This window comes from Methylobacterium sp. 37f, from assembly GCF_023093475.1.
GTDB lineage: Bacteria > Pseudomonadota > Alphaproteobacteria > Rhizobiales > Beijerinckiaceae > Methylobacterium.
Window position 1 is genome coordinate 1 of the sequence record NZ_JAGHKN010000013.1, and the last position, 54,942, is coordinate 54,942.

Here is a 54,942-nt window from a genome sequence, read left to right on the forward strand (position 1 = left end):
GGGAAGGGGGGGCACCCGACGGAAATGGCGTGCTCCGCGCGGGATCGGGTCAAGCGTCTGTTAACGACGATGCCGCTAACTCATCCGTGAACCGCGCCGCTCCCGGCGGCGGACCCGTTTTGAGTACATCCGGCCAATCATGCGCGCATCGGGACGGCTTCCCTACTCCCATCGTGATCCTTCGCGCCCCGTTCGCGGTGGCGATCGCCTCGGCCTGTCGATCGGCGCCCTGGCACACCGGTTGATGAACCTGCGCGCGACCCTCTCGCGTCGCCTCGCCGGTCCGCCGCAGCGGCCGGACTACACGGTGGCGGCCACCCGGCCGACGCCGAGCTGGATGACGAGCCCGCAGGCCCTGGTCGGCCGCAACGAGGTCGGCCTCGCCTTCCGCCCCGCCCCCGCGATCCAGGCCTGGCCGGCCCAGGTCTTCGACGACCGCGCCACCCTCGACATGATCCCGGCCCGGGTGGTGCCCACAAGCCGTCTCGACGACGGCCTGATGGACCCCGACGCCCTCGCCCCCCGCGTGCTGATCCGGACGCCGCGCCGCCCGGCCGCGATCATGCCCGAGGCCTCCGAGGCTCCGGCTTCCGCGCCGATGCCCGAGCCGGGTCCGGCCGTGCGCTACACCCGCACCCCCGATCCGGTGCTGCACGAGCGGCGCCAGCGCGCCCTCGATGCCGAGCGCAACGCCCGGGCCCAGGCCCATGCCGAGGCGGAAGCCGAAGCGCTGCGCCTGCAGGCCGAGCAGGATTCCCTGCGCCTCGCCGCCGAGGCCCGGGAGCGCGCCGTCCTGGACGCCCAGGCCCAGGCCGAAGCGCTGGCCGCGCAGGTGCCCGAGCCCCTGTGGCGCCAGCCCTTCGTCGCGCCGCCCGGCGTGCGCTTCTTCCGCAGCCCCGATCGCCGCCAGACCCCTCCTGCGGCGGAGGTTGTTCCCACGGCGGACATGCCTGTCCCCGAAGCGCCCGCGAACGAACTCGCCGCCGTGCCGGCCTCGGCGGAGGTCGAGATCGAGGTCGAGACCGGCACGGCCGAAAGCCCGGTGGTCCTCGACGATCGCGACTGGTCGGACGTGCCGGACTGGTCCGAGGTCCACGCCTGGTTCGACGGACGCGACGGCGCCGCCCTCGATGCCTGGTCGGCGATCCAGGCGGAGTCCGCATCACTGCCGGTCGTCGAGATCGCAAGCTCGCAAGATATCGTCGCTGAAGAGATTGTCTTGGAAGAGATCGTCTCGGAAGCGGTCATCGCGGAGCAGGACGCTTCGGTGACCGAGCCGGCCCGGACCGGTGCGCCGGCCTATCGCCTCGAGCATCTGGTGCGGTTCGAGACCTTCGGCCCGCCCTGCCCCGTCGACGGCCAGGACAACGCGCTCCCGGTCGGGACCGCGATGCCGGCCCGCCCGGCGCCGCTTCACGCCATGGCGGCGCGGGCGGCGATCCGCGCCGGCCGTCCGGCCGCTCCGGCTGCGGCAATCCTGCCCGTGGCCGCTGTCGCGGCGCTGGCTCAGGCCCCCTCCCCTGCCGTCTCGGACGCGCTCGGCTTCGTGCCGGTGGCGCCTTTCGTCCCGGTTCCGCGTGCCGCCGAGCCGGCCTTCGTGCCGACCCCGATCCCGGCCCGGCCGGTGCTGCTGCGCAACCCCAAGGGCACCCCTGTGCCGGAGATCTCCGCGCCCGAGATCTCCGCGCCCGAAATCCCCACGCCCGAGATTTCCGCTTCCGAGACTCTCGTCTCAGAGACTCCCGTCGTCGAAATGTCCGTCGTCGAGTCCGCGGTCCCGGCCGTGGAGCCCGAGGCGCCCGTCGCGGCGTCCGTGCCCGTCGTCACCCTGTCGCGCGCCATCCTGCCCGAGCGCCCGCTGCTCATCCCGGCCGGGCGGCACGTGCCGATGTCCTTCGTGGAGAACGCGGATTACGAGCACCCCGCCCTCGAACTCCTGGCCGAGCCGCCCCTGAACGAAACCGAGGAGGTCGATGCCGACGTGCTGGAGCAGAACGCGCTCAACCTCCAGCAGACGGTGCAGGATTTCGGCGTGCGCGGCGACATTCTCGCGGTGCGTCCCGGTCCTGTCGTCACCCTCTACGAGCTGGAGCCGGCCCCCGGCACCAAGTCGAGCCGCGTGATCTCGCTCTCGGACGACATCGCCCGCTCGATGTCGGCGGTCTCGGCCCGCGTCGCCGTGGTCCCCGGTCGCAACGTCATCGGCATCGAATTGCCCAACGAGACCCGCGAGACGGTGTACCTGCGCGAACTTCTCGCCTCGGCCGATTTCGGGATGAGCAAGCACAAGCTCGCCCTGTGCCTGGGCAAGAACATCGGCGGCGAGCCGATCATCGCCGATCTCGCCAAGATGCCCCACCTGCTGGTGGCGGGCACCACGGGCTCGGGCAAGTCGGTCGCCATCAACACCATGATCCTGTCGCTGCTCTACCGGATGAAGCCGGAGGAGTGCCGCCTGATCATGGTCGATCCGAAGATGCTCGAATTGTCGGTCTATGACGGCATCCCGCACCTGCTCTCGCCCGTGGTCATCGATCCCAAGAAGGCGGTCATCGCCCTCAAGTGGGCCGTGCGCGAGATGGAGGAGCGCTACAAGAAGATGTCCAAGATCGCCGTGCGCAACATCGACGGCTACAACGCCCGCATGGCCGAGGCCCGCGCCAAGGGCGAGGTGATCACCCGCGAGGTCCATACCGGCTTCAACCGCGAGACCGGACAGGCCGTCTACGAGACGGAGGAGATGGACCTGTCGGCGCTGCCCTACATCGTCATCGTGGTCGACGAGATGGCCGACCTGATGATGGTGGCGGGCAAGGACATCGAGGGCGCGATCCAGCGTCTGGCCCAGATGGCGCGCGCGGCCGGCATCCACCTGATCATGGCGACGCAGCGCCCCTCGGTCGACGTCATCACGGGCACGATCAAGGCCAACTTCCCGACCCGGATCAGCTTCCAGGTGACGAGCAAGATCGACAGCCGGACGATCCTGGGCGAGATGGGCGCCGAGCAGCTGCTGGGCCAGGGCGACATGCTGTTCATGGCCGGCGGCGGGCGCACGACGCGCGTGCACGGTCCGTTCTGCTCGGATTCGGAAGTCGAGAGCGTGGTCGCCCACCTCAAGCGCCAGGGCCGGCCGTCCTACCTCGAGGCCGTCACCGCCGACGACGGCAGCGGCGACGAGAAGCCGACCAAGGGCGCGAAGGCGGACAAGGCCGACCGGGCCGAGAAGGCCCCGTCGAACGAGATCGAGGACACCGACGCCCCGATCTTCGACGCCGGCGCCTATGCGGGCAGCGGCGGCATCGATCCCGGCGCCGAACTCTACGACCAGGCGGTGCAGGTGGTGATGCGCGACCGCAAGGCCTCGACCAGCTACATCCAGCGCCGCCTCCAGATCGGCTACAACCGCGCCGCCTCGATCATGGAGCGGATGGAGATCGAGGGCATCGTCGGCCCGGCCAACCATGCCGGCAAGCGCGAGATCCTGATGGAGGGCGGCCACGCCGCTTCCGGCATGATGTATGACGACGATTGAGCCACAGACCTCGCGTACCGGACCCTGTCCGGCACGATCCGTCATCCCGGGGCCGCGTCGCGGAGCCCGGGATCCGGACACATGGGGTGCGCAAAATTTGACGCTGTCGGCGGTTCCGGATCGCGCGCCGCTGGCGCGCCCCTTCGGGGCCGGGCTCGCCTGCGGCGCCCCGGAATGACGGTGGGGCGCCATCGGCATCGCGCTTCCTGGACTGCGTGGGGGGCGTCGCTGGCTTCGGGATCGTCCGGTGTCCTGCCTTCGGTCGATGCCCGATCCCACCCGTCGCATATTCGCCACAGGGCCGGCTTCTAAGCGGGCGTCGCCCGCACAATCCGTGAATCGCCTCAAGGGAGCGTCCCGATGATCGGCCGCCGTCACCGCCTCGCCGCCGGTCCGCTGCTCGTCCTGGCGGCGGGTCTCGCCCTGCCGCAGCCGGCCTCCGCCCAGGTCTCCTCGTTCCTCGACGGCCTGTTCGGCCGCAAGGAGCAGCCGGCCCCCGCGCCGGAACCGGAGCCCGAGCCCGCCCCGGCGGCTCCCGCCGCCCCGCCGAAGAAGCCCGTGGCCCAGGCGCCGAAGGCCGCCAAGCCGTCGGACAAGGTGGCCGCCGACAAGGCCGCTGCGGCCAAGGCCAAGGCGGAGTCCAAGTCCGCTGATTCGAAGTCCACCGATCCGAAGGCCGGCGATCCGAAGGCTGGTGCCAAGGTCGCGGCCGTGGGCGCGCCCGCCGCCGCCATCGCGCCGGAGGCGGACGACGCCACCGTGATCGCGCAGGCCAACGCCTACTTCAACGGCATGACCACGCTCACCGGCAACTTCATTCAGATCGGCCCGGACGGGCGCCGCATCGGCGGCAAGCTGACCCTGGCCAAACCCGGCCGCCTGCGCTTCGACTACGACCAGCCCTCCCCCCTGGAGATCGTGGCCGACGGGACCTCGGTGGCGGTCAAGGACCGCAAGCTCGGGACCCAGGACCTCTACTTCATCTCGCAGACGCCCCTGAAATTCCTGCTGCGCGAAAAGATCGACCTCGCCCGCGACCTCTCCGTGATCGACGTGGCCAACGATCCGGGCGGCCTGCGCCTTTCCCTGGAGGACCGCTCCACGCTGGGCGGCACCTCGAAGATCCAGCTGTTCTTCGATGCCGAGGTGAAGACCCTGAGCCAGTGGCGGATCACCGATCCGCAGGGCTACCAGACCACGGTGCAGCTCTCGAACCTGCAGAAGGGGCGCGCCGTGGAGGGCAATCTGTTCTTCATCAATTACGGCCGCGCCGAGGACAAGGCGGCCGAGCGCCAGATCCGGGCGCAGTAGCGCGTCGGGATCCAAACCTCCCGTGGTGTCCCGGCCCGAATTCCAAGACGCCGGTTTTGCCGCCCGCGTCGTCTTTCCGGGCCCTGCTTCGCAGTCCCGGAAAGACGACGCCGTTCGTCTGAGATTCGGTCCCATGAGCGGGGCCGGCATGGCCCACCCGACCTTGTCGGGCCGGGGCCGATGCGGCTAAGCGTCGGGCTCGCATCGTACGAGCCGAGCCCATGCACGACATCCGCGCCATCCGCGAGAACCCGGACGCCTTCGATGACGCCCTGCGCCGGCGCGGGCTGGCGCCGCTCGCCGTCGAACTCATCGACCTGGACGACCAGCGCAAATCCGCGATCTCGGCCGCGCAGGCCAACCAGGAGCGCCGCAACGCCCTGGCCAAGGAGATCGGCGGCGCCAAGAAGGCCCGGGACGAGGCCCGGGCGCAGGACCTCATGGCCGAGGTCGCCCGCCTGAAGGACGCGGCACCGGCCCTGGAGACGGCCCAAGCGGAGGCCGCCAGGACGCTCGACGACCGCCTCGCCGCGATCCCGAATCGCCCGAACCCGGAGGTGCCCGAGGGCGCCGACGAGCACGGCAACGTCGAGTACCGCCGCTTCACGGCCCACCGGCCGCAGCTTGCCACCGGAAAGCAGCATTTCGAACTCGGCGAAGCCTCCGGCCTGATGGATTTCGAGGCCGCCGCGCGGATGTCCGGCGCCCGCTTCGTGGTGCTGAAAGGCCAGCTCGCCCGCCTGGAGCGGGCGCTGGGGCAGTTCATGCTCGACCTGCACACGGGCGAGCACGGCTACACCGAGGTGGCGCCGCCGATCCTGGTGCGCGACGAGGCGATGTTCGGCACGGCGCAGTTGCCGAAGTTCCGGGACGACCAGTTCCAGGCGGGCGAGCACTGGCTCATCCCCACGGCGGAAGTCCCCCTCACCAACCTCGTCCGCGAAAGCATTCTGCACGAGGAGGAGCTTCCCTTGCGCTTCACCGCCCTGACCCCGTGCTTCCGGGCCGAGGCCGGGTCGGCGGGGCGCGACACCCGCGGCATGCTGCGCCAGCACCAGTTCAACAAGGTCGAGCTGGTTTCGATCACCAATCCGGAGCAGTCGGCCGCGGAGCACGAACGCATGCTCGGCTCGGCCGAGGCGGTGCTGAAGAAGCTCGACCTGCCCTACCGGATCATGACCCTCTGCACCGGCGACATGGGCTTCGCCTCCCAGAAGACCTACGACATCGAGGTCTGGATGCCGGGCCAGGAGACCTTCCGGGAGATCTCGTCCTGCTCGGTCTGCGGCGACTTCCAGGCGCGACGGATGAACGCGCGCGTCCGTGCCCGGGACGGCAAGGCGGTCCAGTTCGTCCATACCCTCAACGGGTCCGGCGTCGCGGTCGGCCGGGCGCTCATCGCCGTGATGGAAAACTACCAGAACCCGGATGGCAGCGTCACGGTGCCGTCGGTGCTGAAGGCCTATATGGGCGGGATCGACCGGATCGAGGGGTTCAAGAGCTGATGCGCATTCTCGTCACCAACGACGACGGCATTCACGCGCCGGGGCTCGAGACCCTGGAGGGGATCGCCCGCGCCATCTCGGACGACGTCTGGGTGGTCGCGCCCGAGACCGACCAGTCCGGCGTGTCGCATTCGCTGTCGCTGAACGACCCCCTGCGCCTGCGCCAAGTCGCCGAGAAGCGCTTCGCCGTGAAGGGTACGCCGTCCGACTGCGTGATCATGGGCGTGCGCCACATCCTCAAGGACCACGGGCCGGACCTCGTGCTCTCGGGCGTCAACCGCGGCCAGAACGTCGCCGAGGACGTGACCTATTCGGGCACCATCGCGGCGGCGATGGAGGGGACGATCCTCAACGTGCGCTCCATCGCGCTGAGCCAGGCCTACGGGGCCGGCGGGCGCGGCGCCATCAAGTGGCACTGCGCGGCCGAGCACGGCCCCGGGGTCGTCCGCAAGATCCTCGACATCGGGATCGAGCCCGGCATCGTCGTCAACGTGAACTTCCCGGATTGCGAGCCGGAGGAGGTCGTGGGCACGGCCGTGACCGCGCAGGGGTTCCGCAACCAGGCCCTGCTCCAGATCGATGCCCGCCAGGACGGGCGCGGCAATCCCTATTTCTGGCTCGCCTTCGCCAAGGCCACCTTCCAGCCCGGCCACGGCACCGACCTCAAGGCCATCGCGGAGAAGCGCATCTCGGTCACGCCGCTGCGCCTCGACCTCACCGATGAGCCGAGCCTGACGCGCTTCGCGCAAGGGTTCTCGGCGCAGGGCTTCGCCGCGTAGGGCGACGGGCGCGGAACCGGTCGAGAGCCAGCCATGATGCACGAGGGCTCGATCGAGGATGCGGCCTTCGTCATGGCCCTGCGCGGCCGTGGCGTGCGCGACACCGACACCCTGCGGGCGATGGAGCGGGTGCCGCGCGAGCGCTTCGCCCCCGCCCATCACCGCGACCTCGCCCGGCGCGACCTCGCCCTTCCGCTGCCCTGCGGCCAGACCATGACGGCGCCGACCACGGTGGCGGCGATGCTGAAGGCGCTGGCCCTGCGCCCGGGCGCCCGGGTCCTCGAGATCGGCACCGGCTCGGGCTACGTCACCGCCCTGCTGCTGCGGCTGGGCGCCGCCCATGTCCATAGCCTCGAGCGCTACGCCACCCTGGCGGACGACGCCCGCGACAACCTGGTGCCGGAGGACCGGGTGCTCGCCGACATCATCCTCGGGGACGGCCTCCATCCGGCGACCCTGCGGGGGGCGGAGCCTTTCGACCGCATCCTGCTCAACGGAACCGTCCCGGCGATTCCCGACCATTTCGCCGGCCTGCTCGCACCCGGCGGACGCCTCGTCGCCCCGGTCGGGCGGCCGGAGGCGGCCGGCCTCGTCACCTGGACCCGGATGGCGGACGGCAGCCTCGAAAATCGCCCCGGCGCGGCCCTGCGGCTCGCCCCGCTCACCCCCGGCCGCGCCTGCGTCCTGTAGGCCGAAAGGTTTCCGCGCCGGTCCGATCATCGCGCAAACGTGGTGAATCGGAACGGTTGCTTAACCTGAATCCGGTTTGAATGACGTCATCAAGTTGCGTCAGGCAAACAGGTGCGTCGATGCGGGTTCGCGGGACTGGTCGGGGATTGAGGACGCTGTCGCGTTTCGCTCTCATCGGTGTGATTGGAGGCGGTGCGGCCGCCTGTTCTTCGGATGCGTCCCGTTTGGGCGATCCTTTCGGCAACCCCTTCGCCTCGAACCTGTCGAGCGAGCCCGCCGCGACGGGCAGCCTGCCGGAGGGCGAGATCGCCCCGGCACCGGTGGTGCGGACCAGCCGCATCCAGTCCCAGGCCCTCGGGGCTCCGGGCGCGGGCATGTCGCCCCGCCCGATGGTGGCGGCTCCGGTCGCGGCCCGCCCCCAGACCACCCGCCTCGCCTCCACCGAGCCGGTTTCGGGGGGCATGAGTTCCGGCGGCGGCATGACGGCGTCGGCGGTGTCGGGCATGAACCCCGATGCGGCCCGGATGAGCACCCGCGCCGCCCCCGCCGCACCGGCCCCGAAGATGATCGACCGCGCCGCCGAGAAGCGCGCCGCCGAAGCCCGCCGCGAAGCCGAAGCCGCCGAGGCCAAGCGCGAGGCCGAGGCCGCCAAGCTCACCGAGGCCCGCAGGCTCGTGGAAGCCGCCAAGGCCGCCGAGGCCCGCAAGAGTGCGGAGAAGACCGCCGAGAAGGCCGCGGGCGCCGCCAAGCTCGCCGAGGCGCGCCGGACCGCGGACAAGGCCGCCGAGGCTGCCAAGCTGGCCGAGGCCCGCAAGGGCCATGTCCGACCCGGACAGGTCGCCAAGGCCGACGACAAGCCGGTCCGCAAGATCGAGATCAAGGACGCCAAGGCCGAAGTGAAGGCCGATACGGCCAAGGCCGATGCCGCCAAGGAGGCCGCGAAGGAGGCGTCCAAGAAGGCGAAGGCCGCCGAGGCCGAGGCCAAGCTCGCCGAAGCCAAGCTCGCCAAGGCGGAAGCCGCCAAGGACGCGGCCCGCAAGGTCGCCGAGGCGAAGGCCGCCGAGACCGCTGCCAAGGACAAGGAAGCCGCGAAGGCGCCCGTGAAGGTCGCCGCAGTGGAGCAGCCCAAGGCCGAGCCGGCCAGCACCGGGTCGGTCGCCGCTCCCGAGCAGTCGTTCCGCTGGCCCGCCAAGGGCCGGGTGATCTCCGGCTACGGCACCTCCGGCAACGAGGGCATCAACATCTCGGTGCCCGAGGGCACGGCGGTGAAAGCGGCCGAGGACGGCACCGTGGCGTATGCGGGCTCCGACGTGAAGGGCTACGGCAAGCTCGTCCTGGTGCGGCACTCCAACGGCTACGTCTCGGCCTACGCCCATAACGGCGAGCTCGACGTGCGTCCGGGCGAGAAGGTGAAGCGCGGCCAGACCATCGCCAAGTCCGGCGCCTCCGGCAACGTGACCTCGCCCCAGCTCCACTTCGAGATCCGCAAGGGCGCGACCCCGGTCGACCCGATGCCGCACCTCGCCAGCAACTGAACGTCGCCATCCCGGTTCGGACAGGAGAACGGCGGCCCCGCGGGGCCGCCGTTTCGCGTTTCAGCCGGGCCTCAGCGCCCGGTGCGCACCCGGGTCCAGCTCCGGGTGACGAAGCGCTGGGTGCGGTCGTCCCAGGCGGTGTTGGTGGACAGGCGCTGCATCGTCGCCTCGTCCGGGTAGATGCCGGTATTGGCCAGGATCTCGGGCTTGACGAATGCCTTGGCCGCGCCGTTGCCGCTGGCATAGGAGACGAAGTTGGTGTTGGCCGCCGCCACCTCGGGTCGCATCATGTAGTCGAGGAAGCTGTGGGCCTCGGCCGGATGGGGCGCGTCCTTCGGGATCGCGAAGGCGTCGAACCACATCAGCGCGCCCTCGCGCGGAATAAAGTAGCCGATCTCGACGCCGTTCTTGGCCTCCTCGGCGCGCTTGCGGGCCTGCATCATGTCGCCGGAATAGCCGACCGCGAGGCAGAGGTCGCCGTTGGCCAGCCCGTTGATGTATTCCGACGAGTGGAACTTGCGCACCGAGCCCCGCACCTTGAACAGCGCGTCGGTGACCTGGGAAATGTCGTCCCAGCGCTTGGAATCCGGCTTGAGACCGTAGAACGGCAGCAGGCTCGGGATCAGGTCCTCGGGCGAATCGAGCAGCATCACGCCGCAATCCTTGAGCTTGGCCATCAGGCCCGGATTGAGGACGAGGCTCCAGGTGTTGAGGGGCTGGTTCGCCCCCAGGCGCTCGCGCACCAGGGCGAGGTTCACGCCGAGGCCGGTGGTGCCCCACATGTAGTCGACCGCGTAGGTGTTGCCGGGGTCGTAGGTGGCGAGCCGCGCGGCGATCTCGGGCCAGGCATGGACGAGGTTGGGGATCTTCGCCTTGTCGAGGGGCTGGAACACGCCCGCCCGGATCAGCCGCTGCAGGAACGGCCCGGAGGGCGCCACCACGTCGTAGCCCGAGCGCCCGGCCAGCAGCTTGGTCTCGAGGATCTCGTTGTTGTCGTAGGTGTCGTAGACGACCTTGATGCCGGTCTCCCGGGTGAAGGCCTCCAGCACCTTCGGGTCGATGTAGTCCGACCAGTTGTAGATGTTGACGACGCGCTCGCCCTTCGGCGCGGCCGTCTCGGCCCGGGCCCCGGGCAGGCCGAGCGCCAGGGCGGCGAGCGCCCCGGCGATCAGCCCTGCGGCGGAGATCCCCCCGGCGAGGAGCGCGCGGCGGGTGCCGGCTCGGATCATGCCTGTCCTTTCGCGGCGACCACCACGATCTCGACCAGGTATTCGGGGGCGGCGAGCTTGGCCTCCACGGTGGCGCGGGCGGGCGGGTTGTCCTGGGGCACCCAGGCATCCCAGGCGGCGTTCATCTCCGCGAAGGTGGCGATGTCGGCCAGATAGATCGTGGTGGTGAGGATGCGGCTCTTGTCGGTGCCGGCGGCCGCCAGCAGGCGGTCGATCTCGCCCAGGATCTCCTGGGTCTGCGCGGTGACGCCGGCGCCCACCACGGTCCCGGCGACCTGGCCGGCGAGGAACACCATGTCGCCGTAGGTGACGGCCTGGCTCATGCGGGGACCGGATTCGAAGCGCTGGATCGGCGTGGCCTGGATCGTCATGGCGGGAATACGTGCCTTTCACATGCCGGACCGGCGCCCCGTGGCGCCGGGACGTCCGGCCCAGCGTTGTGCCGCGCCGGGTGCCCGAGCGTAAAGAGGCCCGGCGCGCGATCCCTTGGACGCAACACGACAAAGTCGCGTGCCGCAGCGCAACTCATCCCACGGGTGCGGCGTTCTCACCCCAGGCAGAGGCCAAGGCGACACAGCCAGCCGTCACGGCCAGGGAAGTCCGACCCAGAGGGTTCGGCCAAAAAGTTCGAGGATCAGCTCATGGGTATCATCTGGACCATCATCATCGGTTTCCTGGCCGGTGTTATCGCCAAGTTCATCATGCCGGGCAGCAATGAGCCGGGCGGCTTCATCCTGACCACGATCCTCGGCATCGTCGGCGCCTTCGTCGCCACCTTCCTGGGCCAGGCGCTCGGCTGGTACGGGCCCAACCAGGGCGCGGGCCTCATCGGCGCCGTCGTCGGTGCCATCGTGGTCCTGGCGATCTACGGCTTCATTCAGGGCCGTCGCTCGACCACCACGCTCTGATCCCACCCGGATCCGAAAGGTCGAACGAGACGGGGCGCCTCACCGAGGCGCCCCTTTTTCGTGTCCGACGGGATTTCTGTCCGGTCGAGAGGGCGCAGAGGCCGGCCTCTGCGCCCGGTCGTTCTCAGGCCTCGGTCACGGCCTTGACGGCGCAGTGGCCGGTGGCGCCCCGGATGGCGAGGCCGGCGCCGACCACGAGGGCCGCGAGGCTGAGCCACTTGTTCGGGCGCGGCTGCGCGGCGGCGGCCGCGATGCCGAGGCCGAGGACCACCGAGACGGCGCGTTCCGTGGTGGTCAGGTTCGGGGTGCCGCTGAAGATGTCGTGGATCATCGCATTGGCCATGTCAGGCGTCTCCTGTGCTGCGTCGCGGGGCGAACGCGGCGGAGGGACCGCCGTTCCACCACGGGGCGTGCGGCGCGGCACGACGACGTCGCGCAGGCCCGGGTTCCGGCCGCGTTCCTAGCGGGCGTTCGGCAGCCGCACCGTGACGCCGGGCCGGCCGGCCTGCGCCCCACCCTGCGCCTGCGCTTCGGCGGGCGCATCGGCCGAGGCCGGCGGCGGGCCGCCCCAGCGCGTCGCCTCGATGTGCACCGTGCCCCAGCCGGTGGCGACCGTGATCGACACCGGCAGCAGCAGCGTCCCGTCGAGGATCGGCGCGAAGCGCACCTGGATCTCGTCGTTGTCGGCCATGCGCCGGACATTGCTGCCGCCCGAGCGGTGCCCGGAGATCGGCACCCAGCGCACCCGGCACGCGAGGGCGGGTCCCTGGTAAGCGCCCTCGGTCACCGCCACGAGAGTGCCGCGGGACAGCACCAGGTCGGCACGCGTCGCCCCGTCGAAGACGGCGATACGCCGGTCGCACAGGCCTGGCTCCAGGGGAGCAGGGCCGAGTGGAATCGTCAGCATGGTCAGGGGATCGACCACGCCGACCCGGTCCTCCGGCGCCACCGGGACGCGGTCCGTGCGCGGGGCCGGAGGCGGCTCGACGCTGGCGCTGCGCACGCGGCCGCCGGCGAGATCCAGCGCGACCGCGACCGGCTTGCCGCCGTAGCGGCTGTCGACCCGGAAGGTGGCGGTCACCGCGCCGGCGCGGGTCGTCGATCCGGCGACCACGGCCTTGCCGACACCGTCGAAGAAGACGCCCGCGAGCCCGTGCAGGGCCGCGTCGAGTTCGAGGGCGTAGCGGTCTCCGGCCCGCTCGACGATCAGGGTGGCCTCGCCGGCCTGCAGGTTGAGGACGCTCAAGCCATAGACGACGCTGAAGCGGCGCGTGGGCGCATCGCCCGCGGCCTGCCCGCAGGTCGCGCCGGCGCCGAGCGCCAGCCCCGCCAGGACCGGGGCGTATCTGTGCCTGCGACCGGACACCGGCGTCATGCCCCAGCGCGCCAAGGGCGGCGCAACGATTGTCATATCAACGTCCGGCCCAGGTAGTATGCGCGCTTCGGCACCTCTCGCGCCGTCCGGGACACCCCTCGTTGGACCGATACGCTCTCTACTTCACGCCCGCTCCGGGCTCGGCTCTGGCCGCTTTCGGGGACGCGATCCTCGGTCCCGGTCCAGGGCTAGGTTCCGTGCCCGTGCCCGGGGCGCTCGCGGATCTCGTCGCCGCCCACACCGCCGCGCCGCGCGTCTACGGCTTCCACGCCACCCTGAAGGCGCCGATGCGGCTCCGTCCGGGCGTGACCGAAGCCGATGTCTTCACGGCCGCCGAGGCCCTGGCGGCGCACCGGGCGCCCCTGCCCGCCGGTCCCCTGCGGGTGGCCGCCCTCGGCGATTTCCTCGCCCTGGTGCCGGCAGCAGCGCCCCCCGCCCTCGGCCTTCTCGCCGCCGAGTGCGTCGCCGCCCTCGATCCCCTGCGCGCGCCCCTGACCGACGCCGAGCGGGCCCGCCGCCGTCCCGAACGCCTCGACCCGCGCGGCCGGGCGCTGCTGGAGCGCTGGGGCTACCCGCACGTGTTCGAGGCCTTCCGCTTCCACATGACGCTGACGGAGCGGCTGAATCCGAAAGCGCGGGCGGCCGCCCTGCCCGTTCTGGCCGAGGCCGCCGCCGGTCTTCCGGACCTCGTGATCGATGGGGTCAGCGTGGTCGGACAGGCCGGCGCCGCGCCGTTCCGCCTGTTGCGCCGCCTCCCCTTCCGCCCCTGAAGGAACACCCGATGGTCTCCGACCGCCTCGGCCTCGAACCGGCCGTCCACCCCACGGCTCAGCTCTGGGATTGCCGCCTCGGCCGCTACACCGAGGTCGGCGCGCGCACCCGCCTCAGCGAGACGCATCTCGACGATTATTCCTACATCGCCGAGGACGGGCAGGCGAACTATGCCACTGTCGGCAGGTTCTGCTCGATCGCCTCGCACGTGCGGATCAACCCCGGCAACCACCCGATGGAGCGGGCCTCGCAATCCCACTTCACCTATCGGGCCAGCGCCTACTGGCCGGGGGAAGCGCAGGACGAACCGGCCTTCTTCGCCCGGCGCCGCGCCCTGCCGGTCACCATCGGCCACGATGTCTGGATCGGCCACGGGGCCGTGATCCTGGCCGGGCGCACCGTCGGCACCGGGGCGGTGGTGGGCGCCGGCACGATCCTGACCCGGGATGTCGCACCCTACACCATCGTGGTCGGCAATCCGGGCCGCGTCGTGCGCCGCCGCTTTCCGGAAGCGATCGCCGAGCGTCTGCAAGCTTTGGCCTGGTGGGACTGGGACCACGCGCGCCTGGGCCGTGCCCTGCCGGACTTCCGGTCCCTTGGTATCGAAGCTTTCCTCGAGCGCTACGAAGGCGAAGACACCTGACTCCGTCTTTCGTTTAGCCGAACAACTGTCATGAACCTGTCGCGCGGGACGGGTTTACCGGCGTTCATCGTGAATAGCCGGATACCCGCATGCTGATCCTCGAAGATCTGACGCGCCGCTACGGCGACCGCCGCGCCGTGGACGGCGTCTCGCTCGCCATTCCCCGGGGCCGCTTCGTCGGTGTGATCGGGCGCTCCGGGGCCGGCAAGTCGACCCTGCTGCGGATGATCAACCGCCTGGCGGAGCCGACCGGCGGCTGCATCCTGTTCGACGGCCTCGACGTCACCGGCCTCAAGGGCTGCGACCTGCGGCGCTGGCGCACCCGCTGCGCCATGATCTTCCAGCAGTTTCACCTCGTCGGCCGCCTCGACGTGCTCAGCAACGTCCTGATGGGCCGGCTTTCCGAGGTGCCCCGGCACCGCTCGCTGCTCAAGCTCTGGTCCGAGCGTGAGCGCGCCCTGGCGCTGGCCGCCCTCGACGCCTTCGGCATGGGCGACTTCGCCGGCCACCGGGCCGACCAGCTCTCCGGCGGCCAGCAGCAGCGCGTCGCCATCGCGCGGGCGATGATGCAGGCCCCCGACCTGATCCTGGCCGACGAGCCCGTGGCCTCCCTCGACCCGCGCAACACCCGCATCGTCATGGACGCCCTCGCCGAGGCCAACCAGCGCCACGGCATCACCGTGCTGTGCAACCTGCATTCCCTCGATCTCGCCCGCACCTATTGCGACCGCCTCGTCGGCCTCGCCGATGGCCGTCTCGTGTTCGACGGCGCCCCCGCCGACCTGACCGAGGACGTCGCCCGCCAGCTCTACGGGCTGGAGGCCGGCGAGGTCATGGACGCGCCCGCGCCCGCCCGCCGCGCGCCCTACCCTGCCGCCCTCGTCGCCTGATCCTGAAGTCAACCATCCGGAAGATTGCCATGCTGACCCGTCGATCCCTCGCCGGAGCCCTCGCGCTCGCCCTCCTCGCCGCTCCCGCCGCCGCGCAGGACTGGAAGGTGGCCTATCCGGAACTGACCCTGGCGGTGATCCCCGCCGAGAACGCGTCGGGCACCACCGATCGCTACGCGCCGATGACCGCCTATCTGTCGAAGGCCCTCGGCGTGCCGGTCAAGCTGCGCATCGCCAACGACTACGCCGCCGTGATCGAGAGCCAGCGCGCCGGCAACGCCCAGCTCGCCTTCTACGGCCCCGCCTCCTTCGCCCGCGCGGTGATGACCGGCGTCAAGGTCGAGCCCATCGTCAACCAGCGCCACAACACCGGCGCCTCGGGCTACTACTCGGTGATCTACGTGCGCGCCGACAGCCCCTACAGGACGATCGAGGACCTGAAGGGCAAGAACCTTGCGCTGGTCGACCCCAATTCCACCTCCGGCAACCAGGCGCCGCGCTTCTTCCTGAGCAAGGCCGGCTACCCGGTCGACACCTTCTTCGGCAAGACCGTCTATGCCGGCAGCCACGAGAACGCGGTTCTCGCCCTGGTGCAGGGCACGGTGGACGCCGCCGCCAACCTCTACAACACCGACACCGACACCATGGTCACCCGCATGGCCGCCAAGGGCATGCTGAAGAAGCCAGACGGCACGCCGATGAGCCAGGCCGATTTCCGCGTGGTGTTCAAGTCCGACTTCCTGCCCGAGGGCCCCTTCGCCATGCTGTCGAGCCTGCCGGACGCCTTGAAGACGACGATCCGCGATGCCCTGGTGGCCCTGCCCACGGCCGACAAGGCGGCCTTCGACCGGCTCTCGGACGGCAAGGACCAGGGCCTCACGCCCGTGACCCTGAAGGACTACCAGCCGGTCATCGAGATGCTGAAGTTCAACGACGACCAGCGCCGCAAATCGTGAGCGCACCCCGTGTGAGCCGCCGGTGACGGCCGATGCCTGAGCGGATCACGCCCCTGCCCCCGGACCGAGCCGCCCTTCTGGCGGGGGCCTATGACGGCGCCGTCGCGGCGACCCGGCGCCGGATCTGGGCCGGCCTCGCCGTGCTCGCGGTCCTCACCGCCCTCGCCGCCCAGGCGGCCGAGGTGCGCCCGCTCGTGCTCGCGGCCCATATCGGCCGGTTCACCGACTACATCGTCCAGATCCTGCCCCACCTGACCCTGGGGAACCTGCGGGGCGATCTCGCCGAATGGTACTGGGGCTGGCCGAAATGGCTGGCGCTTCTGGGCGAGACCCTGCTGATGGCCTATCTCGGAACCCTGTTGGGGGCGATCGCCGGGTTCTGCCTGTGCTTCTCCGCCGCCGCCAACGTCACGGGAAGCCGGACGACCTGCTTCCTGGTGCGGCGCGGGCTCGAATTCTGCCGCACGGTGCCGGAGATCGTGTTCGCGCTCCTGTTCGTCATCGCCTTCGGCCTCGGGCCGATGGTGGGCGTGCTGGCGCTGGCGATCCACAGCACGGGGGCGCTGGGCAAGCTGTTCTCGGAGGTCGTCGAGAACATCGACATGAAGCCGGTGGAGAGCCTGACCGCGGCCGGGGCCGGGCGGATCGAGACCCTGCGCTTCGCCGTGCTGCCGCAGGTGCTGTCGAACTTCGTCTCGTACGGGCTGCTGCGCTTCGAGATCAACGTGCGGGGCGCCGGCGTCATGGGCTTCGTCGGGGCCGGCGGCATCGGGCAGGAACTGCTCGTGGCGATCCGCAACTTCTACTACGCCGACGTCAGCGCGATCCTGGTCCTGATCATCCTCACCGTGATGGCGATCGACCTCGGCACCGAGCGCCTGCGCCACCATCTCCTCGGAAGCCTGCGATGACCGGTCCCGACCTGAGCCCGGCCGAGATCGCCGCCCTGCGGCAGCGCTTTCCGGACAGCTTCCGCCCGGCCTGGCGCGGCCGCCTCGTCGCGGGCCTGGCGCTCGCCGCCCTCGCGGCGCTGTCGGGCTACGCACTGGTGCGCCTCGATTTCTCCGCCGCCCGCCTGCTCGCCGGCCTCGGCCGCCTCGGCGAATTCAGCCTGCTGATGCTGCCGCCGGAGGCCGGCGGACGGGCCTGGACCTTCCTGCAGGCTTTGGCCGAGACCCTCGGCATCGCCTTCATCGGCACGCTGACGGCGGCCCTCGTGGCCTTTCCGATCGCATTCCTGGCCGCCCGCAACGTCGTGCCGAACCCGTTCGTGCATGTCACCGTCCGGCGCGGCCTCGACGTGGTGCGCTCCGTCGACGTGCTGATCTGGGCGCTGATCTGGATCAACGTGGTCGGGCTCGGCCCCTTCGCGGGGGCGCTCGCCATCGCGTGCGCGGATGTGGGGGCGCTCGGCAAGCTGTTCTCGGAAGCCGTCGAGACCGTCGACGGCAAGGCCGGCGAGGGCGTCTCCGCCTCCGGCGGGGCCGAATTGCACCGCATCCGCTTCGGCCTGATTCCCGCGGTGCTGCCGGTGCTCGGCAGCCAGGTGCTGTACTTCTTCGAATCGAACACCCGCTCGGCCACCATCATCGGCATCGTCGGCGCGGGCGGCATCGGCCAGTACCTCACCGAGCTGATCCGCGTCCTCGAACTGCGCCAGGTCGCTTTCCTGATCCTGATGATCCTCGTCACCGTGGCGATTATCGACGTCGTCTCCGGACGCCTGCGCCGGGCCCTGATCGGCGGCGCGGCGCGCTGAGCCCGATCCCCGAACCCCGAACGCCGACCCCGGCCTCCCCCGTCAGCCCGGCAGGCCGTCCCCCGAGACGGGGCCGATCCGCTCGGCCGCGAAGCGCGCGCGCAGCCAGGCGGCGGCGGGGCCGCAGGGCCGCTGCTTGTGCCAGACCAGTTCCAGGGCGATCGGCCAGTCGCCCGCGTCGAACTGCAGGTCCGGCGTGACGAGGTACGGCGCCGTCAGCGACGAGGCGATGACGTGGTCGGTGACGAAGGCCCAGCCGATCCCGTGCTTCACCAGCTCCAGGATCACCCAGTGGCTCTCCACCCACCACACCTCGGCGGCCACCCGCAGGCGGCGCTTCTCCGGCCCGTCGCTGCGCGCGGCGACCAGGATCTGGCGGTGGCGCTTCAATTCCTCCCATTCCACCCGCGCCTTGGCGAGCGGGTGGTCGCGTCCGCACACGAGCTTGAGGGGCACCCAGCCGATGGTCTGGAAGCCAAGCTCCGTGGGCAGCACCTCCTGGCGCCACATCACCCCGAGATCGGCGGCGCCGGACTGCACCATGCGGCTGACATCCTCCATCAGGGGGAACAGCAGCTCGAGTTCGACGAAGGGAAAGTGCCGGGCGAAGTCGGCGAAGAGCGCGCCCAGGGCATGCTCGGGATACAGCTCGTCGATGGCCACCACGAGGCGGTTTTCCACCCGCTGCTCCAAGCTGCGGGCCACGCCAATCAGGTGCTCGCGCCGGTCGAGCACCACCCGCGCCTCCAGCAGGAGCCGCTCCCCCGCCGGGGTGAGCACCGGGTTGCGGCCCGCCCGGCTGAACAGCGTAACCCCGAGATCGGCCTCAAGATTCGCCACCTGGGTGCTGACGGCCGACTGCGCCTTCCGCAGCATTCGGGCGGCGCCGGAGAAGGACCCGGCCTCGGCCGCCGCCACGAAAGCCTGGAGCTGATCGAGCGAGACGGCCATCTATCTGATCCTCAGATACCTACTAACTTGTCGAACCGGGTATCGCAGATAGAAGACCCGCAACCAACGCGGCTTTTCGAGACCCCTTCATGCGCAGCACCCGTGACCGTATCCGCCATGCCCTCCTGTTCGAGCTGTTCGGGTTGTCCCTGATGATCCCGCTCGGCACCGTGCTGTTCGGCCTGCACGCCTCCGACATGGGGGTGATCGGCATCGGCAGCGCCCTGATCGCGACGGCCTGGAACTACGTCTACAATCTCGGCTTCGACCGGTCGATGCAGCGGCTGACCGGGCACACCCGCAAAAGTCTCCTGCTGCGGGTGGGGCATGCCGTGCTGTTCGAGGCGGGCCTGCTGATGATCCTGCTGCCGCCGATCGCCTGGTACCTCGGCATCGGCCTGATGGAGGCCTTCTTCATGGATCTGGCGATCGCGGCCTTCTACGTGGCCTACGCCTTCGTCTTCAATCTCGCCTACGATCGGGCCTTCCCCCTGCCGAACTGGGGCAAGGTCGCGGCCGGGCCGTCCGTCTGAGCGAGGGCCGTCATGCCCGCGTTCCTCCCCGCGTCCTCCTGCCTCGCGGGCGGCCTCTTCTGTGCCGCGGGGCCCTCCCCTTCCCCGGCAGGCAATACGGCCTCCGGTCGGTCGGCGACGAAACGCGCGGCGATCCCCGAGAATTCGGGCGTCCGGAGATAGCCGTAGGACTTGTGCGGGTTCGGCGTCCCGTCGGGGCGCCGATAGCCGTTGACGACCCGCTGGTCCGCGACGCCGACGCCGCGTTCGCTGGCAGCGTAGTCCGTACCCAGGGACCCCATGATGGCGACCACGTCCTCGCCATCGGCCAGGTTCGTCCAGGCCGCGACGTTGTTCGGCACGCGGAGCGGGCCGTGCTCGCCCTCGAACTTGAGCTTCACCTTCGCCAGACCCAGGGGCGAGGCCGCCGTGACGAGGTGGTCGATGCGCAGGGCGGGGTCTTCCCGCTCCAGCATCCGCAAGACGTCGTAGGCGATGACCGATCCCATCGAGTGCGCCACCAGCAGGATGCGATGGCTGCGGAACGCCCTCAGGCGCTCGCTCAGCCGCGCCCGGACCCGGCGGGCGAAGTCCCGCTCGGCGTGGTAGTGCCAGAGGTCGTCGAAGCGATGCTCCAGGATCACGTCGTCCACGAGGGTGAGGCCGGTCGCCTCCTCGACCGCATCGATCCCGGCATAGATCGGCGCCAGCACGGCGTTGGCGGTGAGCACCGGCGCCGCGTCCCCGTCGGGCAGCGGCCCCGTCCCGTCATAGGGCCGGTACGGCTCGCGGTTGCCGTCCTCGGACAGGGGCGCGTCGTAGCGGAGGTCGGCCCAGTAGACGAACTCGAACCGGAAGGCGGGCTCGGCGAGGCCCTGGTTGCGCGCGAGGCCCTCGCTGACCGCCGCCTTCCACCAGCGCGTCTTCTCGTCTGCGGGCGGCTTGTTCGCCAGGCCGTGGATGCCGATGACGACGCAGTCGCGCTCCACGGGTCCGCTTTCCATGGGTCCGCTCTCCATGGGTCCGCAAGGTTCCTCTCGACGACGGCGCGCCGGTCGCGCGCGACAAGCGGAACGCCGAGCCCCCCGGCAGGGATGCATCGGGCCGGCGGATACGGGGACGCAGGCCACCGCCAGCTCCCGAATCCGTCCGATCCGACATTCGGCTGATCGCCTCGGAGGGGGCCAGCCAGACCGCGCTTCCTCGCCGGGCGGACTCACACATCCACGTTTTGGGAAGCTCGACCACGTTTTAAAAAGCGCGACGCGTCGCTCTCCCCCTTGCGGAGAGAGGTCAGGAGTGGGGGTGGTTGGGTGACCCGGCGGATCGCGGGAAGGCCCGAAATCCGCTCGGAGGAGGGCCGCGTCGCGTCGAGAGGCGTGACGATCGTAGGCGCCACGCAGGCGCCGATCACTCCACCACCAGTTCCACCCGGTCGGCGGCGAACAGGCTGCGGGTGGCCTGGATGCGAAGGCCCGCCCCGTCCACGTTCACGCTCGACAGGGCGATGAGGGTGCGGCCGGGGGCGATGTCGAGGCGCGACGCCTCCTCCGCCTCGGCGGGGCGGGCGCCGATCCGGGTCGAGAGCCGGGTGTAGTCGGCGACCCCGAAATCCGCATACGCCCGGGTAATCGAACCGCTGGCGGCGTAGGCCGCGTCGAATCCGGCAAAGCGCGGCAGCGGCAGACAGGTGCGGGCCGTCGAGATCGGCGCGCCGTCGGCCCGGTGCACGGTCAGCAGTTCGAGGATCGGGACGCCGGGGGCGAGCGCCAGGGCCTCGGCCCAGCCCGCATCGGCCGGCACGGTCGCGGCGGCGATCAGGTCGCCCCAGGCCTCGCGGCCGGTGCGCGAGACGATCTCCGAGAATCGGGTGCGCGGGCCGATCGGATAGGGGATCGGCCCCTGCTCCACGAAGCTGCCCCTGCCCTGCGTGGTGCGGACCAGCCCGCCCTCGGCAAGCACGCCCAGCGCCCGGCGCACCGTGTGCCGGTTCACGCCGAAGCGCGCGGCGAGCGCCGATTCCGAGGGCAGTTGCCCCCCGGCGGCGAAGACCCCGCTTCGGATCTCCTCCGCCAGAGCGTCGGCGATCTGCCGCCAGGCCGCCAGGCCGGCGCCCCGCTGGAGGGCCGTCACGCCGGTGTCGCGCACCTCATTCATGGATGGCTCGCACGAATTGCCCGCATGACGTCCTCGAAAGCCCTTGCGTCCGGTCATCCACTTGTCTAGATGTATAGACAGGTTTGGAGACCGATCGATGCCGAGCGCCAGCCAAACACCACCTGAGCCCCCGATGCCAGACCCCGCCGCCCGGCAACGCGCGATGGCTCGGGCCGGACAGGCCACCCTGGACGAACTGCACGCGGCCCTGGCGCAGGCCGGCGCGAACCCGGTGGCCGAGGATCTGCGCCGGCCGGAGACCGGACTGGTCATGGTGCGCGGCCGAATCGGCGGCGACGGCCGGCCCTTCAACGCCGGCGAGGCCACGGTGACCCGGGCGGCGGTGCGCCTGCCCGGCGGCGAGACCGGCTTCGCCTACCATCTCGGCCGCGACCGGGACCGCGCCCGCCTCGCCGCCATCGTGGATGCCCATTGGCAGCGCCCGGAGGCACGGCCCGCCCTCGATGCGGCCCTGGCCGCCATCGCCGAACGCCGGGCGGAGGCTGCGGCGCAGGCCGCCCGCAAGTTCGCGGCGACGCGGGTGAACTTCTTCACCCTGGCGCGGGGAGAGGATTGATGGCTCAGACTCACACCCAGGCCCTTGCCAAGACCCAGGCCGAGACTCTTTCCCAAACTCGGACTCTTGCCCGCGGCTTCGCCGATCCCGTCCATGAGGGGCAGGCGGTGTTCCGCGCCGCGATGGAGGCCTTGAGCCGGCCCGGCCGCCTCCGCCCCCTGGCCACCGCCCTGGTGCCCCCGGCGCCGCTCACGCCGGAACTCGCGGCGCTGGCCCTGGCGCTCATCGACGCCGACACGCCGGTCTGGCTCGATGCACCGCTCCGGGCCGAGCCGGCGGTCGCCGCCTTCCTGCGCTTCCACACCGGGGCGCCGCTCGTCGACGCGCCGGATCGGGCCGCCTTCGCGCTGATCGCCGATCCGGCCCGTTGCCCGGCCTTCACGGACTTCGCGCCCGGCACCCCCGCCTACCCGGATACCTCCGCCACGCTGATTCTCGCCGTCGAGACCCTGTCCGACGAAGGCGGCCCCGCCTTCGCGGGGCCGGGCATCCGCGGCACCGCATCGTTCGACGCGTCGCCCCTACCCGCCGACTGGGCGTCGCGCTGGGCCGCGAACCACGCGGCCTTCCCCCTGGGCCTCGATCTCCTGTTCGTCGCCCCCGGGTCCCTTGCCGGCCTCCCGCGCTCGACCCGTCCCGTCGCCCCGGAGATGTCCCCATGTACGTAGCCGTGAAGGGCGGCGAGGCCGCCATCGACAACGCTCACCGGCTCCTGGCCGAGGCCCGGCGCGGCGACCCGGCGGTGCCCGATCTCGGCGTGGCGCAGATCCGCGAGCAGATGCGCCTCCTGGTCGACCGGGTGATGACCGAGGGCTCGCTCTACGATCCGGATCTCGCCGCCCTCGCCCTCAAGCAGGCCCGGGGCGACGTAGTCGAGGCGGTGTTCCTGGTGCGGGCCTACCGCACCACGCTGCCGCGCTTCGGCGCCACCGCGCCCGTCGACACCGGCGCGATGACGCTGACGCGGCGCATCTCCGCCACCTTCAAGGATCTGCCCGGCGGGCAGGTGCTGGGTCCGACCTTCGACTACACCCACCGCCTCGTGGATTTCGCCCTGGGCGACGGCGCCGATCCGGTGCCGGCCGCCGAGGCCGAGCCGGAGGCCGACGCCGCCGTCTGCCCACGGGTCACCGACCTCCTCGGTCAGGCCGGGCTGCTCGAGCCCTCGCCCCCGGACGCGGGCGCCCCCGTCGGCGACCTCACCCGCGAGCCGGTGGACTACCCCGCCGATCGGGCCGTCCGCCTTCAGGGGCTGGCGCGGGGCGACGAGGGCTTCATCCTGGCGCTCGGCTACTCGACGCAGCGCGGCTACGGCCGCACCCACCCCTTCGTCGGCGAGATCCGGGTCGGGGCGGTGGCGCTCGAATTCACGCCGGAAGAGCTGGGCTTCCCGGTCTGCCTCGGCGCGGTCGATCTGACCGAGTGCCAGATGATCAACCAGTTCCACGGCAGCGATGCGGTGCCGCCGCAATTCACCCGGGGCTACGGCCTCGTCTTCGGCCAGGGCGAGCGCAAGGCCATGGCGATGGCCCTGGTGGACCGCTCGCTCCGGGCCGCCGAGCTCGGCGAGCCCGTGGTGGTGCCGGCCCAGGATCAGGAATTCGTGCTGGCCCATTGCGACAGCCTGCAGGCGACGGGCTTCGTCGAGCACATGAAGCTGCCGCACTACGTCGATTTCCAGGCCGAACTCGATCTCGTCCGGCGCCTGCGCGCCGAGCATGCCGCCCGGGCGGCCGATTCGGTCCCGGACGAATCCGCCTGGCCGGAGGCCGCCGAATGAACCCGCAAGGTCCCGTCTCCGTCACGGTCTCGGCCGGCACCGGCTACAACTTCGCCTATCTCGACGAGGGGACGAAGCGGATGATCCGCCGGGCCATCCTCAAGGCCATCGCGATCCCCGGCTACCAGGTGCCCTTCGCCGCCCGCGAGATGCCGATGCCCTACGGCTGGGGCACCGGCGGGGTGCAGGTCACCACCGCGATCCTGGGCGCCGCGGACGTCCTCAAGGTGATCGACCAGGGCGCCGACGACACCACCAACGCGGTCTCGATCCGGCGCTTCTTCACCGCCACCGCGGGCATCGCCACCACGACCCGCACGGCGGAGGCCACCGTGATCCAGACCCGCCACCGCATCCCGGAGGCGCCGCTCGCCGAGGGTCAGGTCCTCGTCTACCAGGTGCCGATCCCCGAGCCCTTGCGCTTCCTCGAGCCGCGCGAGACCGAGACGCGCCAGCTCCACGCGTTGGCCGAATACGGCCTGATGCACGTCAAGCTCTACGAGGACATCGCCCGCCACGGCCACATCGCCACCACCTACGCCTACCCGGTGGAGGTGGCCGGGCGCTACGTGATGGACCCCTCCCCGACGCCGAAATTCGACAACCCCAAGATGGACGACTGCCCCGCCCTCCAGCTCTTCGGAGCCGGGCGCGAGAAGCGCATCTACGCGATCCCGCCCTACACCCGGGTGCGCAGCCTCGACTTCGAGGACCATCCGTTCCGGGTCCAGAGCTTCGACCGCCCCTGCGCCTTGTGCGGCGCCGAAGGCGTCTATCTCGACGAGGTCGTCCTCGACGATGCCGGCGGCCGGATGTTCGTCTGCTCGGACACCGATCATTGCGAGACCCGCCGTGTTGAGACCCGCCGTGACGAGACCTGCCGCGCCGACGGCCATACCGGAGAGGCCGCGTGATGGAACCGCTCCTGACCGTCGAAGGCCTGACCAAGCGCTACGGCCGGCGCCTCGCCTGCGACGGCATCGGCTTCAGCCTCGACCCCGGCGAGGTCCTGGCGGTGGTCGGCGAATCGGGCTCCGGCAAGTCGACCCTGCTGTCGCTCATCGCCGGCGAGGTCGCGGCCGATGCGGGTTCGGTGTCCTACCGCATGCGCGACGGCGAAACGCGTGACCTCGACGCGTTGAGCGTGGTCGACCGACGCGCGCTGATGCGCACGGATTGGGGCTTCGTGCGCCAGGACGCCACCCAGGGCCTGCGCATGGCGGTCTCTGCCGGAGGCAATGTCGGCGAGCGCCTGATGGGGGTGGGCGACCGCCATTACGGCCGCATCCGCGCCACCGCCCTCGACTGGCTCGCCCGCGTCGAGATCGCCCCCGACCGGGTCGACGATCCGCCGACGCGCTTCTCCGGCGGTATGCGCCAGCGCCTGCAGATCGCCCGCAACCTCGTCACCGCGCCCCGTCTCGTGCTCATGGACGAGCCGACCTCGGGCCTCGACGTCTCGGTCCAGGCCCGCCTCCTCGATATGATCCGGGGTCTGGTGGCCGAGCTCGGCCTCGCGGTGATCATCGTCACCCACGACCTCGCCGTGGCGCGCCTGCTCTCGCACCGCGTCCTCGTCATGCGCGCGGGCCGGGTGATCGAGACCGGTCTGACCGACCAGGTCCTGGACGACCCCCAGGCCGCCTACACCCAGCTCCTCGTCTCCTCGGTGCTCGCCGCATGACGCTTCACGCAACGATGCCCCTCCTGGTTTTCGACAACGTGGCCAAGAGCTTCACCCTGCATCTGCGCGGCGGCTCCGTGCTGCCGGTGATCGCCGACGCCACCCTGGCGGTCCATCCGGGCGAGTGCGTCGTGCTCGGCGGCGCCTCGGGGGCGGGCAAGTCCTCGCTCCTCAAGATGGCTTACGGCAATTACCGCTGCGCTGCCGGCGCCATCCGGGTCCGCGATCGCGACCGCATCGTCGACCTCGCCACGGCCGCACCGCGTGAGATCCTGGGCCTTCGCCGCACCACCCTGTCCTACGTCTCGCAGTTCCTTCGGGTGATTCCCCGCGTCAGCGCCCGCGCCGTGGTGGAGGCCGCCGGCCGCGAGGGCGGCCTCGGCCCCGAGGCGGCCCGCATCCGGGCGGGCGACCTCCTGGCCCGTCTCAACCTGCCTGAGCGCCTGTGGGCCCTGCCTCCCGCCACCTTCTCGGGGGGCGAGCAGCAGCGGGTGAACATCGCCCGCGGCCTCATCGCCGAGCGGCCGATCCTCCTCATGGACGAGCCGACGGCCTCCCTCGACGCGCAGAACCGTGCCGTCGTGGTGGACCTCATCGCCGAGAAGCGCGCCGCCGGCACCGCCATCCTCGGCATCTTCCACGATGCGGACGTGCGCGAGGCGGTGGCGACCCGGATCGTCGACGTCGCCGCCTTCCGCGGAGCGATGGCGGCATGAAGCGGGAACAGGCAAGCATGACGGACCGGGTCGAAATTCTCGAGAACGCGCGCCTGGTTCTGCCCGACCGGGTCGAGACCGGCTGGCTCGCGGCGGTCGACGGGCGCATCGCCGAGATCGGCACCGGGCGCGCGCCCGAGCGCGGCCTCGACTGCGCGGGCGACACCATCATCCCGGGCCTCGTCGAACTCCACACCGACCATCTGGAGAGCCACTACGCCCCGCGCCCCGGCGTGCGCTGGCATCCCCTCGGGGCGGTGCTGGCCTACGATGCCCAGATCGCGGCGTCCGGCATCACCACGGTGTTCGATTCGCTGCGGGCCGGCACCGATCCGGACGGCAGCGGCCTCGGCACCGAGCTGGAGCTTCTGGCTGCCGCCCTGGCGGAAGCCCAAGGTGCGGACCTGTTCCGGTCCGAGCACCGCACCCACCTGCGCTGCGAGATTCCCTCCACCGACGTGGTCGGGACCGTGCGCGCCTTCGCCGAGCGCTATGCCATCGGCCTGCTGTCGCTGATGGACCATACGCCGGGCCAGCGTCAGTTCCGCGATGTGGCCAAGTACTACGTCTATGCCGGGCGCGGCGGTCGCTCCCTGGAGGAGATCAAGCTCAGCACCGAGCGCAAGATGCGCGACGGCCATGCCCTCAACGCCGTGAACCGGCCCGCCCTGGTGGCGCTGGCCCGCGAACGCGGCATCCCGCTTGCCAGCCACGACGACACGACGCTGGCCGACGTGGCGCTGTCGCGCGACGAGTCGGTGGCGCTCGCCGAATTCCCCACCACCCTGGAGGCGGCCGAGGCGTCGCACACGGCCGGCATCACCGTGATGATGGGGGCACCCAATCTGATCCGGGGCGGCTCGCATTCGGGCAACGTCGCGGCTCATACCCTGGCGGAGGCCGGTATCCTCAGCATCCTGTCCTCGGACTACGTGCCGGCAAGTCTGCTGATGGCCGCTTTCGGCCTGTCCGAGCGCGTGCCCGGCATCAGCCTGCCCGACGCCATCGCCACCGTGACGGCCAATCCGGCCCGCGCCACCGGCCTGACCGATCGCGGCCGACTGGAATCGGGCCTGCGCGCCGATCTCGTCCGGGTCCGCCTCGCCCGGGGCGTGCCGGTCGTGCGCCAGGTCTGGCGCGCCGGCGAGCGGGTGGTGTGATGCCCGGCGGCTTCGCCCTCGTGGTCGGCCCGAGCGGGGCCGGCAAGGACACCCTGTTGCGGCTGGCGCGGGACGCGCTCGCCGGCGATCCCCGCTTCGTCTTCCCGCGCCGCCTCATCACCCGGGCGCCCTCGGCCCACGAGGACAACGTCGCCCTCACGGAGGAGGCCTTTTCCGCGGGCGCCGCCTCCGGTGCCTTCGCTCTGCACTGGCGGGCCCATGGCCTGGGCTACGCGATCCCCTCCGAGACCGTGGAGCAGGCCTGGGCCGGACGGGTGGTGGTCTGCAACGTCTCCCGCCGGATCGTTGACGAGGCTCGGCGGACCCTGCCGCATGTCGGCGTCGTCGCCATTACGGCCGCGCCCGACGTGCTCGCCCAGCGCCTGGCGGCCCGCGCCCGGCCCGAGGACGGCGATCTGCGCAGCCGCCTCGACCGCGTCGTCCCGATCAAAGCCGCGTGCACGATCTGGAACGATCGCGACCCTGGCAGCGCCGCCGCTGCACTGATCGCCCACCTGCGCGAGCGGGCGGCCTGAACTTCAGTCGGTCCGGGGCCGAGGCCGTTCCTCCGAACGAAGAGAGCGCGGCCCTGGCGGGACCGCGCTCTTTCTCGTTTCGGACCATCGCCGGGCGCTCGCGCACCCGGCTCAGGCTGAAGCTTACGCCTCCTGGCGGGGTCCGCGGGCGCGGTCCTGCTCGGCGTTGCGCTCGGCCTTGAGCTTCTCGGTGAGATCTTCGCCGGTCTCCTGGTCGACCACCTTCATGGACAGGCGGATCTTGCCGCGATCGTCCTGGCCGAGGAACTTGACCTTGACCTTCTGGCCTTCCTTGACGACGTCCGTCACCTTGGCGACCCGCTGGGCGGCGAGCTCCGAGATGTGGACGAGGCCGTCCTTGGCGCCGAAGAAGTTCACGAAGGCACCGAACTCCATCGTCTTCACGACGGTGCCGTCATAGATCATGCCAACTTCGGCTTCCGCCACGATGGAGCGGATCCAGTTGTAGGCGGCCTTGATGGCCTTGCCGTCGCTGGAAGCGATCTTCACCGTGCCGGTGTCGTCGATGTTGATCTTGGCGCCGGTCTTTTCGACGATCTCGCGGATCACCTTGCCGCCGGTGCCGATCACTTCCCGGATCTTGTCGGTGGGGATCTGCATGGTCTCGATGCGCGGTGCGTACTCGCCGAGCTCGGGACGGGCGTCGGTCAGGGCCTTGGCCATCTCGCCGAGGATGTGGACGCGGCCTTCCTGCGCCTGGTGCAGGGCGACCTTCATGATCTCTTCGGTGATGCCCGCGATCTTGATGTCCATCTGCAGCGAGGTGATGCCGGCTTCCGTGCCCGCCACCTTGAAGTCCATGTCGCCGAGGTGATCCTCGTCGCCGAGGATGTCGGACAGCACGGCGTAGCGCTCACCCTCGAGGATGAGGCCCATAGCGATGCCCGCCACCGGACGGCGCAGGGGCACGCCGGCATCCATCAGCGACAGCGAGGCGCCGCAGACGGAGGCCATCGAGGAGGAGCCGTTGGACTCGGTGATCTCGGACACGACGCGGATCGTGTACGGGAACTCGTGGGCCGGCGGCAGCACGGGATGCACGGCACGCCAGGCGAGCTTGCCATGGCCGATCTCGCGGCGGCCCGGGGAGCCCATGCGGCCGGTCTCGCCCACCGAGTAGGGGGGGAAGTTGTAGTGCAGCAGGAAGGTCTCCTTGTAGGTGCCTTCCAACGCGTCGATGAACTGCTCGTCCTCGCCGGTGCCGAGGGTGGCGACCACGAGGGCCTGGGTCTCGCCGCGGGTGAACAGCGACGAGCCGTGAGCGCGGGGCAGCACGCCGACCTGGGATTCGATCGGGCGCACGGTGCGCACGTCGCGGCCGTCGATGCGCGAGCCGGTGTCGAGGATGTTCCAGCGCACGACCTTGGACTGCGCTTCCTTGAACGCGGCCTTGACCTTCTCGGCCGGGAACTTCGCCTCGCCCTCGGCGGGGCAGAGGGCGGCCATCACCTTCGCCTTGACGGCGTCGACGGCGGCGTAGCGCTCCTGCTTGACGGTGTTCTTGTAGGCAGCGCGCAGATCGGACTCGCACACGTCGAGAACGGCCTGCTCCACGTCGCCGTTCTCGGGAGCCTGGAAGTTGCGGGGCTCCTTGGCGGCCTTCTCGGCCAGACGGATGATCGCCTCGATGACCGGCTGGAAATGCTTGTGGCCGAACATCACGGCGCCGAGCATGATCTCCTCGTCGAGCTCCTTCGCCTCGGACTCGACCATCAGGACGGCATCCTGGGTGCCGGCGACGACGAGATCGAGGGTCGAGGCCTCGAGGTCGGCCACCAGCGGGTTGAGGCTGTACTGGCCGTTGGCGTAGCCGACACGGGCGGCGCCGATCGGGCCCATGAAGGGCACGCCCGACAGGGTCAGGGCGGCGGAAGCGGCGACCATCGCGAGGATGTCGGGATCGTTCTCAAGGTCGTGGGTCAGGACGGTGACGACGACCTGGGTGTCGTTGCGCCAGCCCTCGACGAAGAGGGGGCGGATCGGGCGATCGATGAGGCGGGAGACCAGGGTCTCCTTCTCGCTGGGCCGACCCTCGCGCTTGAAGTAGCCGCCGGGGATGCGGCCGGCGGCGTAGGCGCGCTCCTGATAGTTCACCGTGAGGGGGAGGAAGTCGATGCCGGCCTTAGGCTCCTTGCCGGACACCACGGTGGCGAGCACCGAGGTCTCGCCGTAGGTCGCCATGACGGAACCGTCGGCCTGGCGGGCAACCTTGCCCGTCTCGAGGACGAGCTTGCGGTCGCCCCACATCAGCTCTTCGCGTTGGATATCGAACATATGTCTAGCCTTCCTGCGGTCGGGCGAACCCGGCGCCGTCAGGGGCAAGATGGCGGGGGGCGCCGCGCACCGTGCCCCCCGCGATCCTGTCCCCGACGCATCCGCCTTCAAGTCGCCCGGGTTTTCGAGTGGCCGAACCCATTCCGGCAACCCGAACTGTCAAAACGCGGTCCCGGGCCGGGCCCGGAACCGCGTGAGCGCCGTGTTTAGCGGCGGATGCCGAGACGCTCGATGAGGCTGCGGTAGCGGGCCTCGTCCTTGCGCTTGACGTAGTCGAGCAGCGAGCGGCGCTGCGAAACCATCTTCAGGAGGCCGCGGCGGGAATGGTTGTCCTTGCCGTGGGTCTTGAAGTGGCCGGTGAGGTTGGTGATCCGCTCGGTGAGGATCGCCACCTGGACCTCCGGAGAACCGGTGTCCTTGCCGCCGGTCGCGTATTCCTTGATCAGCGCGGTCTTGCGCTCTGCCGTGATCGACATCGCAGTGCCTTTCGGTACGGGTTTTCGGAAACGGGCGGCCCCGTCAGGAGAGCCGCGCCACGCTCGTGGAAGGCCGGTGCCGGGATGTCGTCCAGCACGGTCAGGCCCACAAGCAGCTTGTGCCCCGGCCCCGTTCACACGGGTCGGAGCAGCGCGGACCATACACGAAACCGGCTGTGACGCCAGCCCTCGGTCTGTCGGGATGAGAGATCGACCTCTCAGGCCGCCACGGCGACCGAGGTGCCCACGGCGCGGATGTCCGCCGCCAGGGTCGCGATCCGGGCGAGGTCCGAATCCCAGGCGAACATGAAGCGGGCGCCGCCGCCGATGAAGGTGTAGAAGCGCCAGCCCCGGGCGCGCAGAGCCTCGAGGTGCTCGGGCGCGGCGCGCAGGAACACCGCGTTGGCCTCCACCGGGAACATCAGGTCGAAGGCGGCCACATCCGCCACGGCCGAGGCGAGACGCTGTGCGCAGGCATTGGCGTGGCTCGCGTGGCGCAGCCAGGCGCCGTCCTCCAGGACCCCGACCCAGGGGGCGGAGAGGAAGCGCATCTTCGAGGCGAGCTGTCCCGCCTGCTTGCAGCGATAGCCGAAATCCTCCGCCAGTGCCGGGTCGAAGAACAGGATCGCCTCGCCCGCCGCCATGCCGTTCTTGGTGCCACCGAAGCAGAGGAGGTCGACGCCGGCCTTCCAGGTCATCTCGGCCGGGCTGCAGCCGAGGCTGGCACAGGCATTGGCGAAGCGCGCCCCGTCCATGTGGAGGCGCAGGTCCAGATCCCGGCAGGCGGCGGCGATCTCACGGATCTCGGCGAGGCTGTAGAGCTGCCCCGTCTCGGTGGGCTGGGTGATCGTCACCACCCGAGGCTTGGGGAAATGGATATCCGAGCGTCCCGTGGCGACGCCCCGGATCAGGGCCGGGTCGAGCTTGCCGTCGGGGCTCGCCACCACGAGGAGCTTCGAGCCGTTGGAGAAGAATTCGGGGGCCCCGCACTCGTCGGTCTCGACATGGGCCGAGGCCGAGCAGATCACGCTGTGATAGGATTGACAGAGCGAAGCGAGCGCCAGCGCGTTGGCGGCCGTGCCGTTGAAGGCGAAGAACACCTCCGTGGCCTCCGTCTCGAACAGGGTCCGGAACGCGTCGGCCGCCCGCTTCGTCCACGGATCCTCGCCATAGGCCGGGACTGAGCCTTGGTTGGCTGCTGCCATCGCCGCCCAGGCCTCCGGGCAGATGCCGGCGTAGTTGTCGCTCGCAAATTGCTGCGGCTCGGGGGGATGGGTTTCCGTCAACATGGTTCGCTCTCGTCTGGCCCGGTGCGCATCAGGAGCGCGTCGACCGGCCGAGACAACGATATGGCGAAGCCCGTTTGGTTGCCGGTCCGGCCACATCCCCGCCGTTCGCCGGAGGGTGCCACCTTGCCCGGGAGGGCAGGTTGGCGTCAGGGATCGCCCTGACTCTTGATGCTGTACTAAATGCTACCAGAGGCGCCCGGCTCTGACAACACGGCTAGGTTGCCGCCGATCGTCATGGCGCAAAATCTGCCGCGATGGCGCGCGTTCCACCGCCATGTGAGAGTTGGGCCGATGAGGGGCTATAGTCCCACCGTGTGCAAATCCGCCTCGGACATCTTGGCATCGGCCGGCGAGCCGTCGTCCCTGCCGCGTTCCCTCTCCGCCTGCGACCTCGTGGCCCTTGGCGTCGGGGCGACCATCGGGGCGGGCATCTTCGTCCTCACCGGCACGGCGGCAGCAAACTATGCCGGCCCCGGCCTGACCCTGTCCTTCGTGCTGGGCGGTGTCGCCTGCGGGTTCGTCGCCCTCTGCTACGCCGAACTCGCCGCGATGGTGCCGGCCTCGGGCAGTACCTACACCTACACTTCTGCAACCCTGGGCGAGGCCTGCGCCTGGATCATCGGCTGGGACCTGGTCCTCGAATACGCCATGAGCGCCGCCACCGTGGCGGTGGGCTGGTCGGGGTATGTCCGCTCGCTGCTGAGTACGGCGGGCCTCCACCTGCCCCCTGCCCTCACGGCGGCCCCCTTTAGTCCCCTCCCCGGCGGTGCGACGGCGTGGTTCGACCTGCCGGCGGCCCTCCTTATTGGTCTGCTGACGCTGCTCCTGGTGCGCGGAAATCGCGGATCGACCCAGGTGAACGCCGTGATGGTGGTGATCAAGATAATCATCATCCTGGCCTTCGTGGGCATCGGCGCGGCTCACGTCGATACGGGCCTGTGGTCGCCGCTGGTACCGGAGAACACCGGCACCTTCGGGGAGTTCGGGTGGAGCGGGATCCTGCGGGGAGCCGGCGTGGTGTTCTTCGCCTTCATCGGCTTCGAGACGATCTCGACGGCGGCGGGCGAAACGCGGCAGCCGCAGCGCGACGCGCCGATCGGTCTCCTGGGGTCGCTGGCGATCAGCACGGTACTCTACGTGGCGGTGGCGGCCGTGCTGACCGGCCTCGTGCCCTACAGAGCCCTCGACGTGCCCGATCCAATCGCCAAGGCCGTCGAGGTGATCGGGCTCGGCACCTTTTCGGTGGCGATCAAGGTCGGGGCGATCCTGGGCCTGACGACATCGGCACTGGCCGCGCTCTACGGACAGGCCCGGATCTTCTACGCGATGGCGCGCGACGGTCTGCTGCCTCCGGCATTCGCACGGGTGCACCCGCGCTTCCGGACGCCGGCCACGAGCCAGATCACAATCGGCATCGTCACCGCCCTCGTGGCGGGGCTGGTGCCTATCGATCTTCTCGGCGAACTGGTGAGCATCGGAACGCTCTTGGCCTTCATTGTGATCTGTACGGCTATATTGGTTCTGCGTCGGACGGAGCCGAATCGACAGCGTCCCTTCCGGGTGCCGGGTATGCCGGTTGTGCCGGTGCTCGGCATCCTGTCCTGTCTCGGCCTGATGCTCGGTCTGCCGGGAGACACCTGGCTGCGTCTGGCCGTCTGGCTCGCCATCGGGCTGGCGATCTACTTCGGCTACGGCCGAAAGGCGGCACGGTTGCACCGTGCCGCTGGGCCGAGGCCTCGCGTGGCCCCGGCGGCCTGAACTCAGGAGTAGTGGCGCGGGCTCGGGCGGCCGGAGTACCGGCGACGCAGGTAAGAAACGAGCTTCGGGAGCAGAAAGGCGACGAGCAGCTTGCGCATGAGGAGCGATCTCCGGTTCCGGGGTGGGGCGGCCCGTAGGCCACCGCGTTGCAGAATCAATGCGGCGGCCGGCTCACGCGTTCCGAAGTTGGCTCACGCAATCGGCCGATGATCCGGGACGGGCGGCCCGCCACCACCAGCCGGGACGCCGCTGCCGGTCCGGCGAACGATCACCGCCTGCACACAATAGCCCCCGAAGCGCTGGCGCACGCACGCTTCGGCACCTGTTCTCGCCGCTGCGTCCGCGACCACCTGCGGCAGGGTCACGCGCGGCGTCACCGAGAAGGCCGAGAGCCAGCGGTTGAGGAGCGCCCGGGCCGGCCGCGGCAGGCCGGCCTGCCCACCAAAATCCACCACATGGAGCTGCCCTTCGGGTGCGAGATGGCCGACGGCTTCCGCCAGGACCCGCTCCCAGGGCGGGATCATCGACAGGGCGTAGGAGATGAGGATCCGATCGTAAGCGTCCTGCCCGAACAGGGCCGTGGGGTCGAAGGCCGTGGCGTCTCCGCGCGCGAGGCTGATGCGCCCGTCGAGCCCGGCTCGCGCGACGCTGCGGGCGGCGGTGTCGAGCATCGCTGCCGAGACGTCGAGGCCGTGGCAGGCCGCGCTCGGATAGGTCTGGGCGATGCGCACGAGGTTGCGTCCGGTACCGCAGCCGATCTCCAGCACGGAGCCGCCTGCCGGCACGGCAAGTTCGGCGATCGTCTGATCACGGCCCAGAAGATAGAACTTCCGGCTGGCGTCGTAGAGGTGGCGCTGGCGCCGGTACATCCGGTCCATCGCATGCGCGGCGTCGTTCATACGGCACGCAGGCGGTAGAGATGGAAGCCACCGTAGATCGCCGAGCGGTCGCGCGTCACGGCGGCTTGGCTCTCGGCCTCGGCGTAGTCCCAGGCGTTCAGGATTGCCTCCGGCACGCGGCCGGGCAGGCAGCGCTCGTCGGCCGCCGTCCGGAAGATCACCCGCGCCCCGGGCCGCGCGGTTCGGGTGATCTCGGTCCACAAAGCGGTCAGGTCGGCATCGCTCATCCAGTCCTGCGCGTCGAGCAGCACGTAGGCATCGGCGCTCTTGTCCGGGCTCCCGGCCAGGAACGCCGTCATCGATTGCTGGCGATAGCTCACCCGACCGGCCCGTGCCCGCAAGGTCTCGAAATGGCGTGGCTGAAGATAGGGCGGCAGGGCTGCGTCGGAGCCCGGCGCGTAGCTCCGGCCGAAGGCCTGCCAGGCGAAGTAGTTCCGGTCGAGATCGAAGTCGCAGGCGAGGCGCTCCAGCCGGTGTCGCAGCACGTCGACCATGCCGCCCGGGCGGTCCTTGGCCAGCGCCGTATACTGGGCCGGCGGAATCCCGAGGCCGTAGAGGGAGGCCGGGCGCCGGATCAGCCAGCGCACGAGGCGCTTCTCGAACAGAGGGGCCACGTGTGCGGCGAACAGGGCGCGCTGTTCCTCCCGGTTGCGGGCCTTGAGGACGGCGGAGAGGTCGCAACCATAGAGGCGAGCCAGCCGGTGGCCGGTGCCGATGAAGCGCCCGAGCAGCCCGTGCCGGAAGATGTTCTCGGAGAAAGCCGCGATGCGTCGCCGCCCGTCGAGGCGTCGCGTCGCCCAGTAGGCGCGAGAGGCCGCGTCGAGGTGCGGGGCGATGTGCGCGTCGTAGGCGGCCACGTTGTCCGCAGTGTCGGCGCGCCCGAAGAAGCGCAGGTAGGTCTCCGAATCGGGGAATCGGGTCAATGCCGCGACCTTGAGGCGCCCCAGGGCGATATGCGCCCCGTTGAGGTCGACCGCGCTGATGCGTGCCGGATCGGCAGTGAGGTAGGACAGCACGTTGCAACTGCCCGACGCGATGGCGACCACGTGGTCCTGTGGCTTCAGGGCCAGGGCCTCCATGTCGACCGCAGGGTCCTCCCAGATCTGCGGATAGACCAATCCGCTGAAGGCCAGGGTGAACAGCCGCTCGGCGAAGCCGGCGCGGGACAGCGCTCGGCTGCGGTGAACGGCCTGGGTCAGGCCGAGGCTGGTTTCGCGGCGGACCGCCCGTGCTGCGGAGTTCATGCGGGCTCTCGGGCTGTCCATCAGGGATGATGGACGCCGCCCCTACGCTGCGCGCATGACCGGGCGGTGACACGCCAACGGATGATCGCGATCGACGGCGAACCATTCAGGAGAATGTTGTCTCGCAGAAACGCCCGATCCGAGGACGGGACGCCGGCCGGTGGATGCGCAAGCCGATGGGCTGCCCGCTTACAGGTGCAGGGTCAGTGTCACCGGCGCATGATCGGAGGGACGCTCCCAGCCCCGGACATGGCGCGCCACCGTCAGGTCGCGGACCGTCCCGGCCAGGTCGGGGGAGACCCAGGCATGGTCGAGGCGCCGGCCCTTGTCGGCCGCCGCCCAGTCGGGGGAGCGATAGCTCCACCACGTATAGATCTTCGTCGGCTCCGGAACGAGCAGGCGGGCGGTGTCGATCCAGCCCGCTTCTCCCCGCAGGGTCTCCAGCCGTTCGGTCTCGATGGGGGTGTGGCTCACCACATCGAGGAGCTGTCTGTGGGACCAGACATCGTGCTCCAGCGGGGCCACGTTCAGATCCCCCACCAGGATCGCCGGGCCGCTGCCCCGCCGGCCACCCCAGGCGCGCAGGGCGTCCAGAAAATCGAGCTTGTGCGCGAATTTCGGGTTGAGGGCGCGGTCCGGCACGTCGCCCCCGGCCGGAACGTAGAAATCGTGCAGCACGATCCCCGCCGCCTTCCCGGCCTCCGGCCCCAGCATGGCCGAGATGTGGCGCGCATCCTGGCGCTCGCAGAAGGCCATGACGTCACGGGCGACGAGCGGGAAGCGCGACAGGATCGCGACGCCGTTATAGCCCTTCTGACCAGCGAACACGACGTGTTCGTAGCCCGACCCGCGCAGGGCCTTCAGCGGAAACGCGTCGTCTGGGCACTTTGTCTCCTGCAGGCAGAGCACGTCCGGCTGCGCCTCCGCCAGGAAGCGGAGAACCGAATCGATGCGCAGCCGCACCGAGTTGATGTTCCAGGAGGTGACGGTCAGGCGCACGGCGTTCGGCTCGCGTGAAACTGGAAAGTGTTTAAAGGATCGTCCGCGCGACGGCGGCGGGCCGGCATAGACCGGATCGCCGCCGCCGTCGCCGGGGAAATGCCGCGCCAGAGGCTCATGATCCGCGAGGGATCGCGCGTCGGGCGAGATCGAGGGATTGTCACGTGTCGCGCATCCGTTCCGCGCTTTTCAATGCCTACTGGGCCGGCTGGACCGCCCTGTTCATCCTGCCGCTGGCGGTGCTTGCCCTTCTGGGCGCACCGGCACGGCCCATCCGCGCCTTCACCCGCCTGTGGTCGCGCGGGATCCTATTCGGCCTCGCCCGCATCATCGGGCTGACCTACGTCGAGGAAGGCCGCAGCCGCATCCCGGCCGAGCCCTGCCTCATCGTGGCCAACCATCAGTCCGCCTGGGAGACCCTGGCCTTCCTCGTTCTGGTGCCGAACGTTGCCATCGTGGCCAAGCGCGAACTGGTGGCCATCCCCATCGTCGGCTGGTTCCTGCGTCGCTCGCCGATGATCATCATCGACCGGGCCAACGGCACCCAGGCCCTCCGGGTGATGATCGACGAGAGTCGCGCGGCGATCGCGCAAGGACGTTCGGTGCTGATGTTTCCCGAGGGCACCCGCGGCGGCATCGACGAGCCCGTCCAGTTCAAGCGCGGTGTCGAACTGCTCTACGCCAAGCTGGGGCTCAGTGTGCTGCCGGTGGCGGTGAATTCCGGTCTGTTCTGGCCTCACGGCGGCGCCCGCCACAGCCCTGGGACCGTGACGGTGAGCTACCTGGCTCCCCTACCCCCCGGCCTGACCGGCGCCGAGTTCATGCGTGGCACGCAAGGGGCGATCGATGCCGAGCTGAACCGCTGGCGGACATCGGGAGCCTCGGCGATGACGATGGCGAGCGCCGAGGCTTCCTAAAGCACGGGCGAATGCCCTAGGGCTCCAGGCCCTCAGCCTTGCGCCGGGCGGTGCGACGGCGCTCGACGCGGGCCACCGAGAAGATCGACGCCTCGTAGAGCAGCAGCATGGGGATCGCCAGGGAGAGCTGCGAGATCACGTCCGGCGGCGTCAGGATGGCGGCGGCCACGAAGACGAGGACGATGGCGTAACGGCGCTTTTCGCGCAGGAACGCCGTGTCGATCACGCCGATCTGCCCGAGCAGGGTCAGGATCACCGGCAGCTGAAACGCGATGCCGAAGGCGAAGATCAGCGTCATGATGAGCGAGAGGTACTCGTCCACCTTCGGCAGGAGGGCGATCGTCGCCTCGCCCGGCTGCCCGATCTGCTGCAGCGAAACCGAGAACTGGATCAGCAGCGGCATCGCCAGGAAGAACACCACCAGTGCGCCGAGGATGAAGAACACCGGCGTCGCCACGAGGTAGGGCAGGAAGGCCTGACGCTCGTTGCGGTAGAGGCCCGGGGCCACGAAGGCGTAGACCTGGGTGGCGATCACCGGGAAGGCCAGGAAGCCGGCCCCGAAGACGCTGAGCTTGATGTTGGTGAAGACCTGCTCGAGGAAGTGCGTCGCGATGAGCTTGGCGTTCTCGACACCGACCACCGAGACGTAGGGGTAGACGAGAATGTTGTAGATGTGCCGCGAAAAGAAGAAGCACCCGAAGAACATCACCACGAAGGCGGCCAGCGACTTGATCAGCCGCGACCTTAGTTCGATGAGGTGGTCGAGGAGCGGGGCCCGCGAGGCTTCGATCTCGGCGTCGTCGGTCTCGTTGATCATCTGCCGGAATCAAGCTGCGGTTTGGCCGGCGTCTCTGGTCGAGAAGGCTCGGTGGGAGGCGGATCGGCGGGTGTGATGGAAGGCGTGGTGGAACTCAGCGGGTCGGCGGTCCAGGCATGGGTCGAGGTCTGCATCGAGGCTGGGGCCTCCTTGGCCATCGAGGCAGGCCGCGGTGGCAGGTCCGGGAGCGATTCCACTGGACCGACCTCGTGCGGGACAGGGGCCTGGATGCTGTTCTCGCGCTCGGCCAGTTGATCCGCCACGTTGGCGAGCCCCTGCGTAGGCGAGGACGTCGCCTTCGTCTCGGTCCGGCCGTCGACCGCACCCTTCAGTTCGTCGCGGATGGTCTGCACGGGGTTGAAGGTCGGCCCCATCGTGCTGGCGGACTTCTTGACGCCGTCCACCTCGCGACGGATCTCGTCGAACTCCGCCTCGCGAATCGCCTCGTTGAACTGCGACTGAAACTCTCCGGCCATGCGCCGCATCTTGCCCGTGATCTGACCGACCGTGCGCAGGGCCTTGGGCAGATCCTTCGGGCCGATGACGATGAGGGCGACGCCGCCGATCAGCATCACCTCGCCCCAACTCATGTCCAACATGGTGTCGACTGTCCCGCGGCCGTGCGCTGCCCATCAACGGCGCGCTGCCCATCGCAGGTCGTGGCGCGTTCCGCCAGACCTTTGATCGGCCGCAGCGCCCTCTTCGTGTCGGGCGTCAGACGACCTTGCGATCGGCCGCCACCGTATTGGCGGTCGCCGGCTCGCCCTGATGCGGCAGCGTACGCACCGGTTCGCCCGCGCTCGGCGGCGGAACCGCTGTGGTGGTCGTCTCGTCCTCGGCCATGCCCTTCTTGAAGGCCTTGATACCCTTGGCGACGTCGCCCATCAGGTCCGAGATCTTGCCGCGGCCGAACAGCAGCATCACGATGCCGGCGACGATGATCCAGTGCCAGATACTCATGCTGCCCATGGCAACCTCCCGCGCCGCAGCCTGAACGCTGCGCGTCGCCGTCTCGTGTGTCGATTGAGGGCGAACCTAAGGATCGGGCACCCGGAGCACAAGAAGTGCGGGTGACTCTCGGTCCGTTCCGATCGCCGCATCGCGGGCATGCAAGATCTCGGCCCGCATCCGGTGCATAGACCAGACATCGGGGGAAGTCTCGTGATCAGGCCGCCAGCGCCAGGGCCGCCTCGAAGCGGGCGCGGGCCTCATGCACGTCGAACGCGTCGGTGCTGGCTGGGAGGCGGGCCAGGGCCGCATCCGCCCGGCGCAGGGCTTCGCCGGCCAGGAGCGGGGCGCCCTCGGCAACGCCGCGCATCTCGTCCGGGTCGCCGTTGCAGTGCAGCCCGACGTCGATCCCGGCGGCAAAGCACGCTTCCGTGCGGGCCCGGAAACTGCCTTGGAGCGCCTGCATCGACAGGTCGTCCGTCATCAGCAGGCCGTCGAAGCCGATGGCTCCGCGGATGATGTCGCGGATCACGATGGCGGATTGCGTCGCCGGATGGGCGGCGTCGAGGGCCGTCAGGACCACGTGGGCGCTCATCGCCATGGGCAGATCGGCGAGCGCCCGGAACGGCACGAAATCCTGCGCGCTCAAGGTGGCGAGATCCGCTTCCACCACGGGAAGGCCCTTGTGGCTGTCGCAGCCCGCGCGGCCGTGACCGGGAATGTGCTTCATCACCGGCAGGACGCCGCCCTGCATCAGGCCCTCGGCCACGGCCCGGCCGATCTCGGCCACGCGCTCGGGGGCGGTGTCGTAGGCGCGATCGCCGATCACATCGTGGGCGCCGGCCACCGGCACGTCGAGCACGGGGGCGCAATCGACATTGATGCCGACGCTGGCCAGATCGTGCGCCATGAGTCGGGCGCCGAGATGCGCGATGGTAGCGGCGGAGCCGTTGAGCCCGCCAAAGCGCCGTCCGGCCGGATAGGCCGGCCAGTGCGGCGGCCCCATGCGCTGGACCCGGCCACCTTCCTGGTCGATCAGGATCGGTGCGTCGGCGCGTCCGACCGTGGCTCGCAGGGCGTCGGTGAGCGCCCGGACCTCCGCAGGCGAGCCGATGTTGCGCTTGAACAGGATGAAACCCCAGGGCGCCACGTCCCGGAAGAAGGCGGCCTCCTCGACCGAGAGAATCTTGCCGGCGCAACCGAGGATCAGGGCACGAGAGGTCATGATCAGGGACGCATCCTCGGTGGGTGAAGCCGGCACGGCGGCAAGCGAAGTTGGCGACGAATCAGCACCGGGGCGATCGGTTCACGATGGCGCCGGACAGCATCGAACGGAATGGGGTGTGGCCCCGGGAGGATGGGCGCGTGTCGCGAGGGCTACAGGGCGGTTGCAGTTGCGAGCCGACCGGGCCGGGCGTCAGACTCTGCGCCCGGCTCTCGACCGATCCGGTGCCAGACCTCAGTTCTTGGCCACGAAGCACTGTCCGCCGGCGCCCTGGAGCTGCGTGCAAAGGGTTGTCGCCTCAGTCTTGCCGAGAGGCCCGACGCGGACGCGGTAGATCGTCTTGCCGTTGACCTCGGCCTGGCGGATCAGCGCGGGCTGACCGGAGAGCTGGCTGTACTTGCCCTGCATCTGGCGGAAGGCGGCCTGAGCCTCGCTCTCACTCGTGCGGACGCCGAGCTGGACGGTATAGCCGCCGCCCGAGACCGGTGCCGTCGCCGCGACGGGCGGCGGGGCCGCGATGGCGGAGGTGGCTTCCGGCGTCACGGCGGCGACGCGCTGCGGTGCCTTGGCGCGAGGGGCAGGCGCCGGGGCTGCGGCTTGCGCCGATGCAGGCTCGGACGGTGTGGTGGCGGGCGCCTCGGCCACCGGCGGCGGAAGTCGCGTCGCGCGCTGGCGCAGGGACGGGCTTGCAGCACCGCCGTCGCTGGTTGCACCCGGCAGGGTCATGGTCGGGATCACCGATTGCGGCGCCGACGTTTCTGCGGCTGCTTCACGCTGCGGCGGCGGCGGAGGCGTGTCCGGCTTGACCGAGACGGTGCGTACCCGGCGAGGTTCGCCGAGAGAGTCGGAGAGGCCGCCCTGCTGCACTGGCGGTTGCACCGTCGGCGCTGCGCTGCCCGGCGTCGCTCCACCCTCGCCGGACCCCAGGGCCGAGCGGGCGGCCTGGGCCACGTCGAGGGGCTGCTCTTCCCGGTTGACGATCCGGATCTGGCCGTCCTTGGCGGTGCGCTCGTAGATCTGCTTGTTCTGATCCGGAATCTCGACGCCATCGGCCTTCTGCGGCGCGATCTTCAAGGGCGCGGTATCGGCCAGGATGGTCGGAACGCTTCCTCCATTGCCGGAGCTGCCGTGCAGGCCGCGCCAAGCCAGGGCCCCGGTGACGCAGAGGGCAAGAACGCTGAGACCGGCACCGACGGAGACGAGGCGGCTGCGCTTGCGCGGCCGCTCCAGGGGGCGGACCCGTTCGTCGGCGTCGTTGGGAGCAAATTCGGCCGCGTTCGCGTCCGGATACGACCCCTGTGGGTTCGCATAGCCGCCGTGATCGACGGAGGCGAGATACTGGTCGAAGGCGTCTGTCGGTGAGGCCTGCGCCGCGACCGGGTAGGCCGGTTGCGAAGAGGGGAGCTGTAATGAGGAGGCCTGTGATGCCCGGACCTCAGAGGCGTGCCCCTGAGAGATGTGCCCTTGAGAGATTTGGACAGGCGCAGTCTGGGGCCGCACCGGGCGCTCGACGAAGCTCGGCTCGATGCGGCCACGGGCGGCCGCAGCATCGGCCCGGGAGTCCCGGGCCTGCAGCAGAGCCCGGAACGGATCGTCCTGGCCAACGATGCGCGCAAGTTCCGCCAGTGGATCGGGCTTGGCCGCCTGATTCTGGGCCGGCGGCTGGCCTTGCGCAGCGGCCTGCGGCTGAGCCGATTCCTGAGGCTGCTGCAGATCCCGCGCAAAGGCGTCGAAATCGACCGTCGCCCGCGAAGCGTTCGTCGTCATGGCAGCATCCCTCTTCACGCCGAGATCACCTCACCGCATTTCGTCCGGCGCGGTGACGCCCAACACCGCGAGGCCGGAGGCAACAACGCCCCGCAACGCCTCAACGAGGGCCAATCGAGCCCGTGTGGAGTTTCGGTCGTCAGGATTAATAAACCGTAATTGCGGCAAGTCTTTGCCTTTGTTCCATAAACCGTGCAGCGACGAGGCGAGTTCGTAGAGGTAGAACGCCACGCGATGCGGTTCATGGGCCCCGGCCGCTGCCTCGATGACGCGCGGGTATTGTGCGATCAGACGCATGATCTCGACTTCGCCCGGATCGGTGAGGCGGGAGAGGTCGGCCTCCCCCAGCAGCCCGGCTCGTGAAAAATCTTCGCCCGGCATCGCCTGCGCGGCCTGGCGGAACACCGAGACGCAGCGCGCATGGGCGTACTGCACGTAGAAGACCGGGTTCTCCTTCGACTGCTCGACGACTTTGGCGAGGTCGAAATCGAGGGTGGCGTCGTTCTTCCGATACAGCATCATGAAGCGCACCGGATCGCGGCCGACCTCGTCGACCACCTCCCGCAGGGTGATGAACTCGCCGGCCCGCTTCGACATCTTCACGGGCTCGCCCGCGCGCAGCAGGCGCACCAGCTGGCACAGCTTCACGTCGAGGGTGGCACGGCCGTCGCTCACCGCCTTCACGGCCGCCTGCATGCGCTTGACGTAGCCGCCGTGGTCGGCGCCGAGCACGTCGATGAGGTCGGTGGCGCCGCGGGCGATCTTGGTGCGGTGATAGGCGATGTCGGAGGCGAAGTAGGTGAAGGAGCCGTCCGACTTCAGCAGGGGCCGGTCGACGTCGTCGCCGAAATCCACCGTGCGGAACAGGGTCTGCTCGCGATCCTCCCAATCCTCAGGCAACTGACCCTTGGGCGGCGGCAGGCGGCCCTCGTAGACGAGACCCTTGGCCCGCAGCTCCGCCAGAAGGACGGGCACCTCCTCTTTGAGGGTGGCCTCGGAGAAGAACACGTCATGGTGGATGCCGAGCCGGGCAAGGTCGGCACGGATCAGCTCCATCATCGCCGCGATGGCGAAAGCCCGCACTGTGGGCAGCCATTCGGCTTCGGACTGGTCGAGGAGGGCGCGTCCGTACGTTTCGGCGAGCTTGGCCCCCACCGGCACGAGGTAGTCGCCTGGATAGAGTCCCTCCGGGACCGGGCCGACCGGTTCGCCCAGCGCCTCGCGGTAGCGCAGGAAGGCGGAGCGGGCGAGCACGTCCACCTGCGCGCCGGCATCGTTGATGTAATATTCGCGCGTCACGTCACGGCCGGCCGCCACCAGGAGGTTGGCCAGCGCGTCGCCGAACACCGCGCCACGTCCATGGCCGACATGCATCGGGCCGGTGGGGTTGGCCGAGACGTACTCGATGTTGACCTTGCCGCCCGGCATGGTGCCGCGCCCGTAGGCCTCGTTCTCCGTGAGGGCCGCCCGGACGACATCGTGGAAGGTGTTCGGGGCCAGCCGTAGGTTGATGAAGCCGGGGCCGGCGACGGTCGCCTCCGTGACATCAGGATCGGACCGCAAGGCGAGCGCCAGAGTTTCGCCGAGCGCCTTCGGATTGGTCTTCGCCTCCTTGGCCAGCACCAGGGCGGCGTTGGTGGCGAGGTCCCCGTGACTCGCGTCGCGCGGCGGTTCCACCACCACGCGCGACAGGTCCAGGCCCTCGGGCAGGTGCCCCGACTGGATGAGGCCCTGCACGGCCGCGCGGACGCGGACCTCGAAGGTGGCGAAGATATTCATGGCGACGTTCGGATCCGCTTCAGGGGCTCGGAGCCTGGTTCCGGCCCCGCGAGGCGCATGCATGCCCCACCGGGGCATAAGGCCCGCTTGCTTGAGGGTCGGGGCATAGCAAGGGCATCACCGGGTGTCACGGCGCGGCTGCCCCGCAGGCTGCGCGACAGTGCTGGGTCCGGTTACGGTTACGGATTCCTTGGGGCGAACGCAGTGTTTCACGGTATCGCCGATACGGTGCGTTCGGCCTGACACGCGAGCGCCGCGTTTGCGGCCGCGAATCGATAAAATTGCACGCATCCACTTCAGCGCCGGACAGGTCCCGGGGCGGCACCATGGCGGTGTTGGACTTGAGGACGGCGCCATGGGCAGGACGAAGACGATCGCGCTGGCACTTCTCGCGGCTTTCGCCGCGACGACGGTGAGTGCCGTCGGTGCCCAGACCCTGGCTGCGCTCCCCGCCCCCTCCCCCTCTGCCCAGACCCTGAGCGCGGCCAAGCCCCTCGCGGCCTGGGCCGCCTTCTGCCAGCGCTACGCCTCCGAATGCGCGATCGACGCGAACGAGCCGAACCGCATCAGTCTCACTCCAGCCACCTGGGCCACCATCGCCGCGGTGAACCGCCGGGTGAACAAGTCTCTGCAGGCCGTGACCGACATGGAGCACTGGGGTGTGCAGGACCGCTGGGATCTCGCCGAGGATGGCGCGGGCGACTGTGAGGACTATCAGCTCCTCAAGCGCAAGCTCCTGGCCGAGGCAGGCCTGCCGCGCCGGGCCATGCGGATGACCGTGGTCATCGACGAGAAGGGCGAAGGGCATGCCGTGCTGGCTCTGGTCACCGATCGCGGCGATTTCATCCTCGACAATAAGACCAGCGAGATCCTGGCCTGGCATCGGACCGGCTACGTCTTCATCAAGCGCGAGTCAGCCGATGCGGTGGCATGGGTTTCGCTTGGCGGGGTGACCTCGCCCGTCACGACGGCAAACCGCTGAGATCTGGGCTTTCCGATGTGAAGCCCGAGATCCAAGATCGGACCTGCGATCCAAGATCGTGGAAAGATGGCTGCATCGGCGAAGGCCCAGTGGAGGCCACCCGAGCCTGCCGACATCACGCCGAGTCCTTGCCGGATTGTACGGAACCAACCCAGAAGCATCCGTGTTAATTCGGGTTTAACTTTTCGATTGAGGCCGGCTCGTTCCCGTGCAAACCTTGTCGCTCCACCAAGGGATGGCGGGGCGACCGGCATGCGGCACGCGATACTGCGAAGCGTCGAGGGACAGCCGCAAGAGCGCTGTGGCGTCGTGTGGCGACGCCTTGCCCGCATGGTGCAGTTCGGTCTCGTCGGCACCATCCTGCTGCTCGGTGGTGCCAGTACCGAAGCCCAGACCGTCGCGGCCCTGCCCGATGCCTCTGCCCTCGAAGAAGGCGCTCCCGCCCGACCCGTCGCGGCCTGGACCGCTCTCTGCGGTCGGATGCCCAGCGAGTGCGCCGTCGACACGACACAACCGACCACCATCACCATGACGCCGCGCATCCGCGATCTGCTCAACCGGGTCAATCGGCGGGTGAACGCCCGGATCAAGCCGATCACCGACCTCGCCCATTGGGGTGTGGTCGACCGCTGGGACTATCCCGATGACGGTTTCGGCGATTGCGAGGATTATCAGCTTCTCAAGCGGCGGATGCTGGTGGAGCGTGGGTTGCCGCGTCGGGCCCTGCGGATGACCGTGGTGATCGATGAGATCGGCGAGGGGCACGCGGTCCTCATGGTCCGGACGGATCGGGGCGACTTGATCCTCGACAACAAGACCAATGCGGTCCTGTCCGGCCCGCGCACCGGTTACACCTTCATCAAGCGCGAGGGCCAGGATGGCCTTGCCTGGGTCACCCTGAACGGCGGCGCGTCGCCCGTGGCTACCGCCAACCGCTGACGGCGCGGCCTCAGCGCTCGACGCAAAAAAGGCCGCTCGCTCGAGCGGCCTTTTTGTTGAGAAGACCTGTGTTTACTCGAAAATCCTGAGAGCTCGGATGAAGGACCGCTTCCGGGATGCCCGGCGATCAGACGCCGGCGATCAGGTGGGCGAGATCGAGGGCGATGCGGCCTGACATCAGGCTCCAGCCGCAGGCGATCATCGTGGCGATCATCACGAAGGGGATTGGCCGGCGTTCCAGACGACGGCCCCGCACGGTGTTGCGCAGAATGATGAAGGGGGCACCGAAGGCCAGCATCGGCAGGGCCGCAACGGCCGTGACGCCGCCGCGCTCGAGCAGACTGAAGCTCGCGCGGCGCTCGGTGAAGAGTTCGAAAGCGCTGGCGAGCAGGCCCGATAGGGCGAGTCCGACGCAGAGGGTCTGAAGAGATTCGAGGGCTGAGGGACTCAGGGTCATGACGCGAACGCTCCACCATCGAGAGTCGATGTAGCGCGCATTGTGCCGCGTCGTTTACGAAACGTTAAGGGTTTCCTGCCGTCAGGGTTAAATCCGCTCACAGGCTGGTGCGCGCCGAAGCGCCCGCCGGCAGGAATGCAGGCCTCAATCCTCGAGGTCGATGTCGAGGATCGCCATGGCGAAATTGAACGAGCGGTCCCCGTCCTCGTCGTCCACCGAGACCACGCCCAGGAACTCCTCGCCGATATAGACCTCGGCCGAATCGTCTTTCTTCGGACGGGGAACGAGGCGGATGTTGGTGTTGGCGAAGGTCCGGCGGAGGTAATCCTGCACCTTCACAATGTCGGTCTTGTTCACGCTGGTCGCCTCTCGCAGTGAGATTTCGAGAATCCGGGCGGTGTGACGGCGCGCGGCGGCCTGCAAGACCAGCCGGTCGCGGCCTTCGGCCGGGCTGGCCCCCGCTTGCCATGCCGCCGGGGGATGGGCAAGCCGCCGCAATCGCGGGCCGGCTTTGCCGTCAGATGCCGTCCGCCATGTGGATGAACTGGTCCATGGCGACGAGCTGGTCCATGGCCCGGGAGGGTTCGGCGCAACCGGCGGTGCCGACAACGCGAGCGGGGACACCGACCACGGTGGTGTTGGCGGGCACTGCGCGAAGCACCACCGAGCCGGCGGCGATCCGGGCGCAGGCACCCACCTCGATGTTGCCCAGAATCTTGGCGCCCGCGCCGATCATCACGCCGTGACGGATCTTGGGGTGACGATCGCTGCCCTGCTTGCCGGTCCCACCGAGGGTGACGGCGTGCAGGATCGAGACGTCGTCCTCGATCACTGCCGTGGAGCCCACCACGAGGCCTGTGGCGTGGTCGAGGAAGATGCCACGGCCGATCCGGGCCTGCGGGTGGATGTCGGTCTGGAACACCTCCGAGGACCGGCTCTGGAGATAGAGCGCAAGGTCGCGCCGGCCGGCCGTCCAGTACCAGTGAGCCAGGCGATGGGCCTGGATGGCGTGGAAACCCTTGAAGTACAGAACCGGCTCGATCGCGCGGCTGGTGGCCGGGTCCCGATCCAGCACGGCTGCGATGTCGGCGCGAAAATCCTGGCCGAGGCTGGGCTCGGCGGTGATCGCCTCGAAGAAGCCGTGGGCGATGAGCTCGGCCGGCAGGGAGGCGTGCCCGAGCCGCGCCGCGACGCGGTGCGCCACCGCGCCCTCCAGCGAGGTGTGGTTGAGGACGGTCGCCACGATGAACGAAGCGAGTTGCGGCGCCTCGCGAACGATCGCCTCGGCCTCGCCGCGCAGGCGCGCCCAGATCGGATCGCAGACAGCGAGCGGCTCGGTGCCCCTCTGGGAGGTGGGTGATGGGCTGGCGGACATCGGGTCCTCCTCTGGACCGGTCTCGTCGAGGCGGATCGGAGCGCACCGCGCGCAGGCTTTCAGGAGTTGGCGCTGCATGGCCGGCAGACCGTGCTCCCGTTCCAGGCGCTCCGGGAACGTTTTTGCAGTCATCCGTGGGGCCGGCAGACGAAACCGGCCTCTGACAAGCTCATCCTAGCTTGGGGTGCCCGGCACAGCCGATCAAGTCCACCCGCTTTCTCATAGCAGGAGGCGACTCGTCAGGCGCTGCGCCGGTGATCCAGATTACCGAACCGGGCCTCGATCGCTTCGGCTAGGCGATCCACCATCACGTCGACGGGCACATCGGAGGTGTCCACCACGGATGAAGCGCGGGCATAGAGGGGCTCGCGACTGGCCAGCACGGCGCGCAGTTCCTGCATCGCCGAAGGGTGATCGCCGGTGGTGGTGAGTTCGCCCTGGTCGCGCACCCGCTGCATGTGCTCCTCCGGGCGCGCCCTCAGCCAGATGGTGAAGAAGGCCTGGAGCAGCAGATCGTAGGTCAGAGGTTCGGCGACGATGCCGCCGCTGGTCGCGAGGACGAGGGGGCCGGGGTGCTCGGTGAGCCTGCGCAAGGCGGCCTGCTCGAGGCGGCGATAGCCCTCCTGCCCGTAGATCGCGAAGATCTCCTTCACCGAGAGCGCGTTCTCGCGCTCGATCTCGGCATTGAGTTCGACGAAGGTCCATCCCAGTCGATCGGCGACCCGGCGGCCAAGGGTCGACTTGCCCGCCCCCCGGAGACCGATCACGGCGACGCGTGGCTGCGGCGCGTCGCCGCTGGACGAAGATTGGCCCGACAGGATGCCCTTGGCGAGAGCGATCTGCTCGGGCGAAGCATTGCCCAGAAGGTCGCGGATTACGTGCCAGTCCGGCAGCGTCTCCTGCCCGGCGATCAGGTCGTCGAGGCGCACGCCCATCGCGTTGGCGACCCGGCGCAGCAGAATGATCGAGACGTTGCCCTGGCCGCTCTCCAACTGAGCGATGTAGCGCTCCGACAGCCCGGAGGTCTGAGAGAGAAGCTTGCGCGACAGGCCACGCACCGTCCGGGCATGACGAACCCGCCGGCCCAGGTCGGCCAGGAAGGTCGATTCTTGTTCTACCGCCCCGGCCATGCCGTCGTCCGCTTCCTCGATTCACGCTTCGGACCTTCATCCGAGCGCAGATTGCCACAACACGATGTTGATTTCGAAACGCTTATCCGCGGATCGGGAACGATCACGCGACAAACGGGCGCTTTGAAGACATCAACCCCAACAACCGGATGCGTGTCTCCCGTGGAGCGATCCTGTCTCCCGTGGAGCACAATCCTGGGATGCCGATCGGATCCGACCAAGCTGACGGAACCGCACCACTTCGCATTGCACCATGTGAGGCGAGCCGTGCTCCGGCGCAAGCGGTCAGCGGTCAAGGAGCCGTTGGAAACGTCGATAATCCGCTCGGGAACCACTCAGCGGAAGCGCACCCCGTCCAGATGGGCGCAAGGCCGGGACGGGAAGGGATTGGCCAGTCTCGCAGAGACCGAGACGCGGATCGAACCGAAAAAGGCCCGACAGGGAGGCCTTGCGGGACGACTTACTGTGCGGCGACCGGCAGCGCCGAGGCCTCGAGCACCGTTCCGGCCACGGGTACCTTCTTGGCCACCACGACCGTCCGGCCGACCGAGGCCAGGGCGAGCGCCGAGGGACGACGAGGCGGCAGCGGCACCTCAATGGCCTCGCTGAAGGCGGCCTCCACCTGTGCTCCGGCCTGGGTCATCCCCGGCGCGATGCCGGGATGAGGGCTGATGGCAGCGGCGGGGCTTGCGGAGGAGATGGACGGGGCGGCTTCGGCTGGTGCGAGGGCGGCGACATCGAGCCCGGCGAGTGAGGCCGGACGGCGCGGCGGCAGCGGCACCTCGACGAGGTCGGTCGGAATCCCGTTCGCGATCGGGCTCGGCGCATAGGCTAATGCGGTGTTGGCAGCGATGATGGCCGGTTTGTCGGCGCGCGCGAAGGCGTTTCCGAAGGCCTCGCCGGATTTCGGCGCCTCGACCTCGTCGGGAACGTTGGTCTCGATCCCGAGGCGCTTAGCGGCGTAATAGTACCCGCGATTGTAGAAGCCGTAGGCGCGGGCGATATCGCCCTTGGCGGCGCGGTAGGCGCCGGCCAAGTAGGCGATGCCATAGCGCAGGTTCACCCGGGGGTCGAACAGGCCGGCCGCGTCGCCCTGGTATCCGAGCCCGCGCGCGGTGGCATGCTTGATCTGCATGAGGCCAAGAGCGCTGCCGCCCTTGGCGTTCGGGTTGTAGTTGCTCTCGCGCTTCACGACCTGATGGACGAAGCTGGATGGGAGCCCCTGGGCCTTGGCCTGCTCCTCGATCAGCGCATCGATGTTGTCGCGGGCGACCGACCCCTGCGCAGCCGCCTCGCCGGGCGCGAAGAGCCGGCACGGCATGGCGACCGCGGCGACGGCGAGGATCAGGAAGCGCTGGTTCATACGGAGACCCGGATGTCCTTGTTCTTGGACGGTCAGGGTCCGGGCCAATTGAGGCCGGAAAGCGGCCTCCAAGGGGTGAGCGTAGCCGTTTCCCCATGTGCTGTGGCGCACGCGACACAGGCTCACGCTCGGTTGGCTGAGTGTGTCCGAATTGATTCTCCAATGTTGCCAATGATCTCGTGGATCTGTTCGGTCGTTGGCTTGCGTTTGAGATCAGCACGGCAAAATAAAATCGGCGATCGCCTTTGCGAAGCCATCGGCGTCGTTGGTGGCCGTCACGGCACTGGCCGCGGCTTGGACCGAAGGCGATGCGTTGCCCATCGCCACCGAGAATCCGCTGCGCCTGAACATCGGCACATCATTGCCGGCATCCCCCAGGGTCGCGATCCGGGCTGGATCGAGGCCGAGATGGCGGCTCATGGCCTCGACGAAGGCTGCCTTGCCGGAACCCGGCGGGGTTACGTCGAGGTAGTAGGCCTGCGAGCGGTGGACGTCGGCGCGTCCGGCCAGCGCCTTGGCGATCTCGGTCTCGCAAGCCTCCAGGTGGGCCGCGTCCGCGCTGACGCCGACGATCTTGGCGGCGTGGTCGAGGAGGGGCACGAGATCCGCGACCACGTTCGGCTCGGTCCGGAGTGTTCGGCGCTCGAGGTCCGTGTACGGGCCGTGCGGGTTGGTGAGGTTCCAGGCTCCGTGCGCGAACACCCAGGTGTCGAGGCCGGCGGCCGCGAAACGTCGTGCCGCGTCCTGGGCTGCCTCAGCGGGGATCAGCGTTTCCGACAGGATGGTCAGGTCGGGAGCGACCAGGGTGCTGCCGTTGAAGGCCCCCATCGGCAGGGTCAGGCCGAGCTCCGCCACCAGGGATCGCAACCCCACCGGTGGCCGGCTCGACGCGATCGTGAAGCCGATGCCCGCGGCTGTCAGCCGGCGCACGGCCGCGCGGGTCGCCGGTGTCAGGCGCTTGTCGGAGGTGACGAGCGTGCCGTCCACATCCGAGATGACCAGGGCGATCGCGGCGGGAGGCGCGTCGACAGAGGAGGGCGCGTCGGAGGAAGCAGGCATGGCAAGGCTCGGGCTGAGATTTCAGGAGGACTGACCGCCCTCCCCCAAGTCCAGACGGGCCAGGATCGTTGCCACGACGGCCTCGGGGGCCGCGTCGATGCCCACTGCCGTCGCGTTCTCCTCCGGTCCCGGCGGCTCCAGGATCGCGAACTGGGTATCGAGCAGGGCCGGCGGCATGAAGTGCCCCTGCCGTTGCGCGAGACGCCGTTCGATCAGGGCTCGATCGCCCTCCAGATAGATGATCTGCACCTCGTCGCGATCGCGAACCAGGATGTCGCGATAGGCGCGGCGCAGGGCCGAGCAGACTACGATTCCGGGTGTGCGCTGTTGTATCTGGGTATCGATCCAGGCTCCGATCGCGGCGAGCCAGGGGGCGCGGTCATCGTCGTCGAGGGGGTGGCCGGCCCGCATCTTGGCCACGTGCTCGGGGCTGTGGAAACCGTCGCCATCGACGAAGGCCCAGCCGAGGCGCTCGGCGAGGCAGGCTGCCACCGTGCTCTTGCCCGAGCCGGAGACGCCCATCACCAAGAGGATTTTGGGATGTCGGGTCTGTGGCGGAGCCTGATGAGACGCCATCGCGTATCCTTACTGTCCTGACGAAACCGCCTCTTAGCAGGCTCTGGCGCGATTGCGCGGGCCGGGGGCGGGCTGCTTTCGCGGTGCGTCAGGATGCAATCGCGACGGGGCAGAGCCCGGGCTGGACCGGGCTCAGCACGCGCTCGCGCAGGCGCTGCGGGCCGAGCGTCATGGCGAAGAAGTCGTAATAGCCGCGCTGGTCGTTGGCGAGCAGGAACTGGAAGTGCATTCGGAACGGGCGCCAGCGCACCTTCCGGTAGGTTTCGGCGCTGATGATCTCGCGGAATCGCGCAGACCGCACCAGGGGATTGGTTGCGAGGCGACCACGTAGGTCGAGATCGAGATGAGTCACCGGATTGAAGCCCGGAAAGTTCATCCAGTCCTGGGGGGCCTGGAAGTCGGCCCAGACCAGGCGCTGCGAGGTGACGAGACTCGTGATCTCGTCGCGCAGGCGCTGCGCCCGGCGCTGCATCGCCACGAGAGGGAGCCCGGAGCCGAGGGTCACGAGGGCCAGTGTCGTGGACCCCGTGCCAAGTCGCCCGTTGCGGGCGAGGACCCTGGCCGCAACCTCGACGGCGGTCATGGCTCCCGAGGAATGGCCGAGGATCAGGATTTCGTCGGGCTCGTCCCCTGCTACCAGCCCGGCGCAGCGCGCCAGGATATGGTCGGTGAACGCGTCCAGGCGCTGCTCGTAATCCGGTCTCCAGCCCTGGCCATGCTGCCAGTTGAAGACCCAGTCGTTCAGGAGCTGCCAGAAGTAGATCCTGTTGAGGAACGCTTCCATCGCCTTGATCCACGCGAGGGCGATGAGAAGCCCCGCCGGCATGGTGATCCAGAGCGGCCATCCGAGGCTGTGTCCGAAGGCCGTCCCCAGATGGGCATGCACGAAGGTTGCGATGGCAAGCGTGCACAAAGCAAGGATGAGAACCATCACCAGGGGATAGAGAATGACGTTCCCGTATTTCCAGTTCAGGCGGTAGAATCGGATCATCAGACCGGATGCAAGGGTCTGGAGCGTGCCCATCAGCAGGAGGGCGACGCTGAGGGGGCGCCGCCGCCCGAAGTCCGTCCGGACGAGATCGTCCCAGAGCAGCACGTCGTAGGTGGTCTCAGCCCCCTGTGTCTCGGGCTGCGCCGCCACCCGCCAGCTCTGCACCGTCCCGTCCGCACTGAGGGTTGCGCGCGAGATCGCGCGCTTGGGCTCGGCGAAGCGCTTGGTGTAACGAGCCAGTTCCCGGACGAACAGCATCCTGTAGCGGCTGCTGCCCTCCGGGTCGTATCCCGGGACATAGAAGATATGTCGTCGCTTGACCGGCCCTGCGACCGCATCCGCTAGGCCGGGAGGCGTATAGTCAAACGGCGATGCCATAGCGTCCGATGGGCCAGGAATTCAGGTTTCGCAAATCGATCCTGCGCCTTGAGGTGAGAACGTATATTGCCTTGTCCTTTCAAATGTTGCTCGTCGCACGATTTGTTTGGGATAGGCGTGGGTAGCGGGGATGAGAAGCTGGGTCCGGGCGCTCGCCGTTGGACTGTGACCCCTCCGCCACGGACAGAACCTCGGCGATGGTCTAGGCAGCCTGTGAGAGAAACCGACAGGCGATCCTGCATGCGCGCACTGCCTCTGGCCCTCTGCACCGCCCTGGGCACTGCCCTGGCGGTGTCGGGCTGCTCGTCGATGCTACCGGCCGCCGGTCCGACGACGGGTGCGGTGGTGGACGGGGCCGACATCGCCACGAGCGAGGGGACCTTCGCGCGCTACGAGATCGTCGACCTGTCGGCGGCCACCATCGAAGCCCTGCGCGGACGCGCCCTCGACAGCCTGCTGGCCTCGTTCGGCGACCGGCGCCCCTCGCTCGAACCCGTGATCGGGGTCGGCGACTACGTGGCCGTGTCGGTGTGGGAGGCGGGCTCGGGCGGCCTGTTCTCCGGGCCCCTGGTGGCCGACCGCTTCTCGGCCGGTTCCAAGTCGGCCCTCATCCCCGAGCAGGTGGTGCCGCGCGACGGGGCCATCAGCGTGCCCTATGCCGGGCGCATCCAGGTGGCCGGGCGCCGGCCCCAGGACGTGCAGGCCTTGATCGAGACCGAACTGGCCGGCAAGGCGATCCAGCCCCAGGTGCTGGTCTCGGTGACCAAGGCGGTGTCGCAGACGGTGACGGTGACGGGCGAGGTCGTGGCCGGCGCCCGCGTGCCGCTCTCGGGCAAGGGCGACCGCCTGCTCGACGTGGTCGCCACCGCCGGCGGGGTGCGCGCGCCGGTCAACGAGACCTTCGTGCGCCTCTCACGCGGACCGCAGACCGCCACGGTGCCGCTGACCACGGTGGTGTCGAACCCGGCCGAGAACATCTTCCTGCGCCCGGGCGACACCCTGACCCTGGTGCGCGACCCCCAGACCTTCCTGGCGGTGGGCGCGCTGGGCAACGCCTCCGAGATCCCGTTCCAGGCCGAGGGCATCACCCTGGCCCAGGCCCTGGCCAAGGCGCGCGGCCTGTCCGACTTCCAGGCCGATCCGTCGGGCACCTTCATCTTCCGCTTCGAGCCGGCCGCGGTGGTGCGCCGCCTCAAGCCGGGCAGCCCGCTGCTGGGCACGCCCCTGGTGCCGGTGGTCTACCGCATCAACATGCGCGACCCCAACAGCCTGTTCCTGACCCAGGCCTTCCGCATGCGCAATCGCGATCTCGTCTACGTC

The 54,942-nt window shown here is 69.6% G+C and carries 54 protein-coding genes and 1 riboswitch (1 of these 55 only partly in view); of the genes, 27 read left to right on the top strand and 27 right to left on the bottom strand.

The features are described from left to right. The first annotated feature begins 139 nt into the window (after positions 1-139). The 6 genes from J7U37_RS10840 (at position 140) to J7U37_RS10865 (ending at position 9,355) form a co-directional block, all read left to right on the top strand. Positions 140-3,535: a DNA translocase FtsK gene (locus tag J7U37_RS10840; RefSeq protein ID WP_247635718.1), complete on the top strand. Its 3,396-nt coding sequence runs from the start codon at positions 140-142 to the stop codon at positions 3,533-3,535. A 360-nt stretch (positions 3,536-3,895) separates the two neighbouring features. After that, positions 3,896-4,846: an outer-membrane lipoprotein carrier protein LolA gene (locus tag J7U37_RS10845; RefSeq protein WP_056487019.1), complete on the top strand. Its 951-nt coding sequence runs from the start codon at positions 3,896-3,898 to the stop codon at positions 4,844-4,846. Positions 4,847-5,067: 221 nt separating this feature from the next. Then, positions 5,068-6,351 carry a serine--tRNA ligase gene (gene serS, locus J7U37_RS10850; protein WP_056487016.1) on the top strand — a complete coding sequence of 428 codons (1,284 nt, stop codon included), beginning with the start codon at positions 5,068-5,070 and terminating at the stop codon, positions 6,349-6,351. Then, the gene (gene surE, locus J7U37_RS10855) at positions 6,351-7,130 is read left to right on the top strand and encodes a 5'/3'-nucleotidase SurE (protein ID WP_056185331.1); all 780 of its coding nucleotides are present in this window, start codon (positions 6,351-6,353) and stop codon (positions 7,128-7,130) included. Before serS ends, surE begins: the two co-directional genes overlap by 1 nt. 33 nt (positions 7,131-7,163) lie before the next feature. Further along, complete coding sequence (locus tag J7U37_RS10860) at positions 7,164-7,820, top strand: protein-L-isoaspartate O-methyltransferase (protein WP_247635719.1); 657 nt, start codon at positions 7,164-7,166, stop codon at positions 7,818-7,820. Positions 7,821-7,939: 119 nt separating this feature from the next. After that, positions 7,940-9,355, top strand: coding sequence for a M23 family metallopeptidase (locus tag J7U37_RS10865; protein ID WP_056185324.1), 1,416 nt, complete (start codon positions 7,940-7,942; stop codon positions 9,353-9,355). Between the two features lie 71 nt (positions 9,356-9,426). Here J7U37_RS10865 and J7U37_RS10870 read toward each other — a convergent pair whose 3' ends face one another. After that, the gene (locus tag J7U37_RS10870; RefSeq protein WP_247635720.1) at positions 9,427-10,584 is read right to left on the bottom strand and encodes a polyamine ABC transporter substrate-binding protein; all 1,158 of its coding nucleotides are present in this window, start codon (positions 10,582-10,584) and stop codon (positions 9,427-9,429) included. After that, entirely contained in the window at positions 10,581-10,955 is a 375-nt protein-coding gene (locus J7U37_RS10875; RefSeq protein WP_056487008.1) for a RidA family protein, read from the bottom strand. The genes J7U37_RS10870 and J7U37_RS10875 overlap by 4 nt, the downstream gene beginning before the upstream one ends. Before the next feature lie 270 nt (positions 10,956-11,225). On the opposite strand from J7U37_RS10875, the gene J7U37_RS10880 reads away from it, so the two are divergent. Then, the gene (locus J7U37_RS10880; protein WP_056185315.1) at positions 11,226-11,492 is read left to right on the top strand and encodes a GlsB/YeaQ/YmgE family stress response membrane protein; all 267 of its coding nucleotides are present in this window, start codon (positions 11,226-11,228) and stop codon (positions 11,490-11,492) included. A 124-nt stretch (positions 11,493-11,616) separates the two neighbouring features. On the opposite strand, the gene J7U37_RS10885 is transcribed toward J7U37_RS10880, so the two are convergent. Continuing rightward, complete coding sequence (locus J7U37_RS10885; protein WP_056185312.1) at positions 11,617-11,835, bottom strand: DUF2892 domain-containing protein; 219 nt, start codon at positions 11,833-11,835, stop codon at positions 11,617-11,619. 117 nt (positions 11,836-11,952) lie between these two features. Beyond that, the gene (locus tag J7U37_RS10890; RefSeq protein WP_247635721.1) at positions 11,953-12,903 is read right to left on the bottom strand and encodes a DUF3108 domain-containing protein; all 951 of its coding nucleotides are present in this window, start codon (positions 12,901-12,903) and stop codon (positions 11,953-11,955) included. Between the two features lie 65 nt (positions 12,904-12,968). Here J7U37_RS10890 and J7U37_RS10895 point away from each other — a divergent pair, with 65 nt between their 5' ends. The 6 genes from J7U37_RS10895 (at position 12,969) to phnE (J7U37_RS10920) (ending at position 17,886) form a co-directional block, all read left to right on the top strand. Continuing rightward, a complete protein-coding gene (locus J7U37_RS10895; RefSeq protein ID WP_247635722.1) occupies positions 12,969-13,637 on the top strand; it encodes a DUF1045 domain-containing protein in 669 nt (222 codons plus the stop codon). A gap of 11 nt (positions 13,638-13,648) precedes the next feature. Beyond that, positions 13,649-14,281, top strand: a complete 633-nt coding sequence (locus J7U37_RS10900) for a DapH/DapD/GlmU-related protein (protein WP_056185306.1) — start codon at positions 13,649-13,651, stop codon at positions 14,279-14,281. An 89-nt stretch (positions 14,282-14,370) separates the two neighbouring features. Beyond that, on the top strand, positions 14,371-15,171 hold the full coding sequence (gene phnC, locus J7U37_RS10905; protein ID WP_247635723.1) for a phosphonate ABC transporter ATP-binding protein: 801 nt from the start codon (positions 14,371-14,373) through the stop codon (positions 15,169-15,171). A 29-nt stretch (positions 15,172-15,200) separates the two neighbouring features. Then, positions 15,201-16,127 (top strand): phosphonate ABC transporter substrate-binding protein, encoded by a 927-nt coding sequence (phnD, locus tag J7U37_RS10910; RefSeq protein ID WP_056185300.1) that lies wholly within the window; start codon positions 15,201-15,203, stop codon positions 16,125-16,127. Between the two features lie 32 nt (positions 16,128-16,159). Then, positions 16,160-17,038, top strand: coding sequence for a phosphonate ABC transporter, permease protein PhnE (phnE, locus tag J7U37_RS10915; protein ID WP_056185297.1), 879 nt, complete (start codon positions 16,160-16,162; stop codon positions 17,036-17,038). Next, a complete protein-coding gene (gene phnE, locus J7U37_RS10920) occupies positions 17,035-17,886 on the top strand; it encodes a phosphonate ABC transporter, permease protein PhnE (RefSeq protein ID WP_247635724.1) in 852 nt (283 codons plus the stop codon). The genes phnE (J7U37_RS10915) and phnE (J7U37_RS10920) overlap by 4 nt, the downstream gene beginning before the upstream one ends. Before the next feature lie 42 nt (positions 17,887-17,928). Here the strand turns inward: phnE (J7U37_RS10920) and J7U37_RS10925 are convergent, their stop codons facing one another. Next, entirely contained in the window at positions 17,929-18,837 is a 909-nt protein-coding gene (locus J7U37_RS10925; RefSeq protein ID WP_247635725.1) for a LysR family transcriptional regulator, read from the bottom strand. Between the two features lie 89 nt (positions 18,838-18,926). On the opposite strand from J7U37_RS10925, the gene J7U37_RS10930 reads away from it, so the two are divergent. Continuing rightward, a complete protein-coding gene (locus tag J7U37_RS10930) occupies positions 18,927-19,370 on the top strand; it encodes a PACE efflux transporter (RefSeq protein WP_056486977.1) in 444 nt (147 codons plus the stop codon). On the opposite strand, the gene J7U37_RS10935 is transcribed toward J7U37_RS10930, so the two are convergent. Together J7U37_RS10935 and phnF are read right to left on the bottom strand one after the other, a co-directional pair. Beyond that, positions 19,310-20,353: a hypothetical protein gene (locus J7U37_RS10935; protein WP_247635726.1), complete on the bottom strand. Its 1,044-nt coding sequence runs from the start codon at positions 20,351-20,353 to the stop codon at positions 19,310-19,312. The genes J7U37_RS10930 and J7U37_RS10935 overlap by 61 nt on opposite strands. Positions 20,354-20,759: 406 nt before the next feature. Next, positions 20,760-21,506 carry a phosphonate metabolism transcriptional regulator PhnF gene (gene phnF, locus J7U37_RS10940; protein WP_247635727.1) on the bottom strand — a complete coding sequence of 249 codons (747 nt, stop codon included), beginning with the start codon at positions 21,504-21,506 and terminating at the stop codon, positions 20,760-20,762. 133 nt (positions 21,507-21,639) lie between these two features. Between phnF and phnG the strand changes: the two genes are divergently transcribed. The 8 genes from phnG to phnN are packed head-to-tail and all read left to right on the top strand — an operon-like array spanning position 21,640 to position 27,959. Continuing rightward, complete coding sequence (phnG, locus tag J7U37_RS10945; RefSeq protein WP_282103764.1) at positions 21,640-22,083, top strand: phosphonate C-P lyase system protein PhnG; 444 nt, start codon at positions 21,640-21,642, stop codon at positions 22,081-22,083. Further along, positions 22,083-22,751, top strand: a complete 669-nt coding sequence (gene phnH, locus J7U37_RS10950; protein ID WP_282103765.1) for a phosphonate C-P lyase system protein PhnH — start codon at positions 22,083-22,085, stop codon at positions 22,749-22,751. The genes phnG and phnH overlap by 1 nt, the downstream gene beginning before the upstream one ends. Continuing rightward, the gene (locus J7U37_RS10955) at positions 22,742-23,863 is read left to right on the top strand and encodes a carbon-phosphorus lyase complex subunit PhnI (RefSeq protein ID WP_056185280.1); all 1,122 of its coding nucleotides are present in this window, start codon (positions 22,742-22,744) and stop codon (positions 23,861-23,863) included. Before phnH ends, J7U37_RS10955 begins: the two co-directional genes overlap by 10 nt. Continuing rightward, on the top strand, positions 23,860-24,777 hold the full coding sequence (locus tag J7U37_RS10960) for an alpha-D-ribose 1-methylphosphonate 5-phosphate C-P-lyase PhnJ (protein ID WP_247635728.1): 918 nt from the start codon (positions 23,860-23,862) through the stop codon (positions 24,775-24,777). Before J7U37_RS10955 ends, J7U37_RS10960 begins: the two co-directional genes overlap by 4 nt. Further along, entirely contained in the window at positions 24,777-25,547 is a 771-nt protein-coding gene (gene phnK / locus J7U37_RS10965; protein WP_056185275.1) for a phosphonate C-P lyase system protein PhnK, read from the top strand. The genes J7U37_RS10960 and phnK overlap by 1 nt, the downstream gene beginning before the upstream one ends. Next, on the top strand, positions 25,544-26,263 hold the full coding sequence (gene phnL / locus J7U37_RS10970; protein WP_247635729.1) for a phosphonate C-P lyase system protein PhnL: 720 nt from the start codon (positions 25,544-25,546) through the stop codon (positions 26,261-26,263). Before phnK ends, phnL begins: the two co-directional genes overlap by 4 nt. A 17-nt stretch (positions 26,264-26,280) precedes the next feature. After that, positions 26,281-27,423 (top strand): alpha-D-ribose 1-methylphosphonate 5-triphosphate diphosphatase, encoded by a 1,143-nt coding sequence (locus J7U37_RS10975; RefSeq protein ID WP_247635793.1) that lies wholly within the window; start codon positions 26,281-26,283, stop codon positions 27,421-27,423. After that, complete coding sequence (gene phnN / locus J7U37_RS10980; protein WP_247635730.1) at positions 27,423-27,959, top strand: phosphonate metabolism protein/1,5-bisphosphokinase (PRPP-forming) PhnN; 537 nt, start codon at positions 27,423-27,425, stop codon at positions 27,957-27,959. The genes J7U37_RS10975 and phnN overlap by 1 nt, the downstream gene beginning before the upstream one ends. A 123-nt stretch (positions 27,960-28,082) precedes the next feature. Here phnN and pnp read toward each other — a convergent pair whose 3' ends face one another. The 3 genes from pnp to J7U37_RS10995 form a co-directional block, all read right to left on the bottom strand. Then, entirely contained in the window at positions 28,083-30,254 is a 2,172-nt protein-coding gene (gene pnp, locus J7U37_RS10985) for a polyribonucleotide nucleotidyltransferase (RefSeq protein ID WP_056185267.1), read from the bottom strand. 206 nt (positions 30,255-30,460) lie between these two features. Then, positions 30,461-30,730 carry a 30S ribosomal protein S15 gene (gene rpsO, locus J7U37_RS10990; protein ID WP_055950756.1) on the bottom strand — a complete coding sequence of 90 codons (270 nt, stop codon included), beginning with the start codon at positions 30,728-30,730 and terminating at the stop codon, positions 30,461-30,463. Between the two features lie 218 nt (positions 30,731-30,948). Then, a complete protein-coding gene (locus J7U37_RS10995) occupies positions 30,949-32,019 on the bottom strand; it encodes a low specificity L-threonine aldolase (protein WP_247635731.1) in 1,071 nt (356 codons plus the stop codon). A gap of 64 nt (positions 32,020-32,083) precedes the next feature. Next, positions 32,084-32,196, bottom strand: a riboswitch (SAM-I-IV-variant riboswitch). Positions 32,197-32,310: 114 nt separating this feature from the next. On the opposite strand from J7U37_RS10995, the gene J7U37_RS11000 reads away from it, so the two are divergent. After that, positions 32,311-33,777 carry an amino acid permease gene (locus J7U37_RS11000; RefSeq protein WP_247635732.1) on the top strand — a complete coding sequence of 489 codons (1,467 nt, stop codon included), beginning with the start codon at positions 32,311-32,313 and terminating at the stop codon, positions 33,775-33,777. Between the two features lie 191 nt (positions 33,778-33,968). On the opposite strand, the gene J7U37_RS11005 is transcribed toward J7U37_RS11000, so the two are convergent. The 3 genes from J7U37_RS11005 to xth all read right to left on the bottom strand — a co-directional run bounded on the left by J7U37_RS11005 (position 33,969) and on the right by xth (position 36,919). Beyond that, the gene (locus tag J7U37_RS11005; protein ID WP_247635733.1) at positions 33,969-34,676 is read right to left on the bottom strand and encodes a class I SAM-dependent methyltransferase; all 708 of its coding nucleotides are present in this window, start codon (positions 34,674-34,676) and stop codon (positions 33,969-33,971) included. Continuing rightward, positions 34,673-35,920 carry a DUF3419 family protein gene (locus tag J7U37_RS11010; protein ID WP_247635734.1) on the bottom strand — a complete coding sequence of 416 codons (1,248 nt, stop codon included), beginning with the start codon at positions 35,918-35,920 and terminating at the stop codon, positions 34,673-34,675. Before J7U37_RS11010 ends, J7U37_RS11005 begins: the two co-directional genes overlap by 4 nt. Positions 35,921-36,109: 189 nt before the next feature. Continuing rightward, the gene (xth, locus tag J7U37_RS11015) at positions 36,110-36,919 is read right to left on the bottom strand and encodes an exodeoxyribonuclease III (protein ID WP_056185254.1); all 810 of its coding nucleotides are present in this window, start codon (positions 36,917-36,919) and stop codon (positions 36,110-36,112) included. A 164-nt stretch (positions 36,920-37,083) separates the two neighbouring features. Here xth and J7U37_RS11020 point away from each other — a divergent pair, with 164 nt between their 5' ends. After that, positions 37,084-37,836, top strand: a complete 753-nt coding sequence (locus J7U37_RS11020; RefSeq protein ID WP_056185252.1) for a lysophospholipid acyltransferase family protein — start codon at positions 37,084-37,086, stop codon at positions 37,834-37,836. A gap of 16 nt (positions 37,837-37,852) precedes the next feature. On the opposite strand, the gene tatC is transcribed toward J7U37_RS11020, so the two are convergent. The 6 genes from tatC to argS all read right to left on the bottom strand — a co-directional run bounded on the left by tatC (position 37,853) and on the right by argS (position 44,372). Continuing rightward, entirely contained in the window at positions 37,853-38,653 is an 801-nt protein-coding gene (gene tatC / locus J7U37_RS11025; protein WP_056185248.1) for a twin-arginine translocase subunit TatC, read from the bottom strand. After that, positions 38,650-39,252: a Sec-independent protein translocase protein TatB gene (gene tatB / locus J7U37_RS11030; protein WP_247635735.1), complete on the bottom strand. Its 603-nt coding sequence runs from the start codon at positions 39,250-39,252 to the stop codon at positions 38,650-38,652. Before tatB ends, tatC begins: the two co-directional genes overlap by 4 nt. Before the next feature lie 115 nt (positions 39,253-39,367). Next, positions 39,368-39,622 (bottom strand): twin-arginine translocase TatA/TatE family subunit, encoded by a 255-nt coding sequence (locus J7U37_RS11035; RefSeq protein WP_247635736.1) that lies wholly within the window; start codon positions 39,620-39,622, stop codon positions 39,368-39,370. A 196-nt stretch (positions 39,623-39,818) separates the two neighbouring features. Continuing rightward, complete coding sequence (gene nagZ / locus J7U37_RS11040) at positions 39,819-40,826, bottom strand: beta-N-acetylhexosaminidase (RefSeq protein ID WP_247635737.1); 1,008 nt, start codon at positions 40,824-40,826, stop codon at positions 39,819-39,821. 234 nt (positions 40,827-41,060) lie between these two features. After that, positions 41,061-42,593 (bottom strand): SPOR domain-containing protein, encoded by a 1,533-nt coding sequence (locus J7U37_RS11045; protein WP_247635738.1) that lies wholly within the window; start codon positions 42,591-42,593, stop codon positions 41,061-41,063. 30 nt (positions 42,594-42,623) lie between these two features. Beyond that, complete coding sequence (gene argS, locus J7U37_RS11050) at positions 42,624-44,372, bottom strand: arginine--tRNA ligase (protein ID WP_247635739.1); 1,749 nt, start codon at positions 44,370-44,372, stop codon at positions 42,624-42,626. Positions 44,373-44,727: 355 nt separating this feature from the next. Here argS and J7U37_RS11055 point away from each other — a divergent pair, with 355 nt between their 5' ends. Both J7U37_RS11055 and J7U37_RS11060 read left to right on the top strand, forming a co-directional pair. After that, the gene (locus J7U37_RS11055; protein WP_247635740.1) at positions 44,728-45,354 is read left to right on the top strand and encodes a transglutaminase-like cysteine peptidase; all 627 of its coding nucleotides are present in this window, start codon (positions 44,728-44,730) and stop codon (positions 45,352-45,354) included. A 252-nt stretch (positions 45,355-45,606) separates the two neighbouring features. Beyond that, positions 45,607-46,293 carry a transglutaminase-like cysteine peptidase gene (locus J7U37_RS11060; RefSeq protein WP_247635741.1) on the top strand — a complete coding sequence of 229 codons (687 nt, stop codon included), beginning with the start codon at positions 45,607-45,609 and terminating at the stop codon, positions 46,291-46,293. Between the two features lie 127 nt (positions 46,294-46,420). On the opposite strand, the gene J7U37_RS11065 is transcribed toward J7U37_RS11060, so the two are convergent. The 8 genes from J7U37_RS11065 to J7U37_RS11100 all read right to left on the bottom strand — a co-directional run bounded on the left by J7U37_RS11065 (position 46,421) and on the right by J7U37_RS11100 (position 53,622). Continuing rightward, the gene (locus tag J7U37_RS11065; RefSeq protein ID WP_056185226.1) at positions 46,421-46,750 is read right to left on the bottom strand and encodes a hypothetical protein; all 330 of its coding nucleotides are present in this window, start codon (positions 46,748-46,750) and stop codon (positions 46,421-46,423) included. A gap of 144 nt (positions 46,751-46,894) precedes the next feature. Continuing rightward, entirely contained in the window at positions 46,895-47,107 is a 213-nt protein-coding gene (locus J7U37_RS11070; RefSeq protein ID WP_055950709.1) for a DUF3126 family protein, read from the bottom strand. A gap of 160 nt (positions 47,108-47,267) precedes the next feature. Further along, positions 47,268-48,125 carry a serine O-acetyltransferase gene (gene cysE, locus J7U37_RS11075; protein ID WP_056487482.1) on the bottom strand — a complete coding sequence of 286 codons (858 nt, stop codon included), beginning with the start codon at positions 48,123-48,125 and terminating at the stop codon, positions 47,268-47,270. A gap of 239 nt (positions 48,126-48,364) precedes the next feature. Beyond that, on the bottom strand, positions 48,365-49,255 hold the full coding sequence (locus J7U37_RS11080) for a helix-turn-helix transcriptional regulator (RefSeq protein ID WP_056486931.1): 891 nt from the start codon (positions 49,253-49,255) through the stop codon (positions 48,365-48,367). 460 nt (positions 49,256-49,715) lie between these two features. Further along, entirely contained in the window at positions 49,716-50,576 is an 861-nt protein-coding gene (locus tag J7U37_RS11085; protein WP_244478419.1) for a lytic transglycosylase domain-containing protein, read from the bottom strand. Positions 50,577-50,831: 255 nt separating this feature from the next. Beyond that, on the bottom strand, positions 50,832-51,677 hold the full coding sequence (locus J7U37_RS11090) for an HAD family hydrolase (RefSeq protein WP_247635742.1): 846 nt from the start codon (positions 51,675-51,677) through the stop codon (positions 50,832-50,834). A gap of 21 nt (positions 51,678-51,698) precedes the next feature. Continuing rightward, positions 51,699-52,253, bottom strand: a complete 555-nt coding sequence (locus tag J7U37_RS11095) for a gluconokinase (protein WP_247635743.1) — start codon at positions 52,251-52,253, stop codon at positions 51,699-51,701. 88 nt (positions 52,254-52,341) lie between these two features. Beyond that, on the bottom strand, positions 52,342-53,622 hold the full coding sequence (locus J7U37_RS11100) for an alpha/beta hydrolase (protein WP_247635744.1): 1,281 nt from the start codon (positions 53,620-53,622) through the stop codon (positions 52,342-52,344). A gap of 240 nt (positions 53,623-53,862) precedes the next feature. On the opposite strand from J7U37_RS11100, the gene J7U37_RS11105 reads away from it, so the two are divergent. Then, a protein-coding gene (locus J7U37_RS11105; RefSeq protein ID WP_247635745.1) for a polysaccharide biosynthesis/export family protein crosses the window boundary here: on the top strand, positions 53,863-54,942 show its 5' portion. It continues 102 nt past the right edge of the window; only the first 1,080 of its 1,182 coding nucleotides appear in the window; the start codon lies at positions 53,863-53,865; the stop codon falls past the right edge of the window.

Coding starts and splice junctions, on each gene's coding strand:
- J7U37_RS10840 (WP_247635718.1), top strand. CDS start 140: ATGCGCGCATCGGGACGGCTTCCCTACTCCCATCGTGATCCTTCGCGC.
- J7U37_RS10845 (WP_056487019.1), top strand. CDS start 3,896: ATGATCGGCCGCCGTCACCGCCTCGCCGCCGGTCCGCTGCTCGTCCTG.
- serS (WP_056487016.1), top strand. CDS start 5,068: ATGCACGACATCCGCGCCATCCGCGAGAACCCGGACGCCTTCGATGAC.
- surE (WP_056185331.1), top strand. CDS start 6,351: ATGCGCATTCTCGTCACCAACGACGACGGCATTCACGCGCCGGGGCTC.
- J7U37_RS10860 (WP_247635719.1), top strand. CDS start 7,164: ATGATGCACGAGGGCTCGATCGAGGATGCGGCCTTCGTCATGGCCCTG.
- J7U37_RS10865 (WP_056185324.1), top strand. CDS start 7,940: ATGCGGGTTCGCGGGACTGGTCGGGGATTGAGGACGCTGTCGCGTTTC.
- J7U37_RS10870 (WP_247635720.1), bottom strand. CDS start 10,584: ATGATCCGAGCCGGCACCCGCCGCGCGCTCCTCGCCGGGGGGATCTCC.
- J7U37_RS10875 (WP_056487008.1), bottom strand. CDS start 10,955: ATGACGATCCAGGCCACGCCGATCCAGCGCTTCGAATCCGGTCCCCGC.
- J7U37_RS10880 (WP_056185315.1), top strand. CDS start 11,226: ATGGGTATCATCTGGACCATCATCATCGGTTTCCTGGCCGGTGTTATC.
- J7U37_RS10885 (WP_056185312.1), bottom strand. CDS start 11,835: ATGGCCAATGCGATGATCCACGACATCTTCAGCGGCACCCCGAACCTG.
- J7U37_RS10890 (WP_247635721.1), bottom strand. CDS start 12,903: ATGACAATCGTTGCGCCGCCCTTGGCGCGCTGGGGCATGACGCCGGTG.
- J7U37_RS10900 (WP_056185306.1), top strand. CDS start 13,649: ATGGTCTCCGACCGCCTCGGCCTCGAACCGGCCGTCCACCCCACGGCT.
- phnC (WP_247635723.1), top strand. CDS start 14,371: ATGCTGATCCTCGAAGATCTGACGCGCCGCTACGGCGACCGCCGCGCC.
- phnD (WP_056185300.1), top strand. CDS start 15,201: ATGCTGACCCGTCGATCCCTCGCCGGAGCCCTCGCGCTCGCCCTCCTC.
- phnE (WP_056185297.1), top strand. CDS start 16,160: ATGCCTGAGCGGATCACGCCCCTGCCCCCGGACCGAGCCGCCCTTCTG.
- phnE (WP_247635724.1), top strand. CDS start 17,035: ATGACCGGTCCCGACCTGAGCCCGGCCGAGATCGCCGCCCTGCGGCAG.
- J7U37_RS10925 (WP_247635725.1), bottom strand. CDS start 18,837: ATGGCCGTCTCGCTCGATCAGCTCCAGGCTTTCGTGGCGGCGGCCGAG.
- J7U37_RS10930 (WP_056486977.1), top strand. CDS start 18,927: ATGCGCAGCACCCGTGACCGTATCCGCCATGCCCTCCTGTTCGAGCTG.
- J7U37_RS10935 (WP_247635726.1), bottom strand. CDS start 20,353: ATGGAAAGCGGACCCGTGGAGCGCGACTGCGTCGTCATCGGCATCCAC.
- phnF (WP_247635727.1), bottom strand. CDS start 21,506: ATGAATGAGGTGCGCGACACCGGCGTGACGGCCCTCCAGCGGGGCGCC.
- phnG (WP_282103764.1), top strand. CDS start 21,640: ATGCCAGACCCCGCCGCCCGGCAACGCGCGATGGCTCGGGCCGGACAG.
- phnH (WP_282103765.1), top strand. CDS start 22,083: ATGGCTCAGACTCACACCCAGGCCCTTGCCAAGACCCAGGCCGAGACT.
- J7U37_RS10955 (WP_056185280.1), top strand. CDS start 22,742: ATGTACGTAGCCGTGAAGGGCGGCGAGGCCGCCATCGACAACGCTCAC.
- J7U37_RS10960 (WP_247635728.1), top strand. CDS start 23,860: ATGAACCCGCAAGGTCCCGTCTCCGTCACGGTCTCGGCCGGCACCGGC.
- phnK (WP_056185275.1), top strand. CDS start 24,777: ATGGAACCGCTCCTGACCGTCGAAGGCCTGACCAAGCGCTACGGCCGG.
- phnL (WP_247635729.1), top strand. CDS start 25,544: ATGACGCTTCACGCAACGATGCCCCTCCTGGTTTTCGACAACGTGGCC.
- J7U37_RS10975 (WP_247635793.1), top strand. CDS start 26,281: ATGACGGACCGGGTCGAAATTCTCGAGAACGCGCGCCTGGTTCTGCCC.
- phnN (WP_247635730.1), top strand. CDS start 27,423: ATGCCCGGCGGCTTCGCCCTCGTGGTCGGCCCGAGCGGGGCCGGCAAG.
- pnp (WP_056185267.1), bottom strand. CDS start 30,254: ATGTTCGATATCCAACGCGAAGAGCTGATGTGGGGCGACCGCAAGCTC.
- rpsO (WP_055950756.1), bottom strand. CDS start 30,730: ATGTCGATCACGGCAGAGCGCAAGACCGCGCTGATCAAGGAATACGCG.
- J7U37_RS10995 (WP_247635731.1), bottom strand. CDS start 32,019: ATGTTGACGGAAACCCATCCCCCCGAGCCGCAGCAATTTGCGAGCGAC.
- J7U37_RS11000 (WP_247635732.1), top strand. CDS start 32,311: ATGAGGGGCTATAGTCCCACCGTGTGCAAATCCGCCTCGGACATCTTG.
- J7U37_RS11005 (WP_247635733.1), bottom strand. CDS start 34,676: ATGAACGACGCCGCGCATGCGATGGACCGGATGTACCGGCGCCAGCGC.
- J7U37_RS11010 (WP_247635734.1), bottom strand. CDS start 35,920: ATGAACTCCGCAGCACGGGCGGTCCGCCGCGAAACCAGCCTCGGCCTG.
- tatC (WP_056185248.1), bottom strand. CDS start 38,653: ATGATCAACGAGACCGACGACGCCGAGATCGAAGCCTCGCGGGCCCCG.
- tatB (WP_247635735.1), bottom strand. CDS start 39,252: ATGTTGGACATGAGTTGGGGCGAGGTGATGCTGATCGGCGGCGTCGCC.
- J7U37_RS11035 (WP_247635736.1), bottom strand. CDS start 39,622: ATGGGCAGCATGAGTATCTGGCACTGGATCATCGTCGCCGGCATCGTG.
- nagZ (WP_247635737.1), bottom strand. CDS start 40,826: ATGACCTCTCGTGCCCTGATCCTCGGTTGCGCCGGCAAGATTCTCTCG.
- J7U37_RS11045 (WP_247635738.1), bottom strand. CDS start 42,593: ATGACGACGAACGCTTCGCGGGCGACGGTCGATTTCGACGCCTTTGCG.
- argS (WP_247635739.1), bottom strand. CDS start 44,372: ATGAATATCTTCGCCACCTTCGAGGTCCGCGTCCGCGCGGCCGTGCAG.
- J7U37_RS11055 (WP_247635740.1), top strand. CDS start 44,728: ATGGGCAGGACGAAGACGATCGCGCTGGCACTTCTCGCGGCTTTCGCC.
- J7U37_RS11060 (WP_247635741.1), top strand. CDS start 45,607: ATGCGGCACGCGATACTGCGAAGCGTCGAGGGACAGCCGCAAGAGCGC.
- J7U37_RS11065 (WP_056185226.1), bottom strand. CDS start 46,750: ATGACCCTGAGTCCCTCAGCCCTCGAATCTCTTCAGACCCTCTGCGTC.
- cysE (WP_056487482.1), bottom strand. CDS start 48,125: ATGTCCGCCAGCCCATCACCCACCTCCCAGAGGGGCACCGAGCCGCTC.
- J7U37_RS11080 (WP_056486931.1), bottom strand. CDS start 49,255: ATGGCCGGGGCGGTAGAACAAGAATCGACCTTCCTGGCCGACCTGGGC.
- J7U37_RS11085 (WP_244478419.1), bottom strand. CDS start 50,576: ATGCCGTGCCGGCTCTTCGCGCCCGGCGAGGCGGCTGCGCAGGGGTCG.
- J7U37_RS11090 (WP_247635742.1), bottom strand. CDS start 51,677: ATGCCTGCTTCCTCCGACGCGCCCTCCTCTGTCGACGCGCCTCCCGCC.
- J7U37_RS11095 (WP_247635743.1), bottom strand. CDS start 52,253: ATGGCGTCTCATCAGGCTCCGCCACAGACCCGACATCCCAAAATCCTC.
- J7U37_RS11100 (WP_247635744.1), bottom strand. CDS start 53,622: ATGGCATCGCCGTTTGACTATACGCCTCCCGGCCTAGCGGATGCGGTC.